This is a genomic window from Celerinatantimonas sediminis (assembly GCF_046054195.1).
Classification (GTDB): domain Bacteria; phylum Pseudomonadota; class Gammaproteobacteria; order Enterobacterales; family Celerinatantimonadaceae; genus Celerinatantimonas.
Genome location: NZ_JBEQCS010000011.1, coordinates 1 through 57,671 on the forward strand (window position 1 = coordinate 1; position 57,671 = coordinate 57,671).

General features: G+C 43.7%; 58 protein-coding genes and 6 tRNA genes (1 of these 64 running past the window's edge). 36 read left to right on the forward strand and 28 right to left on the reverse strand.

The annotated features are described in order from the left end of the window. Window positions 1–457 (forward strand): ABC transporter permease (locus tag ABTQ23_RS13015; protein WP_498038935.1); only part of this gene is annotated, 457 nt, incomplete at its 5' end. A gap of 83 nt (window positions 458–540) precedes the next feature. Here the strand turns inward: ABTQ23_RS13015 and ABTQ23_RS13020 are convergent. The 4 genes from ABTQ23_RS13020 to ABTQ23_RS13035 form a co-directional block, all read right to left on the reverse strand. Then, window positions 541–963: a hypothetical protein gene (locus ABTQ23_RS13020; RefSeq protein ID WP_408616175.1), complete on the reverse strand. Its 423-nt coding sequence runs from the start codon at window positions 961–963 to the stop codon at window positions 541–543. Further along, on the reverse strand, window positions 932–1,252 hold the full coding sequence (locus tag ABTQ23_RS13025; RefSeq protein WP_408616176.1) for a DUF7677 family protein: 321 nt from the start codon (window positions 1,250–1,252) through the stop codon (window positions 932–934). The genes ABTQ23_RS13020 and ABTQ23_RS13025 overlap by 32 nt, the downstream gene beginning before the upstream one ends. 57 nt (window positions 1,253–1,309) lie before the next feature. Further along, a complete protein-coding gene (locus tag ABTQ23_RS13030; RefSeq protein WP_408616177.1) occupies window positions 1,310–1,630 on the reverse strand; it encodes a hypothetical protein in 321 nt (106 codons plus the stop codon). 317 nt (window positions 1,631–1,947) lie between these two features. Beyond that, a complete protein-coding gene (locus ABTQ23_RS13035; protein WP_408616178.1) occupies window positions 1,948–3,558 on the reverse strand; it encodes a methyl-accepting chemotaxis protein in 1,611 nt (536 codons plus the stop codon). Between the two features lie 448 nt (window positions 3,559–4,006). On the opposite strand from ABTQ23_RS13035, the gene ABTQ23_RS13040 reads away from it, so the two are divergent. The 6 genes from ABTQ23_RS13040 (at window position 4,007) to ABTQ23_RS13065 (ending at window position 7,293) form a co-directional block, all read left to right on the forward strand. Next, on the forward strand, window positions 4,007–4,258 hold the full coding sequence (locus tag ABTQ23_RS13040) for a hypothetical protein (RefSeq protein WP_408616179.1): 252 nt from the start codon (window positions 4,007–4,009) through the stop codon (window positions 4,256–4,258). Then, window positions 4,255–4,704 (forward strand): hypothetical protein, encoded by a 450-nt coding sequence (locus tag ABTQ23_RS13045; protein WP_408616180.1) that lies wholly within the window; start codon window positions 4,255–4,257, stop codon window positions 4,702–4,704. The genes ABTQ23_RS13040 and ABTQ23_RS13045 overlap by 4 nt, the downstream gene beginning before the upstream one ends. Before the next feature lie 26 nt (window positions 4,705–4,730). After that, a complete protein-coding gene (locus ABTQ23_RS13050) occupies window positions 4,731–5,072 on the forward strand; it encodes a hypothetical protein (RefSeq protein WP_408616181.1) in 342 nt (113 codons plus the stop codon). A 143-nt stretch (window positions 5,073–5,215) separates the two neighbouring features. Beyond that, a complete protein-coding gene (locus tag ABTQ23_RS13055; protein ID WP_408616182.1) occupies window positions 5,216–5,863 on the forward strand; it encodes an ATP-binding cassette domain-containing protein in 648 nt (215 codons plus the stop codon). A gap of 37 nt (window positions 5,864–5,900) precedes the next feature. Then, on the forward strand, window positions 5,901–6,629 hold the full coding sequence (modA, locus tag ABTQ23_RS13060) for a molybdate ABC transporter substrate-binding protein (RefSeq protein ID WP_408616183.1): 729 nt from the start codon (window positions 5,901–5,903) through the stop codon (window positions 6,627–6,629). A gap of 1 nt (window position 6,630) precedes the next feature. Next, on the forward strand, window positions 6,631–7,293 hold the full coding sequence (locus tag ABTQ23_RS13065; protein ID WP_408616184.1) for a molybdate ABC transporter permease subunit: 663 nt from the start codon (window positions 6,631–6,633) through the stop codon (window positions 7,291–7,293). 72 nt (window positions 7,294–7,365) lie between these two features. Here ABTQ23_RS13065 and ABTQ23_RS13070 read toward each other — a convergent pair whose 3' ends face one another. Further along, window positions 7,366–8,025: a class I SAM-dependent DNA methyltransferase gene (locus ABTQ23_RS13070; RefSeq protein WP_408616185.1), complete on the reverse strand. Its 660-nt coding sequence runs from the start codon at window positions 8,023–8,025 to the stop codon at window positions 7,366–7,368. Between the two features lie 256 nt (window positions 8,026–8,281). On the opposite strand from ABTQ23_RS13070, the gene ABTQ23_RS13075 reads away from it, so the two are divergent. Together ABTQ23_RS13075 and ABTQ23_RS13080 are read left to right on the forward strand one after the other, a co-directional pair. After that, on the forward strand, window positions 8,282–10,048 hold the full coding sequence (locus ABTQ23_RS13075) for a methyl-accepting chemotaxis protein (protein ID WP_408616186.1): 1,767 nt from the start codon (window positions 8,282–8,284) through the stop codon (window positions 10,046–10,048). A gap of 212 nt (window positions 10,049–10,260) precedes the next feature. Continuing rightward, window positions 10,261–10,785 carry an SMI1/KNR4 family protein gene (locus ABTQ23_RS13080; protein ID WP_408616187.1) on the forward strand — a complete coding sequence of 175 codons (525 nt, stop codon included), beginning with the start codon at window positions 10,261–10,263 and terminating at the stop codon, window positions 10,783–10,785. Between the two features lie 21 nt (window positions 10,786–10,806). Here the strand turns inward: ABTQ23_RS13080 and ABTQ23_RS13085 are convergent, their stop codons facing one another. The 9 genes from ABTQ23_RS13085 to ABTQ23_RS13125 form a co-directional block, all read right to left on the reverse strand. Next, entirely contained in the window at window positions 10,807–11,055 is a 249-nt protein-coding gene (locus ABTQ23_RS13085) for a UTRA domain-containing protein (RefSeq protein WP_408616188.1), read from the reverse strand. Window positions 11,056–11,364: 309 nt separating this feature from the next. Next, a complete protein-coding gene (locus ABTQ23_RS13090; protein WP_408616189.1) occupies window positions 11,365–12,330 on the reverse strand; it encodes a transposase in 966 nt (321 codons plus the stop codon). 897 nt (window positions 12,331–13,227) lie between these two features. Next, window positions 13,228–13,734: a hypothetical protein gene (locus ABTQ23_RS13095; protein WP_408616190.1), complete on the reverse strand. Its 507-nt coding sequence runs from the start codon at window positions 13,732–13,734 to the stop codon at window positions 13,228–13,230. A gap of 3 nt (window positions 13,735–13,737) precedes the next feature. Further along, window positions 13,738–14,784 carry a hypothetical protein gene (locus ABTQ23_RS13100; RefSeq protein WP_408616191.1) on the reverse strand — a complete coding sequence of 349 codons (1,047 nt, stop codon included), beginning with the start codon at window positions 14,782–14,784 and terminating at the stop codon, window positions 13,738–13,740. Between the two features lie 237 nt (window positions 14,785–15,021). Next, window positions 15,022–15,345 carry a hypothetical protein gene (locus tag ABTQ23_RS13105; RefSeq protein ID WP_408616192.1) on the reverse strand — a complete coding sequence of 108 codons (324 nt, stop codon included), beginning with the start codon at window positions 15,343–15,345 and terminating at the stop codon, window positions 15,022–15,024. Further along, window positions 15,335–15,808, reverse strand: a complete 474-nt coding sequence (locus ABTQ23_RS13110) for an eCIS core domain-containing protein (RefSeq protein WP_408616193.1) — start codon at window positions 15,806–15,808, stop codon at window positions 15,335–15,337. The genes ABTQ23_RS13105 and ABTQ23_RS13110 overlap by 11 nt, the downstream gene beginning before the upstream one ends. 442 nt (window positions 15,809–16,250) lie before the next feature. Next, window positions 16,251–17,387, reverse strand: a complete 1,137-nt coding sequence (locus tag ABTQ23_RS13115) for a 5-methyltetrahydropteroyltriglutamate--homocysteine S-methyltransferase (RefSeq protein WP_408616194.1) — start codon at window positions 17,385–17,387, stop codon at window positions 16,251–16,253. Window positions 17,388–17,532: 145 nt separating this feature from the next. After that, window positions 17,533–18,015: a GNAT family N-acetyltransferase gene (locus ABTQ23_RS13120; protein WP_408616195.1), complete on the reverse strand. Its 483-nt coding sequence runs from the start codon at window positions 18,013–18,015 to the stop codon at window positions 17,533–17,535. Between the two features lie 52 nt (window positions 18,016–18,067). Beyond that, complete coding sequence (locus ABTQ23_RS13125; RefSeq protein ID WP_408616196.1) at window positions 18,068–18,391, reverse strand: antibiotic biosynthesis monooxygenase family protein; 324 nt, start codon at window positions 18,389–18,391, stop codon at window positions 18,068–18,070. Between the two features lie 309 nt (window positions 18,392–18,700). On the opposite strand from ABTQ23_RS13125, the gene ABTQ23_RS13130 reads away from it, so the two are divergent. The 6 genes from ABTQ23_RS13130 (at window position 18,701) to ABTQ23_RS13155 (ending at window position 19,356) form a co-directional block, all read left to right on the forward strand. Next, window positions 18,701–18,777, forward strand: a tRNA-Met gene (locus ABTQ23_RS13130). 33 nt (window positions 18,778–18,810) lie between these two features. Beyond that, window positions 18,811–18,895: transfer RNA gene (locus ABTQ23_RS13135), tRNA-Leu, on the forward strand. Window positions 18,896–18,909: 14 nt separating this feature from the next. After that, window positions 18,910–18,984, forward strand: a tRNA-Gln gene (locus ABTQ23_RS13140). 34 nt (window positions 18,985–19,018) lie between these two features. Beyond that, window positions 19,019–19,093 (forward strand) — tRNA-Gln (locus ABTQ23_RS13145). A gap of 4 nt (window positions 19,094–19,097) precedes the next feature. Beyond that, window positions 19,098–19,174: transfer RNA gene (locus tag ABTQ23_RS13150), tRNA-Met, on the forward strand. Between the two features lie 107 nt (window positions 19,175–19,281). Beyond that, window positions 19,282–19,356: transfer RNA gene (locus ABTQ23_RS13155), tRNA-Gln, on the forward strand. Between the two features lie 123 nt (window positions 19,357–19,479). Here ABTQ23_RS13155 and ABTQ23_RS13160 read toward each other — a convergent pair. Then, on the reverse strand, window positions 19,480–20,637 hold the full coding sequence (locus tag ABTQ23_RS13160; RefSeq protein ID WP_408616197.1) for an FAD-dependent monooxygenase: 1,158 nt from the start codon (window positions 20,635–20,637) through the stop codon (window positions 19,480–19,482). A gap of 510 nt (window positions 20,638–21,147) precedes the next feature. Here ABTQ23_RS13160 and miaB point away from each other — a divergent pair. From miaB to sstT, 20 genes are all read left to right on the forward strand, one after another. After that, window positions 21,148–22,578, forward strand: a complete 1,431-nt coding sequence (gene miaB, locus ABTQ23_RS13165; RefSeq protein WP_408616198.1) for a tRNA (N6-isopentenyl adenosine(37)-C2)-methylthiotransferase MiaB — start codon at window positions 21,148–21,150, stop codon at window positions 22,576–22,578. A 76-nt stretch (window positions 22,579–22,654) separates the two neighbouring features. Next, complete coding sequence (locus ABTQ23_RS13170; protein WP_408616199.1) at window positions 22,655–23,674, forward strand: PhoH family protein; 1,020 nt, start codon at window positions 22,655–22,657, stop codon at window positions 23,672–23,674. Then, window positions 23,675–24,148: an rRNA maturation RNase YbeY gene (ybeY, locus tag ABTQ23_RS13175; protein ID WP_408616200.1), complete on the forward strand. Its 474-nt coding sequence runs from the start codon at window positions 23,675–23,677 to the stop codon at window positions 24,146–24,148. It abuts the gene before it with no gap. A 6-nt stretch (window positions 24,149–24,154) separates the two neighbouring features. Then, complete coding sequence (gene corC, locus ABTQ23_RS13180) at window positions 24,155–25,033, forward strand: CNNM family magnesium/cobalt transport protein CorC (protein WP_408616201.1); 879 nt, start codon at window positions 24,155–24,157, stop codon at window positions 25,031–25,033. A 145-nt stretch (window positions 25,034–25,178) separates the two neighbouring features. Next, window positions 25,179–26,711 carry an apolipoprotein N-acyltransferase gene (gene lnt, locus ABTQ23_RS13185; RefSeq protein WP_408616202.1) on the forward strand — a complete coding sequence of 511 codons (1,533 nt, stop codon included), beginning with the start codon at window positions 25,179–25,181 and terminating at the stop codon, window positions 26,709–26,711. 170 nt (window positions 26,712–26,881) lie between these two features. Then, the gene (gene leuS, locus ABTQ23_RS13190; protein WP_408616203.1) at window positions 26,882–29,464 is read left to right on the forward strand and encodes a leucine--tRNA ligase; all 2,583 of its coding nucleotides are present in this window, start codon (window positions 26,882–26,884) and stop codon (window positions 29,462–29,464) included. Window positions 29,465–29,479: 15 nt separating this feature from the next. After that, complete coding sequence (locus tag ABTQ23_RS13195) at window positions 29,480–30,016, forward strand: LPS-assembly lipoprotein LptE (protein WP_408616204.1); 537 nt, start codon at window positions 29,480–29,482, stop codon at window positions 30,014–30,016. Window positions 30,017–30,021: 5 nt separating this feature from the next. Continuing rightward, window positions 30,022–31,029, forward strand: coding sequence for a DNA polymerase III subunit delta (holA, locus tag ABTQ23_RS13200; protein WP_408616205.1), 1,008 nt, complete (start codon window positions 30,022–30,024; stop codon window positions 31,027–31,029). Beyond that, window positions 31,022–31,660, forward strand: a complete 639-nt coding sequence (gene nadD / locus ABTQ23_RS13205; RefSeq protein WP_408616206.1) for a nicotinate-nucleotide adenylyltransferase — start codon at window positions 31,022–31,024, stop codon at window positions 31,658–31,660. The genes holA and nadD overlap by 8 nt, the downstream gene beginning before the upstream one ends. Window positions 31,661–31,796: 136 nt before the next feature. Then, window positions 31,797–32,138 carry a ribosome silencing factor gene (gene rsfS / locus ABTQ23_RS13210; RefSeq protein WP_408616207.1) on the forward strand — a complete coding sequence of 114 codons (342 nt, stop codon included), beginning with the start codon at window positions 31,797–31,799 and terminating at the stop codon, window positions 32,136–32,138. Continuing rightward, window positions 32,135–32,605, forward strand: a complete 471-nt coding sequence (gene rlmH, locus ABTQ23_RS13215) for a 23S rRNA (pseudouridine(1915)-N(3))-methyltransferase RlmH (RefSeq protein WP_408616208.1) — start codon at window positions 32,135–32,137, stop codon at window positions 32,603–32,605. The genes rsfS and rlmH overlap by 4 nt, the downstream gene beginning before the upstream one ends. A gap of 9 nt (window positions 32,606–32,614) precedes the next feature. Beyond that, window positions 32,615–34,483, forward strand: coding sequence for a penicillin-binding protein 2 (gene mrdA / locus ABTQ23_RS13220; protein ID WP_408616209.1), 1,869 nt, complete (start codon window positions 32,615–32,617; stop codon window positions 34,481–34,483). Further along, the gene (rodA, locus tag ABTQ23_RS13225) at window positions 34,476–35,588 is read left to right on the forward strand and encodes a rod shape-determining protein RodA (protein WP_408616210.1); all 1,113 of its coding nucleotides are present in this window, start codon (window positions 34,476–34,478) and stop codon (window positions 35,586–35,588) included. Before mrdA ends, rodA begins: the two co-directional genes overlap by 8 nt. Window positions 35,589–35,606: 18 nt before the next feature. Next, window positions 35,607–36,584, forward strand: a complete 978-nt coding sequence (mltB, locus tag ABTQ23_RS13230) for a lytic murein transglycosylase B (protein WP_408616211.1) — start codon at window positions 35,607–35,609, stop codon at window positions 36,582–36,584. Then, complete coding sequence (locus ABTQ23_RS13235; protein WP_408616212.1) at window positions 36,568–37,428, forward strand: septal ring lytic transglycosylase RlpA family protein; 861 nt, start codon at window positions 36,568–36,570, stop codon at window positions 37,426–37,428. The genes mltB and ABTQ23_RS13235 overlap by 17 nt, the downstream gene beginning before the upstream one ends. A gap of 79 nt (window positions 37,429–37,507) precedes the next feature. Continuing rightward, window positions 37,508–38,689, forward strand: a complete 1,182-nt coding sequence (locus tag ABTQ23_RS13240) for a serine hydrolase (protein ID WP_408616213.1) — start codon at window positions 37,508–37,510, stop codon at window positions 38,687–38,689. A 93-nt stretch (window positions 38,690–38,782) separates the two neighbouring features. Continuing rightward, the gene (gene ybeD, locus ABTQ23_RS13245; protein ID WP_408616295.1) at window positions 38,783–39,049 is read left to right on the forward strand and encodes a DUF493 family protein YbeD; all 267 of its coding nucleotides are present in this window, start codon (window positions 38,783–38,785) and stop codon (window positions 39,047–39,049) included. Continuing rightward, complete coding sequence (lipB, locus tag ABTQ23_RS13250; protein WP_408616214.1) at window positions 39,049–39,705, forward strand: lipoyl(octanoyl) transferase LipB; 657 nt, start codon at window positions 39,049–39,051, stop codon at window positions 39,703–39,705. Before ybeD ends, lipB begins: the two co-directional genes overlap by 1 nt. Next, window positions 39,702–40,667 (forward strand): lipoyl synthase, encoded by a 966-nt coding sequence (gene lipA, locus ABTQ23_RS13255; RefSeq protein ID WP_408616215.1) that lies wholly within the window; start codon window positions 39,702–39,704, stop codon window positions 40,665–40,667. The genes lipB and lipA overlap by 4 nt, the downstream gene beginning before the upstream one ends. 158 nt (window positions 40,668–40,825) lie before the next feature. Further along, window positions 40,826–42,088 carry a serine/threonine transporter SstT gene (sstT, locus tag ABTQ23_RS13260; RefSeq protein ID WP_408616216.1) on the forward strand — a complete coding sequence of 421 codons (1,263 nt, stop codon included), beginning with the start codon at window positions 40,826–40,828 and terminating at the stop codon, window positions 42,086–42,088. A 122-nt stretch (window positions 42,089–42,210) separates the two neighbouring features. On the opposite strand, the gene ABTQ23_RS13265 is transcribed toward sstT, so the two are convergent. The 8 genes from ABTQ23_RS13265 to ABTQ23_RS13300 all read right to left on the reverse strand — a co-directional run bounded on the left by ABTQ23_RS13265 (window position 42,211) and on the right by ABTQ23_RS13300 (window position 51,892). Continuing rightward, entirely contained in the window at window positions 42,211–44,304 is a 2,094-nt protein-coding gene (locus ABTQ23_RS13265) for a methyl-accepting chemotaxis protein (RefSeq protein WP_408616217.1), read from the reverse strand. Window positions 44,305–44,384: 80 nt separating this feature from the next. After that, window positions 44,385–45,548, reverse strand: coding sequence for an ABC transporter substrate-binding protein (locus ABTQ23_RS13270; RefSeq protein ID WP_408616218.1), 1,164 nt, complete (start codon window positions 45,546–45,548; stop codon window positions 44,385–44,387). Between the two features lie 275 nt (window positions 45,549–45,823). Then, complete coding sequence (locus ABTQ23_RS13275) at window positions 45,824–47,080, reverse strand: glutamate-5-semialdehyde dehydrogenase (RefSeq protein ID WP_408616219.1); 1,257 nt, start codon at window positions 47,078–47,080, stop codon at window positions 45,824–45,826. Beyond that, a complete protein-coding gene (gene proB, locus ABTQ23_RS13280; protein ID WP_408616220.1) occupies window positions 47,077–48,210 on the reverse strand; it encodes a glutamate 5-kinase in 1,134 nt (377 codons plus the stop codon). Before proB ends, ABTQ23_RS13275 begins: the two co-directional genes overlap by 4 nt. Before the next feature lie 88 nt (window positions 48,211–48,298). After that, window positions 48,299–48,694, reverse strand: coding sequence for a sigma factor-binding protein Crl (gene crl / locus ABTQ23_RS13285; RefSeq protein ID WP_408616221.1), 396 nt, complete (start codon window positions 48,692–48,694; stop codon window positions 48,299–48,301). Between the two features lie 40 nt (window positions 48,695–48,734). Further along, complete coding sequence (locus tag ABTQ23_RS13290; RefSeq protein WP_408616222.1) at window positions 48,735–49,955, reverse strand: alpha/beta hydrolase; 1,221 nt, start codon at window positions 49,953–49,955, stop codon at window positions 48,735–48,737. Between the two features lie 151 nt (window positions 49,956–50,106). Further along, window positions 50,107–50,568: a xanthine phosphoribosyltransferase gene (gene gpt, locus ABTQ23_RS13295; RefSeq protein ID WP_408616223.1), complete on the reverse strand. Its 462-nt coding sequence runs from the start codon at window positions 50,566–50,568 to the stop codon at window positions 50,107–50,109. 34 nt (window positions 50,569–50,602) lie between these two features. Next, window positions 50,603–51,892 carry an NCS2 family permease gene (locus tag ABTQ23_RS13300; RefSeq protein ID WP_408616224.1) on the reverse strand — a complete coding sequence of 430 codons (1,290 nt, stop codon included), beginning with the start codon at window positions 51,890–51,892 and terminating at the stop codon, window positions 50,603–50,605. Between the two features lie 418 nt (window positions 51,893–52,310). Here ABTQ23_RS13300 and ABTQ23_RS13305 point away from each other — a divergent pair, with 418 nt between their 5' ends. Further along, on the forward strand, window positions 52,311–53,774 hold the full coding sequence (locus ABTQ23_RS13305; RefSeq protein ID WP_408616225.1) for an aminoacyl-histidine dipeptidase: 1,464 nt from the start codon (window positions 52,311–52,313) through the stop codon (window positions 53,772–53,774). Window positions 53,775–53,815: 41 nt separating this feature from the next. Here ABTQ23_RS13305 and dinB read toward each other — a convergent pair whose 3' ends face one another. The 5 genes from dinB to ABTQ23_RS13330 all read right to left on the reverse strand — a co-directional run. Further along, window positions 53,816–54,859, reverse strand: coding sequence for a DNA polymerase IV (gene dinB / locus ABTQ23_RS13310; protein ID WP_408616226.1), 1,044 nt, complete (start codon window positions 54,857–54,859; stop codon window positions 53,816–53,818). A 59-nt stretch (window positions 54,860–54,918) separates the two neighbouring features. Beyond that, window positions 54,919–55,143 (reverse strand): (Na+)-NQR maturation NqrM, encoded by a 225-nt coding sequence (nqrM, locus tag ABTQ23_RS13315; protein ID WP_408616227.1) that lies wholly within the window; start codon window positions 55,141–55,143, stop codon window positions 54,919–54,921. A gap of 167 nt (window positions 55,144–55,310) precedes the next feature. After that, window positions 55,311–56,534 (reverse strand): NADH:ubiquinone reductase (Na(+)-transporting) subunit F, encoded by a 1,224-nt coding sequence (gene nqrF, locus ABTQ23_RS13320; protein WP_408616228.1) that lies wholly within the window; start codon window positions 56,532–56,534, stop codon window positions 55,311–55,313. 24 nt (window positions 56,535–56,558) lie between these two features. Next, complete coding sequence (gene nqrE / locus ABTQ23_RS13325) at window positions 56,559–57,167, reverse strand: NADH:ubiquinone reductase (Na(+)-transporting) subunit E (protein ID WP_408616229.1); 609 nt, start codon at window positions 57,165–57,167, stop codon at window positions 56,559–56,561. Window positions 57,168–57,173: 6 nt separating this feature from the next. Further along, a protein-coding gene (locus ABTQ23_RS13330; RefSeq protein WP_408616230.1) for an NADH:ubiquinone reductase (Na(+)-transporting) subunit D crosses the window boundary here: on the reverse strand, window positions 57,174–57,671 show its 3' portion. The gene runs 135 nt beyond the window's last position; 498 of the gene's 633 nt are visible here — the last part of the coding sequence; the start codon falls outside the window, past its right edge; it ends in the stop codon at window positions 57,174–57,176.

Here is a 57,671-nt window from a genome sequence, read left to right on the forward strand (position 1 = left end):
TTGTGATTTTTGGCGAAACCATTATAACAGCCCCATTTGCTGCTTGCTTTTTATACCGCAAAGATCAACACGCTCTAATAAAATCATCATCTACTGTTATATTTTATCATCTCTTTTTTGCGTCATCGCAGCACTCATTATGATGTCAAAATACAATTCAGCTAAAGCTTCGTATGCCGGATCATTCTTATTGGTCACCATTTTGGCGTCGGTACTTGGCGGCATCAATCCAGACGGCGGTTTTGGCAAAACCATCGGCATTCTACTGGCTCTCATCCTGCTTCAAGCGATGGAAAGCGGATTTAATATGATAGGAATAAGTAACTTTCTTACCATGGCTTTATGGGGAATGACACTCATCCTATTCATATTCTTAAAAAACCAAGATGATAAATTTACCCGCTATTGGGCGCGAATTGGACTGTCCAAAAAAGGCAGGCATTCTTCACGCCAATAGAGCTAATTTAAGCGCTTCTATCGCCAGAAGATCTCATTATTTAAAAGATAAAAAGCATGCTAGAACAGCGCTGATGAGCCGCGTTACCACCACTTAGGGTAATCTCTCATCGCTTGATAAAGCGCATCTTTAATGCTGGTCTTGGTGAGCAATATCACTTTTACCGAAGGCGAAGCTTTTACCAAAGGTTCAATATCAGGGTTCAGCTCAATGAGAGTAAAATCGCTCGATGCTTTAATGAGCAAGACACAATCACCACTCATGTCGATAAGCTGTGCCACCTCTTGATTCAACAGCTGGGATTCAAAGGCATTCAGCTCACTGTAGCTAACCCAAACATCAGACAATTGACACGTAACATTCTGATTCGCCGTGCAACAATGCACATTTAACTCAAAACAAATTGAACCAAGACGCTCTTCTAGCTCTTTTGGCTCAAGTGAAATCATGCCATCACTAGTTTGAGCATGAATATTAGATTTTATCTTGCATGCTTGGTGGACCATAAAGCTCCATTTCCCAATCTTCTAATGGCGGAACAACTTTATACGAAGAATCACAATAGGATTTTAAATAATCGGTGGCACGCCTTTGGGCATGGGTAAAATTTAAAACCTGACCGTCTTCATCGACTTCTAACACATTGGTAAAAATGGCGTAGACGCGCTCAATCGCACTCGGTTCTGAGCCATAAAGTTCAAGATAATTAACGCCCTTGAGCATATAATGGGTTCCACTTGCCATAAAGTACGCAAATGTCCTTAGCGCCCCACTTACATCATGACTTAACTTCATCTGTTTTACCTTTCACTTAACGCTGGTTATCCAAGACACGCATTTTTTTGCTAACAATTAATAGCTATTTACGACCCCAAAAGTAATTGCAGGGCTTACCCAATCATCGCTATCAAAATTGAGTAATTCAACATGGATTTGCAAGTTTGGGAACTCCCGATGCAATTTGCTTGACCACATCTCAACTAACAGTTGGCCGATATATTCAAGCTGAATTCTTGAAGGCTTTGCGTCACTACCTTGTAGAAACATGTCGCTAATATGGCGATGATTCAGCAAACTTTGTACCGCATATAAGTCATGATTACTGCGCTCAAACCAGCTTTGAAAACTATCACTACTGTAACCATCAGCTAAAAAAAACGCCGCCGTGCTCACAGATGAACCTTGGCCACAAAATACTGGCGACACCAATCATCAGCTCAGGTGTTAATTGAATAGCCGTCCAGTCAACTATTGAAAAAGAGTCACTATTATCGCGTTGCCATTGGGCTAATTCGGGAATCAGTTCGATATCTTTCAAATTGTGTCTAACTGTTGAGTGATGGGCAAATGATACATTATTGAGTGAGTCATTAAATAGCTATTTTCTATAACACTAAGTGAGTCAAAAGCCACAAAATAAAGCGGGATATTGCCGATTTTCAGACAATACCCAACCTTCATTGAAAGGCACCGCTTAAGATTGCGGGCCGTTAAACTCTATATTGCGCCAACATCTGCTCTAACTCATTAGATTGGATACGCAATGACTCGCTGTTATGCGCAATCTGTTTGAGCTGTTCACCAACATCTTGCAGGCTTTGCAAAGCACTTGAAACATTCTGACTCATTGTTTGAGTCACCGTTGCTTGCTCAGCTGTTGCACTAGCAATACCGTTATTACGATCATTAAGTTGTTCGATATTGGCTAAAATTGCCGAAAATTGCTCCCCTGCCTGGCTAACGGCGGCATGGCTTGTCGCACCAACTTCAATACTCTGTTCACTACCATCAACAGCGTTGGCCGCCTGTTTATGTAACTGTTCGATGAGCGTTTCGATATCACCCGTTGCCTTTTGCGTTCTTCCTGCAAGGACGCGCACTTCATCAGCAACAACAGCAAAGCCGCGTCCTTGCTCGCCAGCTCGAGCCGCTTCAATTGCGGCATTTAATGCCAGCAAATTAGTCTGTTCAGAGATGCTACGAATCGTTGTCACCATTTCACCAATCGAGCGAACCCCTGCACTAACCGCCTCGACTGATTCACTCCCTTGATGCAACTGAGTGTCCAACTGATTAATACTGCTAATGGCATTGGTAATTAATTGCTGGCCTCGTTCACTTTCTTCGCGGGTCTGGTTTGATTGATGTGAAGTCTCTTCAGTTGTAACGTGGACTTGCTCAACACTTGCCACCAACTCTTCCATGGCACTGCCAAGCTGTTCAACCTCGTTAAGCAGATGGTCCACATTGGCATTGGTTTGCTCAAGGCTCTTATCAATCTGTGAAGCACTATATTCAACGCTCTGACTCATCTGAATTTGCTTTTGGATTGATTGGCCAAGTAGTTTTTGAGAATCTTGCAAATAGCCAGATAACTGCGCAAATTCATCACTACCAGAAAGCTTTGATTGAAACTGAAAATCACCTTGAGAGAAACGTTCAATCCCCTCTCTTAACAGCTGAATTCGCCGTTTAATATGGCCCGCTAAAAGCCAGATCAAGGTACCAATCACCAGCACACAAATCACTAACCCAATGGTTATCTCCACGGTAAGTTTATGTGATAGCTGCCCGGCAAGTTCCAAATATGATCCGCCAATTAAAACTGGTTTATCTTTGCCAAGTGGATATAAATAGGAGGCCTTGGTCAGCAGTTTTGTTTCACCTGGTCGCGTGTATTTATAACTGACCAATTTAGGTTGATTTGACTCACTCGCCTGACGCACCGCCTGAGCAAGAGTACCACCAGAGATAAGGTGAATCGTGCCAAGGCCATTCACTTCTTTGGCGGGATTAGCCGGATATACTAAAACTTTGACACCATCACTGCCCATTAAAAAGAAATAGCCGCTGTTATTTTCACCCCATCGAGCGTTATCCAACGCTTTTCTTAATTGATTGGGATTTTCAGCTGACATTGACAATATTTTTCCGGTGACACTCACCTGGCGAATTAAGTAGCTTTTTTGAAAGCTGTATAATTTCCCAGCAAGTAGATTTACCGCGCTAATACCACCTAAAATAAGCAGCGCAATGAGTATCCCGTTAAATGCCGTAATTAATGCCGTTAACCGAAATCGCTGAAATAAATACGCGACCATAACCACTATTCCTCTATATGAATAATCTATGTTGTAATTTTTAGCTTTAAGCTAATAATTAATCGACTCTATTGGCCAATTTTTGATAAGTTAAAGAGCATACTAGGTTATGTGTTATATGTCACACTTAGGAAACCAAGATGTTAACAAGCATTCATAATAAATAGCTCAAAAAACAATTAATCCATTGATTTATAAAAACATTAGATGATTTTATTGCCTCTTGGCAGGGCTTTATTTATCGCCAATATGTTATTTTTAAATTTTGAGAATATTAAATATACACAGTTTGATTCATTACCTATTTAATAACTGAATCTTATAAGAAATAGGAAGTGAATTATGTTTCGTGTTCGCTTAACCTCATTAAACTTAGCCGCGATCAGTTGTGCTTTTGGCCAAATATCTTTAGGGTGTGGCTATTCACTCATGAGGCAATATAGCACCGATGAATTCAATTACACTGATTCGAAAGTTATCTGAGCGTGGTGCTGAACAGTTGTTTAGTGTGCTGGGTTGGATAAATCCAATTCCGCAAACAGGTGAGCAGGTGGTTAATAAATTAACCATCGCCAAGCAGCGCCTGCAATATGATATCGACCGACAAGGTAGCACTGATTGCCAGCACTCAGAGATTGCGGTCATTGATCAACTCCTTGAGGAAATCACCTCAATAATTGCCAAGTCAATTCAACCATGATGCAAACTTACCAGCAAATCAGCCAATTTCTAATGACTCACGAAGGAATTGAGGGCTTACTAACTATCGATAAGCGTCCTCGCCCGATGTCTAACCAATCAGCGATGAGCTGCGCTGATACGTATATTCAAAGTTTTGGATTTATGCCACTGAATCATCAATGGAAAACTCTCGATACTCAGCAAGCAAAGTCTTTATTAACCAGCCTGCTTTATCAAAGTCTTGCATATCAAATTCAGATGATGCCGTTTAAAACAGCACAACACATCGCCAACATGTTTATCGCACTGTTCGATAATAAATCGGCGACGTACCTGACAAATGGGCAAATTTTAGAAAATGGCAGAGTGGCTTGGAATGCCATCACCCATTCGACCATGGATTTAGCACTCGTTATTATTGACCCAATCGATATTGGTATAATCTGCTTTGAAGATGAAGACTAACCCATTGCCTTGGATGAGCAAACAATATGAGTGATATCATCAATATTTTAAAAGAATTAGAAGTATTGTATCGCAAGCTTGATGTAGTCAGTGCGCCGCAACCAGACACAACCAAACGCATGCTCGCTTATTTAATCGCGCAAAATGATGCCGAAATCAAACGGAAAATGGCCTCTCGTCCTTATAAAGTTGAATTTAACGCTTTATATGGTGCAGTCACACATATCAAAGGGCTAAAAGATATGCGACCAGATGGCATCAGCGAGAATCAATGGTATCAGCTATTAGCGCAGGTTAGCGCAAAATTAACAGAGTTTGAGCAGTCGTTAGATTTAAAAAAAGGATTTATCTGTCGGCATCATCACTAATTGGAGATGTAAAACCTATTTTCTCAACACTCATCTGCCCCTTCATTTTATGACTTCTGATCTTAGCTGCAATTGACAGCTGTTTTAATCCGCGTATAAATAAATCGTTATATAAAAAATAATATAGCGAGTTGTTTATTACGATGATTACAGCCGTACTTGAAAAGCAAGTTGGAGTCACCCATATTAGTGCCAAAATGAGTTTGAATGAACGCTCTATCACCGCACTATCTGGTCATTCTGGCGCTGGTAAAACCAGCATCATGAATATGTTAGCAGGGCTTATCACACCTGATGCTGGCCATATTCATATGCACCAACAGATCTTATTTGATGCCAACCAACAAGTAAACTTACCCCCTGAAAAACGACAGGTCGGGTATATTTTTCAAGATAAACGGCTATTTAACTTCATGTCAGTTAAGCGCAACTTGCTCTTTTCGGGCAAAACAGCTTTAGCCAGCGAACGATTTAATCAGGTGGTTGAACTGTTAGCTCTTGCTCCATTATTAAAACGCTCGCCAACTTCACTCTCTGGCGGCGAAGCGCAGCGCGTTGCAATTGGTCGAGCTTTGTTATCAAAACCCAAATTACTCCTGTTAGATGAGCCCATGTCTTTTTTAGATGCAAAGCGCAAAGTTTTGCTTATGGGATATCTGAAAAAGCTGCCAGAACAATTTGATATGAGTTTGTTATTGGTCAGCCATAACAACGATGAAATCGAACAGCTCGCCGATAAAACCTATCAAATTGAGAATGGCCAGGTCAGTCTGGCTCAAGAATATTCATAACCACATTAGGGATAACCTGATTTATCAAGGAAATGATATGACTTTAAAACGATTAGTACTCATTTTAAGTATATTCACAACGTTTAGCGCAGCTGCGCAATCCATGACAACTCTGCGGCTAACAGCTGGAGCTGGATATCGCCAGCTTGTCATGGATATCGCCCAATATTGTAAAAAAGCAGAACAACTCAATATTGAGGCTTCATTTGGCAATTTTGGACAAATGAAAGCGCAGATTACCACCACCGGGGAAATTGAAGCGGTGATTGCCGCAAAATCATTTTTTATCGGCCATCACGTTCAAGTCGCTCAATATGACAGCATCGGGCGCGGAACATTGGTTCTTGCCTGGCGCAAAGGTGTAGCGCTTCAGCAGCCAGTTGATCTTAACAACAGCGCTTTTAAACGGATAGCCATTCCCAATTTAACCAAGGCGCTCTATGGTCGTGCGGGAAAACAATATTTACAACATCAGCACCTTTATCAAAACATAAAGAACAAGCTGTATGTGACTTCAACAGTTCCGCAGGTCAGCGCTTATCTGGTCACAGGTGAAGTCGATGCAGGTTTTGCAAACCTAACGGACATTCAAAAAGTGCAGGATAAAATAGGCGGGTTTATGCCCTTAACGAGCGGCTATCAACCCATCCAAATTGTTTCGGCCATTTTGCCCGGATTTAGCCAGCAAGAAGCTGTCACTCGTTATCGACATTGCCTATCCTCCGATGGGGTGAATGAAATTATAAAACGCCACGGTTTACGCTGATATGTTCCCCCAACCAGATTTATTATTTCCGCTAATACTCACGGCAAAAACAGCTCTGGTCGCCATTGTCTGCTTAAGCATATTGGGCGTGGCGCTCAGCTATTTGCTGGCGACGCGCCATAATCTGCTCACGGCGACACTCGATTTTATCATTACCCTTCCCCTTGTCTTTCCACCCATTGGGACGGGATTCATTCTCTTAGTGTTATTGGGGAGAAATGGCTTATTCGGTAAACTGGGGCTTCACCCTCACCTGATTTTTACCCCATTGGCGGTCTATTTGGCAGCAGTCGTTGCTGGCTTGCCATTGGTCATAAAGCCGCTCCAATCGGCTATGCAACGCGATCTGTTCAAACTGGCTGAAGCCTCTCGAACGCTTGGCAAAAATGAACTGCAAACCTTTGTGCTCGTCATTATGCCCTCGCTCATTCGCCCATTGAGTGCTGGATTAATGTTAGCAACCGCTCGCTCACTCGGTGAAGTAGGAATAACCTTAATTATCGGTGGCAATCTGGCAGGACGAACCAACACAATCTCGCTCGAAATATACAATGCTGTGCTTGATGCTGACTTTCACAGAGCAAGCATTTTATGCGCGATTCTTGGTGTTCTATCGCTTGGTATTTTTGTGCTACTTAGAAAGCTCAACCACTCCGCGTATTAGCAAGCACAGCCATAGTCAGGAGCAAACTATCAGTGATTCGAGAGTATGCCCCTAACAAGTATGAAAGATATTTTATTGTTTTTGCATCAGATAATAGTTGGCATTTTCATCGCTGGTGTAGGGATAATTAGACATGCAGGTGAGAATTTTAAGCGCGCCTTGTAGCTCAAGTTCATTCATACAGCGGCCAAATCCATAATCATTATCGTAACCGACACGCGCACTGATCATGACCAAACCACCTTTTTTAACCAAGGGGAGAATATTTTTCACCTGAATCGGTTCAACATGGCCTGGTGTAAACACACCACAAGAGATGGCAATATCATAACTCTGCGCAGGTAGCTGCTCTTTAGCAGATGCAAGATCAAGCCCACCAGAAACATTTTTATAATCACCAGTTTGCTGCGCTTTTACGGCCATCTCGTCTGACAAATCAAAACCATCGATATTTTCAAAGCCCTTTTGAGCAAGAGCCGCCCCCACCAGCCCGGTACCACAACCAGAATCAACGATGTGTAATGAGCCAAGCCCATCAGCAAAATCATTTGACTGGCAAAGATATTGGTTAAGCTTTTCGACCATTAACTCCGGTGCCGCGTATTTTTCGCTTTGCAAATCGGCATCATAATGCTCAGCCCACTTGCGATAACAATTCGATAGAACCGTTGTGTCACCGTTGGAACTTAAACTCTCGTGGATTAAACGCAATGCTTCGGTTTCGCTATTCATGTGATTTCCTCCATGTTGAGATTCCTTTTCTATCTTGCGGATATTTCCACCATCATTCAAGTTGGATAAATTTCATACAATCATTATGAGCTAACACTCTTTGCGATGATTTTTTCACCATATGCTAAATTTTCTATGAGGTTTCACGAATATCCGCTCACAAGCCGCTTATGCACCAAAGCAGAGATTCGTGTTTATATTCTGACTTTATGGCTTTATAAATCCATAAAGTGATTATTAGCAATTGAGCATCACTATGAATATTAAACAGAAATTATATCTCTTAGGTGGTATAGCAATACTTGGGGTACTTTCATTAGTATTCGTGACCAGTCAATTTGCCAAGACAACGAATGAGCTTGTGCAAGCCAGCACCTTGGTAGATAAGCTGGAGATCCGACTGTTAAACTTGCGTCGCAATGAAAAAGATTTTTTACTCAGACAAAATGCCAAATATCTGGATACATTTAAAGCCAACAGCGAGCAGTTTCTCTCAATGCAAAGCCAACTTGCGACACTCTTAAAACAGCACAAACTTGGCTCGTCAGATGATCTTAGAAAGGATTTGCTGTTATATCGAGACGCATTTGAGCAATTAGTGGACGCCTATCTCATCCTTGGATTAGACCCTAATAGCGGCTTATGGAAAAACTACAATGCACAGCTGTTACAAGCGACTAAAGGGGCAAATGCCGAGACATTACTGCGCTTAGATAAGCTGGACCAAGCCGTTAAAAATGGCAAATTATCAGACACCTCAGCATTGGGTACTTATCCAAAGCTATTACAGTCAGCGCAACTTATCGCGGCGCAAAAAAATCGCATTGGTCTTGCTTATAACGAAGGTGAACTTGGCGTCACACGGGAGCGATCACATAATGTGGAGGAGCAATTCAAGAACTTTTCCAAAGCGCTCAATAAAGAGATAGCAAGGATGCAACGTGAACTAGGCCTGATTAAACAAGCCGTTACAGTGATTGTGATCCTCGTGATTTTAGGCTTTATCTGGCAGATATCCCGCGGGATTAACAAGCAGGTTCATCAATTACTCACAGTGATGCAAACCATTGCGAACAGCAACAATATTGGGCTGCGAACCCAAGTAAAAGGAAAAGATGAACTGAGCGCGATTAGCACTTATTTTAACCAACTACTCGATAAGTTTGAGCAACTCATTTGTGGCACTCAAAGTAAATCTGCCCAACTCACCCGCAGTACCACCAATATGCATGACGAATTACAGGCCGCAATTGGGCAGTTTCATGTGCAAGCCGAACATACCACGACCATGGCAACGTCGGTGCAGCAAATGGTCGCTACAATTGGTGAAATATCTGAAAGCACCAATATTGCAGTGGATGGCGTGCAACAGGCTGCAAATAACGCTGAAGGTGGCCGCCAAGTGGTGGAAACCACCTCAAGTGGCATTAACCTGCTCTCAAACAAGTTACAATCTAGCCAACAATCAATTGCCTCGCTCAACGAATATGTCGAGAAGATTGGTGGAGCGGTGACAATGATTCAAGATATCGCCGAACAAACCAACCTGTTAGCGCTTAACGCCGCGATTGAGGCGGCGCGCGCAGGTGAACAAGGCCGTGGATTTGCCGTTGTTGCCGACGAAGTTCGCTCTCTGGCAACGAGAACGCGCCAATCAACCGGTGAGATCACCAGTGTTGTCTCAGCCATTCAATCACAAATGGACCGAGTTATCAGCGATATCAAACAATGCACAGCTCAAGGACAGCAAACCCAGCAATCATCACAGCAACTTGATGAACGCTTGCGCAAAATTATTGATGATATGTCCTCTATTCAAAGTAACTCAGAGCGCATTGCATCAGCAATTGAAGAGCAAGGAATTGTAATGGGACAAGTCAGCAATTCAATTACCGAGCTTAACAGCATTTCTGAGAACAACATGCAAACCGCGCAAGCTGTGCTAAGCGAAGTGGGTTCAGTATCAGAGCAGGCCAATCAGATGGATAAAGCAGTGTCGCAATTTCAAACCAGACAATCATAGCTGATCTTCATTTACGAGCGTATTACATCAGATACAAATAGGCATTGGCGGTATAGCGAATGCCTATCGTGCTATTGCTATTTACTTTCTTACTATTTATAACACCCTAATTCATTTACAATTAATCTAATAAATGCCCCAATGCACAGATTCACCAAGAATAACGGCATTAACAGTGATGACTTCAATAATTAAAAAATAGTTGAGAGACCATGACATTTGAGCAAGCAATTGAACAATTAAAGCAATGGATGATTCAAAGCCACGGTTGTGCCATTCACATCGGGGATGACTGTGAGTGTGAGTTTACTCAATTGGAAACCTATAATGATGAGCAGATCGCAGCCACAGAAACCACATTGGGTTGGCATTTTCCGCTTGCGTTAAACGTTTTTCTGAAAGAGATTGGCCACTCTCGTTTATTTTATGATCCTCAATATGGCCTAGGTATTGATATTTTCTCTCTCGAACAGATACAACAAACCTCTGAAGAACTTAAAAATTTAGAGGAAGAGGAACCAATCACAGACCAGTTTTGTATGATCGGGACAGCAAATTCGATGGGCGATTACTTTGGATTTACCATCAATCGTAACACACCGGATAACTTTGCTATCTATTGCCACGAATATCCGGTATTTGAATACGTGAATGTATTAAATGAGCTGAACTCTTGGCGCACATTCGAAGACTGGATCATCCAAATTGTGGCGACTTTAGGTGAAGAAGAGCTATAACTGAGCAGAAGAGAAATAGTGCTACTCTATCCCTCGACGCGCAGTAAAACTAAACCGATACTGGTTAACTCGAAAATAATGAATGGTGTATTCAAATCGCTGACCATCTTCAAGCTCACCTAATGAAATGACTTTTAAAACAGGATGGTTTTGCTCAATAGCAAGCGCCGATGCAACCTCTTCACTCGCTGATTCAGGGATCACTTCCTGATGACTTTTAGCGATTCGATAGCCTTTTTGCTGTTCAATATATTGATACTTTGAGAACAATCAAATTAACGATAAATATCGTTATGACAAAGATAACTCAAATTTTCAGAACTCAGTAACCCGGCCACCCACCTTATTAACCCAGTTAAATAGGCAATCTCATCACATTAGCTTTCGCAGACATTTAAGCTATGTTTGTTATTCGGTTAATGAACGCGCTAATTTCATTTAAGAAACAATCAAATTAACGATAAATATCGTTATGATAGAGATATCTCAAATTTTGAACACATCACCTCTGTGGTTTGAACCTAATTAATTTCAAACCTTGTGATGATTAATACTGGCTAAAGAGACTATTTAGGGAATTTACTGATGATGGAAATGGTTACGCAATTGCCGCTGACGACGATGGGATACGCTGTATCGTTTTAACGACTCATCCTCGCCTATTACCGACAGAGCACGACCATCAAAGGCAGTGACACGATCAATCCAATCCTGTGAATTAAGACCAAGCCTTCGCAAAATAGGTTGCAATGAGAGATCAAGCGAACCGCGTTTATCTGGACGAATCACTCGGCCTGTATAATCAACCAATTCGAGGTAGTGGGTGAATTTAAATGGCAGTCCATCTGGCATATTATTAGTGGGATTGCCAATAAATGGGTAAAGCTGGCGTGGCTGATGATTTTGATGCGCTGCATCAGCGCGTTTTTTGATACTGGTATACTCGCTACTTTCTGGTGTTTGGCTCATTTTGGCTCGAACGGGGTTCAAATCAACATAAGCCATACATGCTGCTAGAGCGGCTTCATCTAACAATGCTTGGGATTTAAATCGCCCTTCCCAAAATCGACCTGTACAGTGGTCTTCCTCATTGGCTCTTCGCGCAATTGACTCATTTAACTCTTTCATAAACCAGCTGATATTCTGCAATCGTTGCCGATAAGTTTCAGCTGTTTTAACTGCTAATTTTTGCATAAATTCAGAAAGATGCTCATCACAAACATATCTTTGAGTCGCGAACGTACCTTGATGCAGCCGATGCCACCGTTCGATAACTTCAAGCGGTGTCAATTTCTGAGCAATTTGGGGATTAATATGAAAAACAATGTGAACATGATTGCTCATGATGGCATAAGCACAGATATCAATGGCAAAGATATCTGCCAGCTGCAGTAGCCGTTCTTCAATCCAGCCACGACGATGTTCATAATTTTGCCCGGTTGCAGCGTCAACCCCACACAAAAAGGCCTTTCGTACACAGCGGGAAACACAATGATAATACGGTGTATCGCGTACACTAATTTGTTGACTTCTAGGCTTTGCCATCGCTCCGCCATTTCATCGAAAACCTTAACCAATATATTAATAATTTTATCATTAAAGTAAACCAGTTTTCATCATTCCGCGTCATTACTGGATTTATAGGGTGCGTGGCCTGTTATTTTGTTTATAATTTTATTATTAAAGTAAGCCGATTTTCATCCATTCCCCGTTATTGCTGGCTTTATTGGGTGCGTGGCCTGTTATTTTTTCTTAATCACCATATTAATAATATTATCATTAAAGTAAGCCGGTTTTCATCAATCCTGCGTTATCACTGGCTTTATAAGATGTGTGGCCTGTTATTATTATTGCCTGTTATTTTCATTGTTATTACTGGCTTTATAGGGTGCGTGACCTGTAATTTATTGCCCGGTTACAGCGTCAACCCCACACAAAAAGGCCTTTCGTACACAGCGGGAAACACAATGATAATATAGTGTATCAGTTACACTAATTTGTTGACTTCTAGGCTTTGCCATCGCCCCGCCATTTCATCGCAAACCTTAACTACTATATTAATAATTTTATCATTAAAGTAAACCTGTTTTCATCAATTCCGCGTTATTACTGGCTTTATAGGGTGCATGGCCTGTTATTTTGCACTAATTTGTTGACTTCTAGGCTTTGCCATCGACCCGCCATTTCATCTCAAACCTTAATCACTATGTTGATAATATTATTATTAAAGTAAACTAGTTTTCCTCAATTCCGCGTTATTACTGGCTTTATAGGGTGTGTGGCTTGTTATTTTCGACTACCATATTAATAATTTTATCATTAAAGTAAACCAGTTTTCCTCAATTCCGCGTTATTACTGGCTTTATAAGGTGTGTGGCCTGTTATTTGTTTGAACCTTCATCAGTCCCGCATCATTACTGGCTTTATAGGATGCGTGGCCTGTCATTTTTGATCAAGTACACATTCAATGCTTTGCACCCCCCTCAGGCAAGGCGTGACCAGAGCTGCGGACGGCTCTTCCGGGGGAGGTGCTTCGGCGTGCAGAATCCCAATTACGGATACTAGCTTACCGTTGAAAAGTAGCACCTCTTCATTCGAACGCAAAGCCGCGGCCGACCAGCTCGGTTCAAGCATCACGATCTGGCCGTCAGATAGAGCAATACCAACATAGCCGCTATACTCTGTTTTCGACTGTTGCTTGTACCTGATGTCGATCTGTCGGTACGTGCCGATGACCGTGACCTTGAGACCGTTATGCGGCGCAATGTCCTTCTGAGATAGCACACGGGGTAGATATTGCTTTTCGACAGACGGACTCGGCACCGCACCCGAGATGGGTAAAGGCGTCCCCGACCGCTTAGGCATCATTGAAGTGCACCGTGCAACTAATGCCTTAATAATTTTTTTCCACCTAAGGATCAAAATTTTGATTTTTCCGTACCACCACATATTTTATCGTTTTTTCACCGGCACGGTCATTGGAGCCTGCCCATGTTGTTTCCCAGCTTTGTGTTGATCGTGAAAGGTCTGATCCGCTTTAGTTGCGGGGCCGTACATCTGGAAATCCCATTTATCGTTCTTTTCAATCGCTACGCCCGTTGCAAAGTTTTCAAGTGTTACCCGGTCACCACCACTTACCATTACCACTCCAGCCCAGTGGAAGTTCCATGTCGTCTTACCTGGGTATTTTGCTCCACCGCTAGCCATTGTGTAGCCTTCACCGATGCTTGGTTCAGCATAACGATTAATACCGGCCTTCTGATCAAAAGCATCTTTCTCGTCAGGACTAAGTAAATCGTAGCTAGCTTTACCGCCTAGGCTTTGGTAAATTTCAGTGCTCATATTCCTCGGGTCGCTTGCGCTTGTTTTTCGCTCCTTGCTCCTTCCGATGAATTTACTAAAGCCGGTACGATCTTTGTTATAAACTCCAGTCATTTTCCTACCATTTCCGCCAGTGCCCTTGCCGACTCCCATTATATCTCGACCGGATCGGCCGCAATCCGCCCACAGGGTCATTTTAGTCCCCTTTGTCTTGGTCGCCACGTTTTCGGGAACCACCTGCACCAGAGTCTTTGCGCCCGTCCCGTCGGGCGCGGGTCCGTTGATTTGGTCCCCGCCAGCCGACAACCGCATCACTGATTTCTTTCCTTTGAGCACATTATTAGCTGAGGTTATGAGTGCGGCCGTGGCCCACATATCATGGGAGCCGTAGGAGGAGTCCTGGGCCACGGCGATTTGGCCATCATCGGCAAGGCGCAAATCTTTTGTGGCGTTCCAGTTGTCCACGCTCTGGTTGTTAGTTGGTGTCACCACAGTGTAGCACTGGATGACTTTGGGCCGTACAAAGTCGCCTTGCATTAGAATTTTATGTTGTAAACTTGGTTTTGGTCTATTATTCACAAACCCAAGACCTTGCTTACCATCACTTTTCTTCTGAGCAACAGAATTAGCAACCACCCTACTTTCATTCTCTTTCGGTTTCTCTACTTGTTCATACATATCTCAAACCTTTTTATTTTTTCTGTGATTGTTATAGGCCGGCTTTCCTTGCCTATAACAACCCGTTCACCGAAGGTGACCTTTATCAGAACTATCTCTTTATCAAATACTGGCTTAATAACACCCATTATTGGTGATATTGAACCGCACCCTTAACATTCTTCCCCAAAAACTCAGCCCCATTCACCGGCAGCATCACCTCATCAATCCCACTTTTTACCCATGGTTCCCAGCGCATCACATACTGTGCAACGCGCTGTACTGACGCGCCATGCTCATAAAGCCGCAAAAGTTTACTGTGATATCTGGCCAGGGTTTGCCAGCTGGGGTTAATGGATGATGTGGGATCAGACGGTAACCAAGGAAATCAAATCCAGTTTCGTTGATGCGCCTGATATAGGTTTTAAACGGGTGTTTGGTCTGTTTCACTTCCCCTAAGCTACGGTTCATTAACCGCCGAAGGAAAGCTTTGGCACCTTTCCGACGCAAACACACCCACTGATAGGCTTTGTTTAGCACCTCATCACTGATGATTTGTGTCATTAGTTGCTCATTCATCATAATCCATCGCCTTCATCTGCATCGCTCTACTTCCCATGCTGTCTGCTTCACTTTCCAGTCTTGGATTGTCATTGACCGCCATGCCAGCAACGGAAGTAGTGGGCTGCACTCGCCCCTGCATTTGCTGTACGACATGGCCAAGTTCATGAGGCAGGTGTTTTTCTTGCCCACTAGCGAGATGAATATTACTGCCCTGGGCATAGGCATGAGCTTGAACAGCGGCAGGTTTAGCAGAATTATAGTGGACGCGCACATGATCAAGGCTGTAGCCAGAAAGCTGCTCCATACCTGATTTTAGTTGATTCGGCAGACCCGTTTGATTGCGCTGAATAATGGCTTTACGCTGTAGTAATTGCGATTGACTGCGGGCATCATTAAAAGCTCGTGATGCGCTTTTTGCTTGGGACACATGCTGCGCATTGGCGCTGGAGGCAGGTTTAGTTTGAGTAATGTATTGCTGCATGATGGCCTCTTGTTGGCATCGATGCCGCTACTGCACTGTTTTCTGTAAAAACAAGCGGATGACTACATTCACTTTGATTCAAAACGGCTTAGATAACACTATTAGATAAGGTTGGCCGTTCTTAATCGACATTTTTTGGCGCTAGATTGTGCGCCTAATTCTTAGTTCTATCACAAGTCTATATAAAAATGGAAGCCTCGATTAGCGCCTGCTGATTAACTATTGATTTAATGGTTAATTTAATTTTTACAAAGCCCTTATATCAAGACCTACAGCAGTTCTTTACTTAGCTAAACAGCGCTTTGATAGATAACGCGCTGTTTATTGGTAGATTTACATATTCAAATAGAATGAATCGATAGGAATCGGTGGCCATCTCCCATAAAAAAAGCCAGCAACATCAGTTGCTGGCCTCTTATTAATCTAACTGAAACTTAACAGCTTATGCGTCTTTCCAAACGTCAGCGACAATATCGTTAATGAGGCGAATTTTATTCCACTGATCATCAACACTAAGCTTGTTGCCTTCTTCTGTTGAAGCAAAGCCACATTGAGGGCTCAGGCACAGGTTATCTAAAGGTACATATTCAGTTGCTTCTTTAATACGCGCTTTAATCAGGTCTTTATCTTCTAACTCTGGGAATTTTGAAGTCACTAAACCTAAGACAATCTGGCTACTTTTGTTATTCCAATGACGAAGCGGTGAAAAATCACCCGCGCGGTCATTATCATATTCTAAGAAATAACCATCATAATGAGTTGAGAACAACTCTTCAGCAACGGGTTCATAACCGCCAGAGAACAACCAAGATGATGCATGGTTACCACGACAAACATGTGTGGTGATAGTCATGTCAGACGGTTTATCACTCAGTGCGCCGTTAATAATTTGGGCACAAATTTTAGCAATTTCACCTGAATCGATACCTTTAGCTTTTAACTCTTCTTGCTTATTCGCATCAGATAAAAATGCCCAGTTGGTATCATCAAACTGCAGGTAACGACAACCCGCAGCATAATAAGCTTTCACCGCATCTTTATAAGTTGCTGCCAAGTCTGCATAGAAGTCAGCCAAATCAGGATAAATTTCTTTTACTTTTGATGAGCCATCGTTTGCCAGCAGTTCCTGACGCAAAATCATCGTTGGGCTTGGAATTGTGGCTTTAGCAGTATGCTGACCATCGGCTTCAGCCACTTTTTTCAGGTAAGCAAAATGCGCTAAAAATGGATGATTTGGATTAAATGATACTTTGCCAACCACTCGGATATTATAAGAAGGCGCCGCTTTACCATGGAATTTCTGGTTATAGCCCTGATCAGGCACAAACCCTTCGATGCCATTTAGGTTTTCGATGAAATCAAGGTGCCAGAAGCCACGGCGAAATTCACCATCGGTAATCACTTTCAGGCCAGCTGCTTTTTGCTGTTCAACCAATTCGTTGATGGCACGGTCTTCAACACGAGTCAGTTCTTCTTTAGAGATGTTCCCTGCTTCAAAATCTCGGCGAGCTTGATGTAGATAATCTGGGCGCAAATAACTGCCGACAACATCGGAGCGAAATGGAGGGCAAATAGCCATGAAAAATTCCTCTTATATTTAAAATCGAATTGCGCCTATCATATTAGATGGCTAGACGGCTGTTAACAGGGATTTAAACTTTTATCTGCATTATGAAAATATTTCATGATAAAACGCTTGAGGCTAATGCCCTGCTCTTGCACAATTATTGGTTGGCAAAGCTAAGTAAATCATCGTCAGTGAGCCGATAGATAACCCATTCATCTTGAGCTTTAGCGCCAATCGAGCGATAAAAATCAATTGCAGGCTGGTTCCAATCCAATACACACCATTCAAAGCGCCCACACTGATTCGCTACTGCAATTTTTGCCACATGTTGAATCAAAGCTTTTCCAACGCCTTGACCACGGCATTGCGGCGAGACATAGAGATCTTCTAAATAGAGGCCGTTTTTACCAAGCCATGTTGAATAGTTATAAAAATACACGGCATAGCCAACTATCTCACCCGCGACTTCACAAACTAACGCATGCGCAGTTGCACCTTTAGAAAATAGGCTCTGTTCAATATCACTGACACTGGCTTTAACATCGCTGGGACGCTTTTCATAATCAGCCAATTGCTGAATTAAACCCAAAATAGTCGCGGCATCGCCAATCACGGCGGGGCGAATCGTTACATCACTCATATTTTCTCCTGCTAAATTAGCTTGCTGTTGCCATCTTTATCAAAGATAAGGCTTATAGGTCTTTGCCATAATCGCGTTCGACTTTGGCTATTCGCGTTTTGAATGCACTGTAGTAACGCTCTACTCCCAATTTTTGCGCCATTTTATGCTCAGAGTGTTCTTTCCACTTCTTTATTGAAGATAAATCGCGCCAGTATGAAACGGTAATGCCAACCTCTTCTCGGGCAGACTCAATACCCAAAAAGCCAGGTTGTTGAGCTGCTAATGCAACCATCTGTTCGGCCATAAGTGAGTAGCCATCATCTTGCTCTTCTCTTAATGAGGTGAAAATAACTACGTAATAAGGCGGTTTCGGTGTTTTTGCTATCAAGCTCACAAACTGGTTTCCTTCTATTGGCGAAATACGTAAAGCAATTGCGCTCTGAGTGGCTGAAAAATCCGTATCGAACGACTGATAAAACCTGATATAGCTTTAAAGGTACAGTTCAACATGCTAATAAGCATAAGGAAAGATCAAGTTGTGCTGAATTTACCACCAAATGAGATCATTAATTCGTCATTTGGTATATAATTCAGCCAAACGGGCTGAATTTGCATTTTTTTGCCAAAAAAGAGGTTGACGCTCGATAGCCAGATCAGCATAATACGCGCCGCAGCAACGGAGAAGTCGCTGCAAAATGTTGTTGGCTATGTAGCTCAGCTGGTTAGAGCACAGCACTCATAATGCTGGGGTCGCAGGTTCAAGTCCCGCCATAGCCACCAAAACTCAGAAGAGTTAAACAACATACTGAAAATGCGGAAGTGGCGGAATTGGTAGACGCGCTAGATTTAGGTTCTAGTATCGTAAGGTGTGAGAGTTCAAGTCTCTCCTTCCGCACCATTTTCAGAGGCTGTAGGGGTATAGCCAAGTGGTAAGGCAACGGGTTTTGATCCCGTCATGCGCTGGTTCGAATCCAGCTACCCCTGCCATACTCCTGGTGTAATATTTAGGGGTTTTTTATACAGGGGTATAGCCAAGTGGTAAGGCAACGGGTTTTGATCCCGTCATGCGCTGGTTCAAATCCAGCTACCCCTGCCAAGCTGGCTATGTAGCTCAGTTGGTTAGAGCACAGCACTCATAATGCTGGGGTCGCAGGTTCAAGTCCCGCCATAGCCACCAATTACGTAGCATAGCTATCTGATAAGATTAAAAAATTTGAAAATCGGTTGACTGGCAAATCGCAAAGATTATAATCTCCGCCAATCGATAACTCGTAAGAGTTTTGTAGGGGTATAGCCAAGTGGTAAGGCAACGGATTCTGATTCCGTCATTCGTTGGTTCGAGTCCAGCTACCCCTGCCACCATTTTTTAGAAAAGCCTGTTTTAGACAGGCTTTTTTATTTCTGCAAATAATCTATTTTTTCCATCAGCACATGAAAGATAAAGCGCGCCACAAATCACGCTTTATCTAGATTGCAGATGAATTAGTTTATCCCTAACGCATAACGCAGCGCCTTGGTTTTAAACACACCGGCATTCTGAGCAAAAATAATCCCTGCCCGGCGAGCCGTTTTAATCAGCGGATGCGGATGAGAAAATCCCTTATAAAATAAATCCATGGCTGACTGCATTAACAAATTATCGGCCTTACGCTGGCGTTGGTATTTAGTAAGCAGCGCTTCAAATGGTTGCGTTAATGGATGAGAGTTAAACACTCGCAGTAATGCTGCAACATCTTTAAAGCCGATATTGACGCCTTGGCCAGCTAGCGGATGAATGGTATGGGCACTATCGCCCGCCAGCACAACTCTGCCTTTAAAATAGTGGTGAACATGGCGGCGAACCAACGCAAAGTTAGCCCAATCCAGCAGTTCAAAATCGCTCTCTAGCGCAGGAAAGGCCGCTTGAATTTGTGTTTTTAACGCACTTGCATTTAAGCGTTGCAACGATTTAATCCGTGCACTTTGGTCGTACCAAATAAGAGTGCCATAATCATCAAATAGCGGTAGCAAGGCGCGCGGGCCAGTGGGATAGAACTCTTGCCAAGTAATTCGCTCTGGCGCTTTGGCAAACTTCACGTTGATGCTTAAACAGCGCTGGCGATAATCCCAGCCGGTAATACCAAGACCCATCTGTTCTCGCACGGCGGAATTAGCGCCATCAGTGCCAACCACCAGCAATGCATTAATTTTCTGCTGTTGATATGCAATCGTCGCATGAGTTTGCTCTTGAGTGAGCTGCCAATCTCGCCACGGCAAAATAGTGACACCAAGCTCTTGGCATCTCTGCCACAGCGCCAACTGAACGATGCGATTTTCAATCATGTAACCTAAATGGTCTTGGCCAACTTCGTGGCTATCAAATTTAAGTTTATCAGTTTGCCCAGCTTCCCAGGTTTGTAGCCCTTTGTATGGCGTTAGGCGCATTTTTTCAATCAACGGCCAAGCGCCAAGTTCACGAAGCAATTGTTCAGAGCCCAAACTAAAAGCTGATAAACGTAAATCTGGATTAGCTTTTGGGTCAAATTCGGTTGGAGTCGATGGGTCTATCATGGCCACTTTGCGCTGCTGCATGGCAAAACCACAGGCTATCGCGGCCCCGACCATTCCGCCGCCAACCACGACGATATCGTATTGTTGCATAATCTCAGGAAAAAATGGTTGATACCCATTAGTTTACTACGACAGGCGCAATTGCCCAACGCCGTCTTTTAAATCAAAACGCTGCAAACGTTACACACTAATACTCACGATAGCGCCGTTAAGATATAATATTGAATCAAACATTTTAAATTTAGGAAGCGATGTTACTTTATCGTTAGAGCTGTTGAGCTTTCAGGATTAATTTTTGTTCAAGTTACATTCGTTTTGAATACGTGCAGTCTGGGTAACTTTTTGAGTTAAACAAGCACAGAACAACAAAATTCAGGACGCGCTTAAATCGCCACAAACGGCAAGCATCTGAGGCTAATTGAGCCTGTGTTAAGCGTTCTTTGCAGAGGGTAATTGCATTGCAAAACGTTTGCACTTGCCTAATTCGACCTGATATTGGTGCAAAAATAATCACAAAAGGTTAACAGCCCCTAGCCAGTGGGACTTGAAAAAAGTAAAATACGCCTCCATTTTCGACCTATAAACAAACTGAGTGAAAGCATGGCCAAAAAACTGCATATAAAAACCTGGGGCTGCCAGATGAACGAATATGATTCATCCAAAATGGCAGAACTGCTGGATGCAACTCACGGCTATGAGCTCACAGAAGATCCCGCGCAAGCGGATGTGCTGTTGCTCAACACCTGTTCCATCCGCGAAAAGGCTCAGGAAAAAGTGTTCCATCAGTTGGGACGTTGGAAGAATTTAAAAGCACACAATCCTGACTTGGTCATTGGTGTAGGTGGTTGTGTTGCTTCTCAAGAAGGTGCAGCCATTCGCGAACGTGCACCATTTGTTGATATCGTCTTTGGGCCACAGACTTTACACCGTCTACCTGAGATGATTAAAAAAATTCGTCAGGAACACGGCTCTGTTGTTGATATTAGCTTCCCTGAAATTGAAAAATTTGACAATTTACCAGAGCCTCGCGCTGAAGGGCCAACTGCATTTGTTTCGGTCATGGAAGGTTGCAACAAATACTGCTCATTTTGTGTTGTCCCCTACACTCGTGGTGAAGAAATTAGCCGACCACTTGACGATGTGCTCTATGAAGTTGCAACACTGGCTGATAAAGGCGTACGTGAAGTAAACCTGCTGGGACAAAATGTGAACGCTTATCGTGGCACCATGCACGATGGCAGCATCTGTAGCTTTGCCGAGCTGCTTCGTTATGTGGCAAGTATCGATGGGATTGATCGCATTCGTTACACCACCAGCCACCCGGTTGAATTTACCGACGACATTGTTGAAGTGTATAAAGATACGCCTGAGCTGGTAAGCTTTTTGCATTTACCTGTACAAAGTGGCTCCGATCGAATTTTGACACTGATGAAGCGGCCTCATACAGCATTGGAATATAAATCAATCATTCGCAAACTGCGTAAAGCCCGTCCGGATATTGAAATTAGTTCTGATTTTATTGTGGGTTTCCCTGGGGAAACCGACGAAGATTTTACCAAGACGATGGAGCTTATCGAACAGGTTAATTTCGATATGAGCTTTAGCTTTATTTATAGCCCTCGTCCTGGCACACCAGCAGCTGATCTGCCGGATGATGTAACTGAAGAGACCAAAAAACAGCGGTTGTATATTCTTCAAGACCGCATTAATCAGCATGCGATGCAATTTAGTCGCCGGATGCTTAATAGCGAACAACGGATTCTGGTTGAAGGCCCATCGAAGAAAAATCCGATGGAACTGCGTGGCCGCACCGAGAACAACCGAGTGGTAAACTTTGAAGGCAGTCCTGAGCTGATTGGTCAATTTGTAGATGTATTGATTACGGATGTGTTTCCTAATTCACTGCGCGGTAAACTGGTACGTGATGAATCGCAAATGGACTTACGTGTGCATACTGCACCAGATGCGATCATCAATAAAAACGTCGCTGAGCAACCCAATGAACTAGGGGTCACCACTTTTACCCCATAACTTAGCAAGAGGTGCCGTTATCAAACGGCATCTCTATTTAAGCGTAGGAGCAATGCCGAAACGGCTTTGATAAACATTGACGAAAAACTTAAAGACTCTTGAATTTAATTTAGAACCAGCCGACAGCAAACGTTTGGCCAGCTTATTCGGCCCGTTTGATGACAACTTACGCCAGATAGAGCGCCGACTGGGCCTTGAAATCACCTATCGCAACGAACACATCACCTTAGTGGGACAACCCACTCACGCTGAAGCGGGCCAATCAATTTTAAAACAGTTGTATGTTGATACCCAGCCAATGAAAGGCCATGGCGTACCGGATCTTGACCCGGAACAGGTTCATTTGGCCATCAAAGAAAGTGGTGTATTAGAGCACGCACACGAAACCAGCTATCACGAAAAACAGACCACGATTAAAACCAAACGCGGCGTGATTAAACCTCGCACCCCAAATCAGGCAGACTACATTGGTCGCATTTTAAATCATGACGTGACCTTTGGGATTGGGCCTGCTGGGACCGGGAAAACATATCTGGCGGTTGCTTGCGCGGTAGATGCGCTAGAGCGCCAAGAAGTGCGACGCATTCTGTTAACGCGCCCGGCTGTTGAAGCTGGCGAAAAATTGGGCTTTCTTCCTGGCGACTTGAGCCAGAAAGTCGACCCATATCTGCGCCCACTTTATGATGCATTATTTGAAATGCTTGGCTTTGAGCGAGTTGAAAAATTAATTGAACGCTCGGTGATTGAAATTGCGCCGCTCGCTTACATGCGTGGACGGACTCTCAATGATGCCTTCATTATTTTAGATGAAAGCCAGAACACCACCACCGAGCAGATGAAAATGTTCTTAACCCGTATTGGCTTTAACTCCAAAGCGGTAATTACTGGTGATATCACCCAGATTGACCTGCCACGGCACCAAAATTCTGGGCTGCGCCATGCCATTCGGGTATTACGTGATGTGGAATCATTAAGTTTCCATTTCTTTAAATCAGCTGATGTCGTGCGTCACCCTGTTGTTGCCGAAATCGTCGAAGCTTATGAAGCCTTTGACCAAGCGCAACGTCGTGACAGTCAGCAACAAGACGACCGTTAAATGAACGCTATTGTAGACAGGCAAGTTGCCTGCGAAGAAAACGGGTATATTCCCGCACAAGAAGAACTCACGCTTTGGGCTAGCCGAGCTTTAAAAGCGTGTAATGCCGAAGGTGAACTGACAGTACGAATTGTTGAACCTGATGAGAGCCAGAGTTTGAATCATCAGTTTCGAGATAAAGACAAACCAACCAATGTGTTGTCGTTTCCGTTCAGTGCACCCATTGGAATTGCCACTGACTTATTAGGCGATTTGGTGGTCTGTAAAGCCATTGTCGAAGCCGAAGCACAAGAGCAGTTAAAACCGCTGTCACATCATTGGGCACATATGGTTGTACACGGTTGTTTGCATCTGCTAGGTTATGATCATATAGAAGATGATGAAGCGCAGCAGATGGAATCGTTAGAAATCGATATTTTAGCCACCCTTGGAATTGCAAATCCCTATGAAGATTTGCTCGATAAGGAATTATAGTCACTCATGAGCGACGAAAATCCTCACTCTGGAAGCGGTTCTACCAAATCCTGGCTTGATAAAGTCGGCCAGTGGTTACAGGGAGAACCGCAAAATAAACAACAGTTAGTTGACGTTATTCAAGATGCCAACGAACGCGATTTAATCGACCAAAGCACCACCGAAATGATTGAAGGGGTTTTAGAAGTTGCTAACCTTCGGGTTCGCGACATCATGATCCCTCGCTCACAGATGATCACTATCAACATTACTGATACTGTCGAGCAATTTTTGCCAATCATTATTCATGCGGGGCACTCTCGATTTCCGGTCATTAATGAAGACAAAGACCATATTGAAGGCATTTTGCTAGCCAAAGACCTTTTACTTTATGGTTTTGGTCAACACGACCATAAACTGGAACTATCAGAAATTCTGCGCCCGGCCGTGGTTGTGCCAGAGAGCAAACGCCTCGATAAGCTACTTAAAGAGTTTCGCTCCGAACGTTACCATATGGCGATTGTAGTTGATGAGTTTGGCGGTGTTTCAGGCCTTGTGACCATTGAAGACATCCTTGAGCTGATTGTCGGAGATATCGAAGATGAGTTTGTCAAAGCACAAGAGATGCGCCAAAACATCCGGCGAATTAACAGCAGTACATTCGCTGTCAGTGCGCTGACCAGCATTGAAGACTTTAACGAAGCCTTTCACGCGCAATTAGCCGATGAAGAAGTCGACACGATTGGCGGGTTGGTAACGCATGCCTTTGGTCACCTTCCAGCTCGCGGGGAAAAAATCACGATTGATGGTTATCTGTTTAAAGTAAGTAGTGCTGACCGCCGCCGCGTTATTCAGCTGCAGGTCACCATTCCAGAGCTTGTTAAACACTCATCCGTGGATGGTTAAAACCATTTGATGCACAAGCCTAAAGCAGACAACAGCCATTGCTTTAGGCTTATCATCAGGTAACTTTTAGCAATTATTGGCATTTACCTGCCCTTCTCGGTTAGACTCATCTGCACTTTATCTTGTTCTATGAGGAACAGTTGTCGTGCTGAAAACTTTACCGGCCTGCCTTATTGCATTCATTGCCGGGGCAATTGCTTCATTTTCTTTTGCACCTTATCAGTTATGGCCTCTTATCTTTATCTCATTTGCGGCCCTTATTTATTGCCTCGAGCGCTCCAAAGCCCCCTTTCGAGTAGGTTTGTTTTTTGGTCTGGGACTTTATTGCATCGGCTTGCGCTGGGTTCACGTCAGTATGTATCTGTTTGGCGGCATTCCGTTGTTTGTCAGCTACCTATTAGTTCTGGCGCTTGCTTTGTATCTGGCACTATTTCCTGCGTTGGCCTGCTATTTAGCGAGCAAATGGCCGCAGCCGCGCTCAGTTGCTTTTCGCTATTTGGCTTTTCCAGCCGCTTGGATGGTTGGTGAGTGGCTAAGAGCTCGCCTGCTGACCGGCTTCCCATGGTTGATGCCAGGCTACAGCCAGGTTGACGCGCCTTTGGCAAACTTTGCCAGCATTGTCGGTGTGTACGGTGTGAGTGTGATTGTTTTATGGGTCGCAGCCGCTCTGTATAGCGCTTTGGGTGTATTTCAGACCACCTCGAAGCGCCAGGCAGTCAGTGCCATTGGCGTGATTGTTATCGCTTTTGCTTTAGGCGTCTTGCTAAAAAATGTCACATTTACTCATGCTGAAAAACCATTATCTGTAGCACTGGTTCAAGGCAATGAGTCTATCGAGAACAAATGGGCAGCTCAAAATCGCATTCCAACACTCAATCGTTATTGGCAAATGACCCGGCAAAGTAATGCCGATGTGGTGATTTGGCCAGAGTCAGCACTCCCGTTTAGCGAATATGACGCCAAAGATTATCTAAAAACGATGGACGAACTGCTCACCAAACGCCAGCAAACGCTCATTAGCGGTATTATTCATCAAGATCAACACACCGAGCAATACTACAATGCGCTGGTTGTGCTCGGCCAAAAGACTGCAAATGTAGCCAACTCTCAGCCTTACGAGTACAACGGCCAAGACCGTTACTACAAGCGCCACCTATTACCGATTGGCGAATTTGTCCCATTTGCTTCTATCTTGCGCCCTCTGGCGAAGTTTTTTGACTTACCGATGTCCGATTTTTCAGAAGGTAAGCAAGACCAGTCGCCAATTGATGTTAAAGGTCATCACTGGCTTTCTGCTATCTGCTATGAAATTGCCTTTGGTAGCGAGCTAAATGCCATGATAACGCCAGATATTGATACAATTTTAACCATCAGCAATGATACTTGGTTTGGTCACTCCATTGGACCGGCACAACATCTGCAAATTGCGCAGATGCGAGCAATTGAATTTCAGCGACCAGTCGTGCGAGCAACCAATACGGGTATCACTGCGTTAATCGACCGCCACGGCCATATTAGTGCACAACTACCGATGTTTAAGACGTTAGTTCTTAATGGGCACATTACCCCAGCAACGGGTCAGAGCATCTATCAGCGGATTGGTTTGTGGCCAATTTATATTTTATTTATCATCGCCTTGGGCGGCTATTTAATAGCCAGCAAACGCGCAAAAATTTGACACAAAATAGACAGGATTAACCTCACTACTGATGCAAATTACAGCAAAAAAAGCAGATTATCGTACCAGTAGAGCCTGTAGCTATTGTTGTCTGGTCACGGAGCCAGTATCCTATAGGGCTTATAACCAGATTCGTTTTGAACAATCTAAATTTCCGGAAATGATCACCCATGCAAGAGCAATATAATCCGCACGACATAGAACCCCAGGTCCAAAAAAATTGGGAACAAGAACAGACATTTAAAGTCACAGAACAACCCGGTAAAGAAAAATTTTATTGCCTTTGCATGTTTCCTTACCCAAGTGGCCGACTACACATGGGACATGTGCGTAACTATACCCTTGGGGATGTCATTTCTCGCTACCAGCGGATGCAAGGAAAAAACGTTCTGCAACCGATGGGCTGGGATGCCTTTGGTCTGCCTGCTGAAAACGCGGCTATTAAACACAAAACGGCACCCGCCAAATGGACCTACGAAAATATCGATTACATGAAAAAACAGCTCAAACAGCTGGGCTTTGGTTATGACTGGGATCGCGAACTTGCGACCTGTCGGCCAGAATATTATCGTTGGGAACAATGGTTTTTCACCAAACTTTATGAAAAAGGTCTGGTGTACAAAAAAATGGCAACCGTTAACTGGGACCCTGTTGACCAGACTGTTCTTGCAAACGAGCAGGTTGTCGATGGCCGCGGTTGGCGCTCAGGCGCTCTCGTTGAGCAAAAAGAGATCCCTCAATGGTTTGTCAAAATCACAGCTTATGCTGAAGAGCTGCTCAACGATTTAGACCAAATGGATGAATGGCCTGAACAGGTCAAAACCATGCAGCGCAACTGGATTGGCCGCTCAGAAGGGGTTGAAATCACCTTTACTGTTGCAGGTCAACAGAGCTCTTTTGATGTTTACACAACCCGCCCGGATACAATTTTTGGGGTCTCTTATGTCGGGGTTGCAGCAGGTCATCCACTAGCGGTGCAAGCGGCGCAAACCAATCCAAAACTTGCCGACTTTATCGAACATTGTAAAAACACCAAAGTTGCCGAAGCAGATATGGCAACGATGGAAAAATTAGGGATGGATACCGGCCTTAAAGCAATTCATCCACTCACTGGCGAAGAAGTGCCAATTTGGGTCGCTAACTTTGTATTGATGGATTACGGTTCAGGTGCAGTTATGGCTGTTCCAGCCCATGACGAGCGCGACTTTGAGTTTGCCCGTAAATATAACTTGCCATTAAAAGCGGTGATCCTCGATGAACAAGGTCAAGCACCCGATTTATCAGAGCAAGCTTACACTGAAAAAGGCAAACTCTTTAATTCCGGTAAATTTGATGGTTTAGACTTTAAAGAAGGCTTTGCTGCAATTGCCCAAGAGCTTAAAGCGCAAGGCAAAGGCGAGAAAAAAGTAAACTATCGCCTGCGTGACTGGGGGGTTTCTCGCCAGCGTTATTGGGGAACACCGATTCCAATGCTGAATCTGGAAAATGGCGATGTTGTGCCAGTTCCAGAAGACCAACTGCCAGTTGTTCTACCTGAAGATGTGGAAATGGACGGTGTTAAATCACCAATCAAAGCTGACCCAACTTGGGCAGAAACCACTTATAACGGCAAAAAAGCATTCCACGAAACAGATACTTTCGATACGTTTATGGAATCTAGCTGGTACTACGCAAAATTCTGCTCGACCAGCGATGATGTTATGCTCGACCCTAAAGCTGCCAACTACTGGCTGCCAGTCGATCAATATATTGGCGGGATTGAACACGCTATTTTGCACCTGCTTTACGCTCGCTTCTTCCATAAATTATTGCGTGATACCGGCCTTGTTGAATCAGATGAACCATTTAAACGGTTATTGACTCAGGGCATGGTGTTAGCCGATGCCTTCTATTTTGAAGATGAAAAAGGCGGACAAAACTGGGTTTCTCCATTAGATGCTCAGGTTGAACGCGATGAGAAAGGCCGCATCACCAAAGCCACTCATGCTCAGACTGGTCAGTCACTTGAATATGCGGGCATGAGTAAAATGTCCAAATCGAAAAATAATGGGATTGACCCGCAGTTAATGGTCGAAAAATACGGTGCGGATACCGTGCGATTGTTCATGATGTTCGCCGCTCCAGCAGAGCAAACGTTGGAATGGCAAGACTCAGCAGTTGATGGTGCCAACCGTTTCTTACGCCGTGTTTGGCGTCAATGCTTTGAACTGACAAGTGCTGGCAGTAATGACTCTTATGATGTGAAAGCACTTAATGAGGAGCAGCAAGAACTGCGCCGTGAACTACACAAAACCATTGCTAAAGTTAGTGATGATATTGGTCGTCGTCAGACTTTTAATACTGCAATTGCAGCGATTATGGAACTGATGAATCGAATCACTAAACAAGATTACAGCGATGCGGCAACCCGAGCGATTGGGTATGAAGCGATGCAGGCTGTAATTTTGATGCTGAGCCCCATTACTCCACATATTTGTCATGTATTATATCAAGAGCTGGGACACACTGATTCTATCGAAACGGCACCTTGGCCTGTTGCCGATGAAGACGCCATGGTTGAACAAACCAAGCTGGTTGTTGTTCAGGTCAACGGAAAACTGCGCGCAAAACTAACTGTTGCTGCTGACGCAGATAAAGACACCGTCCAGAAACTAGCCATGGAAGACGAGAACGCGGCTCGATTTATCGAGGGAAAAACGATTCGCAAAGTCATTTACGTTCCAGGTAAGCTTCTGAATATCGTAGCCAATTAAGCGAGATATAGCTCAATGAGTAACGTTAATCAGTGCCCTTCTGGGGCACTTGTAAATCATCTGGCAAAACGGATTAGCCGATTGGGAATATTGGCGTTAAGTATTATGTTGTTATCGGCCTGTGGATTTCATCTGCGTGATAACTATTTGGTGAACACTAAATTTCATAAGCTTTATCTGGCCAGCTCAGACCCATACAGTGCTTTAACCCTTGCTTTAAAAGAAAAACTCAAAAGCAATAACGTGCAACTGGTCAATGACCCAAGCGGTAACGTGCCAATTTTCAGCTTAGGCTCACCAAAACGCTCAAGTCGAATTGTATCGGTTTATTCTGATGGTAGTGATGCTGAAAGCGAACTAAGTTATGAAGTCAGCGGAACTGTCACCATGCCTGATAATCAACAATATCCGATCCAGGTTCAGCTGCACCGTGACTTTACCAAAGACTCAGAGCAAGCTTTAGCAAAAATGCGTGAACAAGACATGATAACCGATGAACTGACCAATATGGCTGCCGAACAGATTGTTCGCCAGTTGGCCACTATTCATTAATTGTTATGAAAGTCTATCCGGAACAATTAGCCGGACAACTCAAACAAGTTGTTCCGGCTTATTTAATTTGTGGTGACGATGGTTTGTTATCACAAGAAGCAGCTCAGAGTATTCGCCAATATGTCCTTGCTGCTGGCAATGTCGAGCGCTTGTCTTATGTCTATGACAGCGACTTTCAATGGGAACAAGTATTTAACCAAGTTCAAGAACTCTCGCTGTTTAGCCCGCTCAAATTATTAGAAATTCATTTTGAAAAAAGCTTAGATAAAACAGCTCAGCAACAGCTCGGTGAGCTAACGGGCATCCTTCATCAAGATATTTGTCTGTTGCTTGTAACTCCGGCATTAAAGAAAAATCAACTCCAACAAAACTGGGCTCATTGGATAGACCAGCATGGTTTAATCGTCCAAGCGAACACTCCTCAAGGCCCGCAGCTAAAACGGTGGATTAAACATCGTTTAGATAGTTATAAGCTCACCCCAAGCAGCGAGCTTAGTGAATTACTATTTAGTTACTACGAAGGTAACTTGTTGGCACTGAATCAGGTCATTGAGCAGCTTCACTTGGTTTATCCTAACGGCCAAACCAGTGTTGAGCAGGTTGAACAAACTCTGATCAACTCTGGGCAATTTACCCAATATCAGCTGGTCGATACGTTGCTCATGGGCGATATTAATCGCGCCGAACAAATTGCGCGGCAAATCAACCAACAAGGCGATGAGCTCACCTTGTTTAACTGGCTGCTGGACAAAGACCTGCAAGTTATTGAAAAGCTCATCAAAGGCCATCCTAGCGCACCGCTTTGGAAACACTACAAAATCTGGAATAAACGCCAGCCGCTGCTTTTAAAAGCATCCCAACAGTTAAGTCTTAGCCAAATCCAGGCGGCACGATGGCAGCTGGCTCAGCTTGATTTGACGATTAAAAACGTTAATCAAAGTGATAGTTGGAATCAGTTTATGGCATTACTGCTTATTTTCCTTTCGCCCACATGGAGCCCTCGTTGTGCCTAATCCTCGTTTGTATTTAGGAGGCTCATTTGATCCCATCCATCATGGGCATCTGAACAGCTTAGAACAGCTGCGCACCCAACTAAATTTAGACACAGCGTTTTTAATGCCCGCTTGGCGCTCGCCACTTAAAGAGGAAGTTAACACCTCAGACAAACATCGCTTAGCAATGCTTGAACTTGCGGTTGAAGAATATCCAAAGCTTAAAATTGAGCGTTATGAAATCGAGCGTCCAAGCCCTTCGTATACCAACCATACTCTGAGTGTGTTTAAAAAGCGCTATCCAAATGACCCTATCATCTTTGCGATGGGGATGGATTCTTTTCAAGCGTTAGATAAATGGGCGAACTGGCAACAATTGACCGATTATGCTCATTTAGCGGTATTTGCTCGGCCAGGTTACAAACTGAGCCTTAATCCAGCTGTGGCTAACTTTTATCAAAGCCATCAGGCAAACACCAAAGAGCAATTAACCACACAACCTTGCGGAAAAATATGGCTCACCGAGTTAGAACCATTTGATATGGCCTCTTCATCGATTCGCCAACAGCTGCATCAGGACCATCTAAATGCTAAAAAAGCATTGCCAAGTAGTGTGTTTGACTATATCCAGCGCCACCACCTTTACCAATAAACATTCTTAAAGCAAACAGTAGTGAGTTATTGGTTTAATAAATCATTAAGCAAATACCGGTAGTTGAATACGGGTTAACGATTAAAGTTAACCCGTGATATACTAAAAATGTAACATTAACTATGGAGTTTATTAGGTGCAGACAACAGCACTCGTCACATTTGTCGTCGATAAAATTGAAGATATGAAAGGCCGCGATGTCGCAGTCTTAGATGTTCACCAGCAATCCTCTATCACCGATCATATGGTGATCTGCAGTGGTAATTCAAAACGTCATGTCCAATCAATTGCTCATAATATTTTATCTCAGGCCAAACAGGCCGATGTAGATATTATTGGCAGTGAAGGAACTGATGCCGGCGAATGGGTTCTGGTTGATTTAGGTGACGTTATCGTGCATGTCATGCAAGATGATACCCGTGACTTTTATCAATTGGAAAAACTGTGGAAACCGCAAGTTGAGTCGCAGGTCGGATGAAAATACAGCTCATTGCTGTCGGGACCAAGATGCCAGCTTGGGTCGAACAGGGCTATCAGGAATATGCACGACGTTTTCCAAAAGATCTTGAGTTAGAGCTTACTGAAATTCATGCCGGAAAGCGCGGCAAAAATGCCGATATTCGGCGTATTCTTGAAAAAGAAGGGGAACAGACTTTAGCGGCCGTAAAAAAAGGGAACCGTATCGTCTGTCTGGAAGTCCTAGGGAATGCCTGGGACACTCCCAAATTGGCCAAACAGCTGGATCGCTGGAAAATGGATGGCCGTGATGTCAGTTTGCTCATAGGTGGCCCTGAAGGGTTATCCCCGGCATGTATTGATGCCGCCGAGCAACACTGGTCATTATCTAACTTGACGCTCCCCCATCCGCTGGTTCGGATTGTTGTGGCAGAAAGTCTGTATCGAGCATGGAGCCTTACTGCTAACCATCCATACCATCGGGAGTAGCCTGCGCATATGCTAAAAAAGCGTATAGCCCTTCGAGATCACAGTGCCGAGTCGGCGTTATTTATACGCCGCGTGCTATTTTGCCTCTTCTTTGTGATCGTTTTATTGAGCATTCTGTTTGCCAATCTTTATTACCTGCAAGTTAAACAATACAAGCAGTACTCAACTCGTTCTAATGATAACCGGATCAATGTGTTACCCATCGCCCCGCCTCGCGGGCTGATTTACGACCGTAATGGTTATCTATTAGCTGAAAATCGCCCTTCATTTGATTTACAGCTCATTCCTGAAGACGTCAAACATATTCATGACACTGTCGATAAGTTGACTCAACTGCTCAATATACCTGAAGATGAAGTTGAGCAATTTTATAAAGACCTCAAACACACCCGGCGTTTCAAACCCGTTATTTTGATGAGTGAGCTCAACGATCAACAAGTTGCAAAATTTAGCGTCAACCAGTTTCAGTTTCCTGGGGTGAGTATCGAATCGCACTTAACTCGCTATTATCCTTATGGCGAAGCGCTTACCCATGTGGTTGGTTACGTCTCAAGAATTAACACCAATGATTTACAGCGCCTTGATGCCGAAGGCCAATTAAGTAATTACACCGCTACTCGCAACATTGGTAAACGCGGTATTGAGCGCTATTACGAGCAGCTCTTACACGGCAAAGCAGGTTATCAAGAAGTTGAGGTGAATAACCGTGGCCGGATTATTCGCACTTTAAAAGTCGTTCCGCCAGTACCCGGCAAAGATCTGTATTTAAATATTGATATTAATCTGCAGCTGCAAGCGATGTCACTGCTTAAAGGAAAACGCGGTGCAATTATTCTGCTAAATGCCAAAGACAGTGGCGTTTTAGTCATGGCAAGCAGCCCTAGTTATGATCCCAATGCTTTTGTTAATGGCATCAGTTCTAAAGAATATAGCCAATTATTGCAATCACAAAACCGGCCATTGATTAACCGAGCCACCCAAGGCACGTATCCACCAGGTTCTACGGTTAAACCATTGCTGGCAATTATGGGGCTTGAGAAAGGCAAAATTACCCCAACTCAGAAAATCTTCGACCCTGGTTGGTTCCAAATTCCGAACACCAAACGAAAATTTCGCGACTGGAAACGTTGGGGCCATGGCTGGGTCAATGTGCATAAAGCCATTAAAGAGAGTGTTGATACCTATTTTTATTGGCTCGCCTTTAATACTGGCATCGATACCATCCATAATTACATGAGTAAATTTGGGTTTGGCCAATACACTGGGATTGATATTCACGAAGAAAGTAAAGGGAATATGCCAAGCCGTCAGTGGAAACACATGCGTTATCACCAGCCATGGTGGCAAGGCGATACTATTTCAGTCGGAATTGGCCAAGGATATTGGACAACAACTCCACTGCAATTAGGTGAAGCGATTAACATCTTAGCCAATGATGGCAAAATCGTTACGCCAAGACTATTAAATAGCATTGCCGCAAATGGGCAAAAAATCGAAGTTCCGCCAGATCTTCGCAAACCCATTACGTTGAATAATCCGAAAAACTGGCAAATTGCGCAAGATGGTATGTATGCCGTAGTAAATGATCTACACGGAACCGCGCATCGAGCATTTTTAGGTGCCAACTATGTGGCTGCAGGGAAAACAGGGACGGCACAGTTGGTCAGCCGTGCTGACGGTGAAGCAGTGCGTAAAGATTTAGCAGAACGTCATCGTGATAACGGGATGTTTGTCGGTTATGCACCGTTTAAACATCCTCAAATTATCGCCTCAGTTGCCCTTGAAAACGCAGGTGGCAGTTTTCCGGCAATCATGTTTGCCCGTCGCCTTTTTGATAGCTATTTTGCGCATAATCCGGAGTTAATTAGCCATGAGTAATGCAACAACCAAACAACGTGAGTCCATTTGGTGGAAATTGCATATTGATTGGCCATTACTTATCGGCCTTTTAGCTGTATTGGTGTTAGGTGGATTCGTACTGTACAGCGCTAGCGGTGAAAGCCGAGCCATGGTGACTCGCCAATTTATGCGTATTGCACTGGCTATCGTTGTGATGATTGTCTTGGCCCAACTCTCGCCAGATACCTATCGGCGCTGGGCACCGCCGCTATTTATAGCGGGCTTCTTAATGCTCGTGGCTGTGTTGATTATTGGTCACATCGGCAAAGGGGCTCAGCGCTGGCTGGATTTAGGATTATTTAAGTTTCAGCCCTCTGAGATCATGAAAATTGCGGTCCCATTAATGGTGTCGCGATTTGTCAGCCAAAATCCACTGCCGATCCGCTTTAAAAACCTACTCATTGGTCTGGCTATTGCCCTTGCTCCACCTTTGCTTATCGCCAAACAACCTGATTTAGGAACCGCCCTTTTAGTGGCTGTTTCTGGGATATTCGTGTTGTTTTTAGCCGGGATGAGCTGGCGATTAGTACTGGCTGCCATTGTCGCTGTTGCATCATTTATCCCAGTGCTGTGGTTTTTCTTAATGCATGAATATCAGCGCCAAAGGGTACTGACTTTCTTAAATCCAGAAAGTGACCCTCTTGGCGCAGGTTACCACATCATTCAGTCGAAAATCGCCATTGGTTCTGGTGGAATTTTCGGGAAAGGATGGATGCATGGAACGCAAAGTCAGCTCGATTTTATCCCAGAACGCCATACCGACTTTATCTTCGCTGTCTTTTCTGAAGAATTTGGCCTGATAGGGATTAGCGTTCTTTTGCTACTATATTTTTATATTATTGGCCGAGGTCTGTACATCGCAATCCAAGGGCAAAATGCCTTTGAGCGGTTACTTGCGGGAAGTATCACCCTGACATTTTTTGTCTATGTTTTTGTTAACATAGGCATGGTTAGCGGTTTGCTACCAGTGGTTGGAGTTCCACTGCCGCTGGTTAGTTACGGAGGAACTTCCATCGTGACGCTACTAGCCGGATTTGGCATGTTAATGTCGATTCAGACCCATAAGAGATTTTACGCGCAATAACTGTAACAGGGGTAGTGTATGAGAAAACGCTTCTGGGCCTTAGCGGCAGCTTCGCTATTGCTTGGTCAGTCGGCTGTAGCAGCAACGATTGATGACACAACGCTGGCTCGACTTAAAGCACTAAGCGAACAAACGCAGGTGCCTTTAAAAGTACTTCGCGATGCTGTCAGTCAGGCAAAAAAAGTTCCTTCAGTCATTGAAGCTATTAATCGACCTTATGAAGCAAAACCTTGGTATAGCTACCAAAAATTGTTTGTTACTGACTCTCGTATCGAACAAGGCGTAAAATTCTGGAAAGAGCACGCCAAAACGTTAGCGCGCGCCGAGCAAACCTACCAGGTGCCTGCACAGATTATTGTTGCAATCATCGGCGTTGAAACCCGCTATGGTAAATTTGCAGGCCAATACCCAGTACTCGATTCACTCTATACATTAGGGTTTCACTACCCCAGACGCGGTAAATTTTTCAGCCGCGAATTTGCCTCCTTTGTTAAATTAAGCCACCAACAAGGATGGGATCTGCGCTCAGTTAAAGGCTCTTATGCTGGAGCCATGGGCTATGGACAGTTTATTCCGAGTAGCTACCTGCACTATGCCGTTGATTTTGATAACGATGGCAAACGCGACATCATTCATAATCCTGTTGATGCCATCGGTAGCGTGGCCAACTATTTTCACCAACATCACTGGCAATATCAGCAACCAGTGACAGAACCACTAACCACTACCAACCCACAACTGGCTAAACTTGCCAATCGTAAACGCGAAACGCCCTATCAATGGAGCCAACTTAACGAAGATGGCGCAACAAGTGAACAAAAACTTGCGCCAACGACAGCTGTGAATCTATTGGCGTTAAAAACTCAGGCTGACCAAGACGGATATTGGCTCACCTTTCATAACTTTTATGTCATTACTCGCTATAACACCAGTCCGTTATATGCGATGGCCGTCTACCAACTGAGTCAAAAATTAAAACATGCGTATAAACCGTAATTATTTTATTCTCGCTTTTATTGCTATGTTGCTGGCCGGTTGCGCCAGCAAACCTTCTCGTTATTCAATGAGTCAAGACGCTTACCCTACTAATCCACCCAAATTAGGTTCGTTAGAAGATGCCTATCCGCATGTTGAACCGCTCAGTCGAGCCGGGAATAAAGACTATACGGTCAACGGCAAACACTATAAGGTTTGGCTAGGTATCAAAAAGTATCAGCAAGTCGGAATGGCCTCTTGGTATGGTGCTAAATTTCAGGGGCATCTCACATCCAACGGCGAAATTTACGATATGTACTCAATGAGTGCTGCTCATAAAAACCTGCCACTGCCTAGCTATGTTCGAGTCACTAACTTAGCCAATAACAAATCGGTTATCGTTAGAGTAAATGATAGAGGCCCTTTTCACAGCAAGCGCATTATCGATTTGTCTTATGCCGCAGCTTATAAGCTAGATATTCTCTCGCACGGTACGGCGAAGGTAAAAGTGACACTGATTGACCCAAGTGCACCGAAAGTTGTGAAAAAGTTTGAATCAACTCCCCCTAAAAAGCCAACAGCCGCCAAGGGAGAAGAAAGTTCACAGAAAAAAGCACGAACACTCGTGCAACCGGACAACTTTTATGTACAATTACTTGCTTTTAAGGACACTGTGATTGCAGAGCGACAACGCCAAGCACTCGTCAAACAAGGTTATCAGGCGGTTGTCGTTCATTCAGGCGCGTGGCAAAAATTAAGGATTGGACCATACTCCAGTCGCAAATTAGCCGAGCAAGCAAGAGCGAAGATGCGTCAAAGCCAGTATAGGGATGCCTTTATTGTGAAAATAGAGCATACATATTGATAATTCTACATCGTGAGGCAAGTTCAGGTATCATGGTAACACTTGTCTGTAAATGCAACTTAATTGACTAATAAGCAAGATGATGAAAAATAAATTAATCGCCAAAATCAAATATACGGCTGTCGGCTGTGCATTAACTATCGCATCGAGCAGTGTTTTTGCTGCATCTTATATCGTTCCTAATCCGCCTGCCATTTCAGCTAAAGCTTATATTGTAATGGATTACAATTCAGGAAAGATTATTGCTGAGGAAAATGCCGACCAACGTAGAGCCCCTGCCAGCCTGACTAAAATGATGACCAGTTACATTATCGGTCAGGAGCTGAAAAATGGGACGATTAAAAATAGTGACAAAGTCACCATTGGTCGCGATGCATGGTCAGTTAACTTCCCTGATTCATCAAAAATGTTTCTTAAAATTGACACTCAGGTGTCGGTTGAAGAGTTAAACCGCGGGATCATCGTTGATTCTGGTAACGATGCCTGTGTTGCAATGGCTGACTACATAGCCGGTGGCAGTGATGCATTTGCCCAGATGATGAACAACTGGGCGCAGCGCCTAGGTCTGACTGGTAGTCATTTTGTAAACCCAGATGGTCTGGATAATCCTAAACACTATGTCACCGCGCGCGACATGGCAATTCTGGCTCGTCACTTAATTAAAGACTTGCCGAACGAGTATAAAATTTACTCTGAAAAATCATTCACTTATAACGGAATTACCCAGTACAACCGAAATACGCTGTTGTGGGATAAAAGCTTAAATGTTGACGGTATCAAAACAGGCCATACCAGTAATGCTGGTTATAACTTGGTTACCTCAGCAACAGAAAAAGGCATGCGCTTAATCACTGTTGTGATGGGCACCCCAAGTAAATACGCGCGTGAAGCAGAAAGTAAAAAACTGCTCGTATGGGGTTTTCGTTTTTACGACACAGTTAAACCATATAAAGCTGGGGATAGCTTCGTTAAAGCCCGCGTCTGGAAAGGTAAAATTAACAACGTAGAATTAGGTGTTGATAAAGACGTTGCAATTACAATTCCACGAGGCCAGGCGAAAAACCTCAAAGCCAGTTACGATTTGAACAAAACTCTGGAAGCACCACTGAAAAAAGGTGATGTTGTCGGAACCTTGCATTTCAAATTGGATGGTAAAAATGTTGGCGATTATCAACTAGTTGCTTTACAAAACGTTGAAAAAGGCGGAATTTTCAAACAGCTGTTTGACTATATTCGTCAATTGTTCGCCAGCTGGTTCTAACGCAATTAGAGACAAACAAGTCATTTGCGTTTAAAATTATAGTTTTGACAATGCGCCGGCCTAAAGCCGGCGTTTCACCAGATAACGTAGTCAATTATGAATACCAAATTTGATGAATACCTTGAGTTTCCATGTGCTTTTACATTTAAAGTGATGGGAGTTGCTAACGATACGCTTGAGCGTGAAATTCTCGAAGTTGTGCAACGCTTAGCTCCGGGAAACTATTCACCGTCAAGCCGATTAAGCACTAAAGGCAACTATCGTTCTTTAACCTTAAGCATTCGGGTTACAAGCAAAGAACATATCGAAGAGCTCTACCAACAGTTGGGCGCCATTGAAGATGTGCGTCACGTACTATAATGACTAAGCAATGTGCTGATATAAAAATCATTCGCTGGGGGCTGGTTGATTACCAGAGCATGTATCAGCGAATGCATGAATTCACTGAGCAACGCGATGCCACGACTGCCGATCAAGTCTGGCTCGTTGAGCATCCGCCGATATTTACTCAAGGCCAAGCAGGCAAACCTGAGCACTTGCTAAACCCTGGGAAAATTCCAGTATTTCAAGCTGACCGTGGGGGTCAAGTAACCTATCACGGTCCGGGCCAAATGATAGCCTATCTGATGCTGGATCTACGCCGTAGAAAATTAGGTGTTAGAGCACTGGTTTCAATTATGGAACAAGCGGTTGTTAAAACTCTCGAGCACTATCACATAACAGCTTACCCAAAAGCTGATGCCCCAGGGGTCTATGTTAATGGAGCTAAAATAGCGTCGTTAGGACTTCGCGTCCGCCGCGGCTGCTCATTCCATGGACTGGCTTTGAACGTTAATATGGATTTAAATCCGTTTCATCAGATTAATCCCTGTGGATATGCTGGTCTTGAAATGACTCAGACCAGTGATTTAGGTGGCCCAACCACGGTCACTCAAGCCAGCGAGACCTTCTTGCCCATATTAGTTAACTTGCTAGGCGCAACATTGAGCGAAGAACAGTTAGGAACCATATCATGAGTACAACAAAGAAGCATTTAGAGGCCGGAGTTAAACTGCGAGACGCCGATAAAATGGCCTACATTCCCGTGAAGGTTATCGCACAAGACAATGAACCGCTGCGCAAACCCGACTGGATGCGGATTAAATTACCTTCAAGCTCAGCCCGCATTGATGAAATTAAACAAGCGATGCGTAAAAATAATCTTCACTCAGTTTGCGAAGAAGCCGCTTGCCCAAACCTTTCAGAATGTTTCCATCACGGTACCGCAACATTCATGATTTTAGGGGCTATCTGTACTCGTCGTTGCCCATTTTGCGATGTCGGCCATGGTAAACCTTTAGAACCTGATGCCAACGAGCCTGCAAAATTGGCACAAACTGTTGCCGATATGAAACTTCGCTATGTGGTCATAACCTCGGTTGACCGTGACGATCTTCGTGATGGTGGTGCCAGCCATTTTGCGGAATGTACTCAAGCGATTCGCGAAAAAAGTCCAGACATTCGTATCGAGACGCTCGTTCCTGATTTTCGAGGCCGTATGGATAAAGCATTAGACGCGATTGACAAAGCGATTCCTGATGTATTTAACCACAACCTTGAAACTGCCCCACACCTTTATAAAATGGCTCGCCCTGGCGCAAACTATAAGTGGTCATTAAAACTGCTCGAAGAGTTTAAAAAACGTCATCCAGAAATCCCTACTAAATCGGGATTAATGATGGGCCTTGGCGAAACCAATGAAGATATCCTTGAAGTGATGAAAGACTTGCGCGCCCATGGCGTGACCATGCTGACTTTAGGGCAATATTTGCAGCCTAGTCGCCATCACTTGCCAGTGAAACGTTATGTCACACCAGCAGAATTTGAGCAGCTTAAACAACAGGCTTTAGAGATGGGCTTTACCCACGCAGCCTGTGGTCCTTTAGTTCGCTCTTCTTATCATGCTGACTTACAGGCCCAAGGAGTTGAAGTGAAATAACTGAAGGGGTTATACCCTCTTCTCGCTTAAAAAGCGATTCACAACCAATGCCTAATGTATTAGGACAGCTGGAGCGCTGTCCTTATTTGTTTTCATCGGGCATCTTTTTTAGAGCAAATAGAAAAACCATTCAATAAAAAAATAATTAGAGAACCACCATGAAACAGACACAACCGTCTACACTGAGCGGGATGCTCAAATCCAACCTTATTGTGCAAATTTTAATAGGTATTATCATTGGTGCCATCGTTGGCTCTTGGGCTCCAAATTTTGCCAAAAATGATTTGGCGATGCTTGGCGAACTGTTTGTCAAAGCCCTGCAAGCCGTTGCGCCGATACTGGTGTTTATTTTGGTCATGTCAGCTATTGCCAACCATCGCCACGGTCGTGAAACCAATATAAAGTCCGTTCTGCTCCTTTATATATTCGGCACTTTTGCCGCCGCACTGACCGCTGTTGTATTTAGCTACCTGTTTCCAACTCACCTCAGTCTAAATGTTGCTGATACGACCCATCAACCGCCACAAGACATCGGTGTCGTGCTGCATACATTAGTCTTTAAATTGGTGCAAAATCCTATTCAAGCGTTAAGCTCTGGCAACTACATTGCGATTCTAGGTTGGGCCATTGGCATTGGCTTGGTATTACGTAAAGGCCAACAGAGCACCCGTGATGTGCTCAGTGATATCGCCGATGGTGTTTCCGCAATTGTGCGCACCATTATCCGTTTAGCGCCGCTGGGGGTTATGGGCCTTATCGCCAATACCATCGCCACCACAGGCTTTGCTGAGCTTTATAACTATGCTCATTTGATTGCTGTGCTATTAGGCGCGATGTTCACTATCGCACTGATTATCAACCCTCTTATTGTATTTGTCAGGTTGCGGCAAAACCCTTATCCGCTGGTATTTCGTTGCCTGAGAGAAAGTGGAATTACTGCATTTTTCACGCGCAGTTCAGCGGCGAACATTCCGGTAAATATGGAAATTTGTCGTTCTTTGAACTTAGATGAAGATACCTACTCGGTCTCAATTCCACTGGGTGCTACCATTAATATGGCAGGAGCCGCGATTACCATTACCACGTTGTCACTGGCTGCTGTGCACACTTTAGGGATCCACATTGATTTTGCCACTGCACTGTTATTGAGTGTCGTTGCAACTATCTCAGCTTGCGGGGCATCAGGGGTTGCCGGTGGCTCATTATTGCTCATTCCGCTGGCTTGTAATTTGTTCGGTATTCACAATGATATTGCCATGCAAGTGGTATTTGTTGGGATGACCATTAGTGTGATTCAAGATTCAGCAGAAACGGCTTTAAATAGCTCAACGGATGCGCTGTTTACCGCGGCTTGCTGCCTAAGCCCAAGTCAGTCGCTTAAAGAACGAGTCAAAAACGCATCAGTGCAAAGCCATTCATAGAACAAAATATAAGCCTCTGGCTGTTAGAACAGACAGAGGCTAGCAATCACTTCACCATCAATACTTGGATAAAAACACCCCGTACAGGCGCCTCTTATCCATATAGGCGTATGAGCTTTCAATCAAAAACGAAACTGATTCACGGCCTGATGTAATCGAGTAGAGAGTTCACTTAGCTGTTGACTCGATGAGTGGATTTCAGTGGCATTTTGTTCTGTTTCCTGACTGATCGTATTAATTCTCTCAACACTTTGTGCCGCAGCACTAGCGGCCTGATTTTGCGCATCAGCAGCAGTCGCTATCTGCTGGTTTAAATCGCGAATACTCGATACGCTATTACTGATGCTTTCAAAGGCTTTTGCCACTTCATCAGATTGTGCCACACTATGCTGAACTTGCTCTCGGCCCTCACTCATAATCGCTAACGTATCGGACGCATCTTTATTAAAGGTATCCAATATCCCTGCGATTTCAGTAGCTGATGACTGAGTTCTGCCCGCTAGCATTCTCACTTCATCGGCAACAACCGCAAACCCTCGTCCATGCTCACCGGCCCGCGCCGCTTCAATAGCTGCGTTTAGCGCCAATAGATTCGTTTGTTCAGTGATTTCACTAATCACCGTAAGAACAGAGATCACCTGCTGGCTAGTCTTAGCCAAGCGTTCCATCGCAATAGCTCCTTGCTCAATGCGCGAAGCCAGAAGAGAAATAGCTTGGGCAGACTGAAGTACGGTTGCAAGCCCTACTTCGGACTCCTGATAAGCACTTTGGGTCGCATCAAGAGCCCCAGAGGTAAACTCAACGGCTTGCGAGAAACTATGGGAAAGTTCCTCGACTGAAGTTGCAACTTGCGATGTTTCACCGTTCTGGCGATCAATACATTCACGACTGCGTTTGACTATCTGTTGGGTGGCACTAACCGAATGGCTTAATTCACGTTCAACTTGCGCAACAGAGCTAACAGTCTGCTGAATACGACTGATGAACCGATTAAAATAATCGGCGAGCAACAAGACTTCTCTCACACCACTAATATTCAAGCGACGCGTTAAATCGCCTTCACCTTCAGCAATATTAGCAAGTGCTTTGGTAATATTATCAAGGGGTTTGGTGATCATCCGAGTAATCAACATTGCAGCCAGAGTTAATACGACTAACACAATAATACAAACCACAATACTGCTGCGAGTCAGTTTGTTAATGGAAAGATTGGCTTGCGTTAATATCTGATCATTTTCCTGCTGTGAGGCACTCACCTGAGTGTTTGCCATCGAGCGCATCTGATTGGCCAGATTGAAAATTTCAAGACTTTGGTTATTTAACTGTAATTGCAATGCAAGACTCGCTTGGCGAGTCGCTAAAATAGAATTTTCAGGTGCAAACAATAGTGATTCAATCTGTTTTTTTTCATCTTCTAGAACAGTGACAGATTCTTTAAGTGTCGTGTCATTAGCAGCGCTGTCAGCGAGAGTTCGCAACTGTTTATCAATAAGCTCTAATAAAGGTAGCCCCGTATTTTTTTCTAAACTTATCAACTCAGCTTTTGTTTTAGCTATTTGTAACGCATATGCGGCATTTCCCAAACGCACCGAGGACTCAGTAAGAATCCGTGCGGCTGAGGTAATTCTATCTCTATCGCCTTCAATATAATCAAGCATGTTATCCGTTACTTTTTGCCAATCTTCAGAGGCAGATGTTGATGATAATTTTTTTGCGGCTCGCTGCAGTCGTCTTTTCAATCGTTTATTTTGCAGTGATACTTTACCGAGTAACGAATTAGCTTCTTTTTGAATCGTTCCAACATGGCTAGCAATTTCTGTTGAAAGTTTATTAATCGCTATTGAGTTATTTAAAAGCGCTAACTTCGCATTATAAAGTTGCGTCTGTTTTGTAGAAAACTCCTCCGAAATCTGGATGAGTTTAGGATTCATCGCGCTGGACTCTTCGCGATTAAGCTGCACTTGTTCAGCAGGTTTAGCGCCAAGGGCACTAATGGTATCGGCAACGGTTATCTTTAAGGTTTGGGCTAATTTCTGTGAGGTACTTTGCCCTATATTCATTAACTGTTCAGTCTGCTTTGAGTGGCTTGTCACTGATTGAGTTAAAGAGCCTGCCACATCACCTAACCAAAGCATCATCCCGGCGACAATGAGCACAGATAATAATGCTCCCGCCGACAACATCAATAATAGATGACGAATTGAAAACCGAAACATAGACATTCCTTGAACCTTCAAATTAAGCTGGCTGCATGGCAGCTAATTGAAGTCATCCCCCTAAGGGGATGACTTAACCGCTATTTCATCTGAGACCAATCCAATGGTTCATACTTGCCATTTTTAATAACTGTTGGCCAAACCATATGGCTAGCTTGATGCTGTGTGCTGCTATATGTGATAGGAACGCCGATGCCGATATCTAGATTTTTTAAGCTCTCTAGACCATCAATAACACCTTCGCGGGTCATAGATGGCGCAGCTTTTAGACCTTCGACAAAAATTTTGGCAACTAAATAACCTTCAAGAGAAACAAAGTCAGGCTGTAAATCACTATTATAGACTTGAAGATTTTTACGATATTCAACAACGCCTGGTAACTCGGAGGTTACATCAGGCACCACCTGAGTAACGATAACGCCCTCAGCATCATTGCCTAATGCTTTTAACAGTGGTGCACTGCCAACGAATGAAACGTTCAAAAATTTCACATCAGCAAAATCTTTGCGAGCTTCACGAATAAACTCAGCACACGGCGCGTATGCTCCAACCATAATAATGGCTTTAGGCTCAACTTGAGCATCTAGAATAGTGCTCAAAGCCTGCTCGACATTGGTCGTGTTGCGGGTATAACGGCCATGCGCCAAGAAATCAACATTACTAAATCCGGCCGCTTTAAGGGCTGCAACAGCGCCATTAAATCCGGCATCTCCATAACCATCATTCTGGGTAAAGAAAGCGATTTCTTCAGGTTTAATGCCAGAAGCTAATAAGTTTTTAACCATCGCGCCGGTTTCTTCGGCATAACTTGCGCGGTAATTAATCACATAGCGATCAGGGGGATCTTTGCGTAATACACCTGCGCCAGTGTATGCGCCAAATAACAAGGTTTTACTCGCGTTAGCAATCGGAACAGTAACAATTGCAGTGGGTGTGCCCACATTACCTAATACAGCAATCACACCATCACTAATGAGTTTATCCATGTTAGGTGCAGCTTTCGCTGGTTCATAACCATCGTCTAATGCAATCAGCTCTAACTTATTACCATTGACCCCGCCATTATCGTTAACATATTTAAAATAGCTTTCTATCCCGTTTTTTACACCATTACCTAACGCTTGAGCAGGTCCAGTCAAGGCTGCTGACATTCCTACTTTTACTGTCTGCGCCCAAGCCTGTGATGAAGCAATCAGTATGCCTGCGGCCAATATAGAAGACAGACATGTTTTTATCCGTACCATAACGGCTCCTTTGCCATTTCTTTTCAGTAAACGCTGAAACGAAGTATAGACAAGGGTTATGCAAAAAATGGCCAAATGTTAATAAACGACACAACAAATGAATAAATTTTCGAATAACACGCAAGTAATGCATTGGATTAAAAGATAAAAATGGGTTTAAAAAAACTAGGAGCAATAAGATAAAATGAAAGTAAATAAGGCTAATGAATGAGCCATCAAGCAAAAAAGCCATGGCTTTAACCATGGCTTTTCAATAAATAAGAGAGAAGTTATCGCTAATTTCGAATGAGATAATCCCCTACCCCAATCCATTTATAGCTAGTTAGTGCATCAAGTCCCATTGGCCCGCGAGCATGCAGTTTTTGGGTCGACACGGCCACTTCAGCCCCTAAACCAAACTGACCACCATCGGTAAAGCGAGTCGATGCGTTCACATAAACAGCTGCCGAGTCCACCTCATTCATAAAGCGCTGCGCATGATTAAGTGACTCAGTTAAAATAGCATCGGAATGGCTCGCGTTATGTTCTCGCATATGGTTTAGCGCTTCATCAATATCCGCAATGACTTTGACCGATAAAACCAAAGATAGCCATTCGGTATCAAAATCACTTTGTTCATCGGCTTTACGCACGCCTTTTGCGCTTTGCAAAAATTCCAACGCTTTAGCTTCTGCCACTAATTGCACACCAGCTTGATTCATCCGCTGCGCCAGTTTTGGCAAAAACTCAGGCGCAATGGCCGCATCGACTAACAACGTATCTAGAGAGTTACAGGTCGATGGTCGAGAAGTTTTTGAATTTTCAATCACATCCAGCGATTTTTGCTGATTAGCACTTGCATCAACAAAAATGTGACTAATTCCAAACCCGCCAATAATGACTGGAATAGTGCTATTTTCGCGACACATTCGATGTAAACCTTCGCCACCTCGGGGGATAATCATGTCGACATATTTATCCATGCGCAAAAATTCACTAACCCGTTCACGAGCAGGATCATCAATATATTGAATACATTCTTTAGGTAACTGAGCCTGAGCGAGTGCTTGCTGAATCACCTCAACAATCACCAAATTCGTGCGTAGTGTCTCTTTACCGCCACGCAAAATCGCCGCATTTCCTGTTTTAAGACACAACGATGCAATATCAATCGTCACATTCGGCCGCGCTTCATAAATCACGCCGACAACGCCAAGCGGAACGCGGCGACGACTTAAGCGCATGCCATTATCTAAAACCCGGCTTTCAAGTTCGCTACCAACAGGATCAGCAAGCTGAGTAACATGGCAAACATCTTCAGCAATTGCCATCAATCGCGCTTCATTAAGCGCCAAGCGATCAAGCATCGCATCACTCATGCCCTGCGTGCGAGCATTGTCTAAATCTTGCTGATTAGCACTAACAATTTTCTCAGCATTGGCTTTAAGCGCATCAGAAATCTGCATTAACACTTGGTTTTTCTGCTGATTGCCAAGTTTCATCAATACACTGGCAGCGACTTTGGCCCTCTGACCCATTGCTTCTAAATTCATTTAAATATATCTCCATCATTTGCCAGCTGTGTCACAACCAGATCATCGCGATGAACCGCTACATCGCCATACTGATAACCTAACAAAGACTCAATTTGCTCAGAATGATGCCCTTGTAATACACGAAGATCTTCAGCTTTGTAACGACTCAGTCCACGAGCAATTAACTGCTGCTCAGGATTATAGATATTTAACACCGCGCCCCTTGGAAAATCACCGGAGACTTCTTTAATACCTTTGGGTAACAAACTTGAACCGCGCTCTAAAACAGCCCGACAAGCGCCTTCATCGATAGTTATTTTGCCCTGAGCAGGAGGGCCTGCCAAGATCCACTGTTTACGATGCTCTAGTGGATTTACTAAACCAGGAAAACGTGTTCCGACCTCTTCACCATTAATCACGCGCTCAATAACCAATTCAGCTCGCCCAGCAGCAATCGTAACATTAATGCCAGCTCGGCGCGCAATATCAGCTGCCTGTAATTTAGTATACATGCCACCTGTGCCTAAACCACTGACGCTATCGCCCGCTAACTGGCGCAAGGTATCATCAATAACCTTCACCTCTTTAATCAACTGAGCATCAGGGTGTTTACGAGGGTCAGCGGTAAATAAGCCACGCTGGTCGGTTAGCAACAGTAATTGATCGGCATCGGCGAGCATGGCAACCCTTGCTGATAAGTTATCGTTATCGCCCACTTTAATTTCATTGGTTGCAACAGCATCATTCTCATTAATAATAGGAATAATGCCATGTTCGAGTACCGCTTGGAGCGCATCGCGTGCATTAAGATAACGTTCTCTATCCTCTAAATCAGCTCGCGTTAATAACAATTGGCCGACTTTAAGCTCATAGAGATCAAAAAGATTTTCCCAGACCCGAATTAAGCGGCTCTGTCCCACTGCTGCCAGCATCTGCTTTTCACTGATACTTAACTTAGCATGCCCTAGTTTGAGAAGTTCACGACCAGCGGCAATCGCACCAGAGGAGACCAATACGACACGATGGCCCTGCTGATGCAAATGCGCACACTGACGCACCAACTCAATCATGTGAGCCCTGTCTAAGCGAGTTTTTCCTCCAGTTAGGACACTGGTTCCCAATTTGACAACAATGGTTTCTTTGGACATGAAAATAACGACTTAAAAATAACGAAGGGAGCTAGTGTACCGGATTCAAGCGCTGTATTTACAGCGCTTTGTAATAAATTTTTATACCTTAAGCTGCGAGAACCTGACTGGCATCAAGACTCGGCGAAGGATGAAGCTCAATTTCCAATTTTTTAGTTTCTTGTGCTAATTTAGCGTAGAAATCCAGCAGAGTCTTCTTAACTGACTCACTATATTTATCTGGAATCGCGCGTTCACTCCATTGCCCTTGCTGGTCAAAAAAACCATACCAGTATTGATATTCAAAACAACCTTGCTCGGTGACACCTAAAGTCAGCCACCAACCATAAAACTCGCGTTTTTCCGGTTCAAGGCGAGTATTAGCGCATTCACTTAAACAATCAAAAAAATATTCTTCTTCACTGCTTAGCGGTTTTCTTAGATAAGGGCCAAGAGAATTGAAACGGCTAATTAATCTTCCATGAGAAGGCCAACTCGTGCTCATATATCCATCCTGTGCTGAATTTGATTCCCCGAATTTCTATTTACCCATAGCTCAATTGATTTTTCAACCAATGGACGACTTTTCCTGCCACTTTCACTGGCTGATCACTAAAATCCGGACCTTTTAATACGACCTGTTCACTTGTATCGGCCATTAATGACAGCTCTTTAATATCATCTTTATTGGCCAGCAAACTGGATTGATGATAAATCACTAATAGCTGCCCGGGCCAACTGCGACGCTTAAGCAATCCTTGAGCTTTAAGTGAAAACGGCTGTAGTTGGGCTGCTACATATGGCCACTGACTGCTATCTGAGCCTAAAAAGCTCGCTAATCCATCGCGAAACATCTGTGGTAATTGCCGATTGCTTTCAACTTGAGAAAAAAGGCTAGAAACAGCTGGCTCAAGACATATAACATTATGTATTTTTTCACAATTTAACTGTGCCAGTTTAACAGCAGTCGGGACACTGAAGCGATAACCAAGCAATGCTATATGGGTACTTAGAATGTATGGTGAATCAATCATTGCCTCTAAAAAGCGCTGATAAACTTTTACCGAATGTTGTTGCCAAGCAAAATCACTTAACCCATGAGAGCCAAAAAATTCAATCACCAGCATTGCGATGCCCGCTTTTGCTAACCCTTCACGATACAATGCGAACCACTCGGGATAAAGTTGTGACCAGTCGGCTAGCACAATCACCAAGGGAACAGACTGCTCCGTGGTTGGTAAATGTAGGTAGCCTCGCGCAACTTTGCCTGCAATCTCAATGTTAATCTGCTCAAATTTTTCGACATCATCTCGCAAATTCATCGCTTTTTTATAATAGCTATTCATGAGCGGATGAGCTTTTACCCCTAATGGATCATGGCGAAGATGCGGATAGTCAGCGATGCAAGCTGCCATAGCGGCAGGTAAAAACTGCTCTTTGGAGGCCAAACTAACACTATGGCGCAGCCATTCATAACACCAGCAGCCTGGGCGGTAGCCAACCACGGTATCGAGCAGGTAATTACTACGTGGTGCGGTTGCACTGGCAATATTCGCCATTATGGCGCCAATATCGAGTGCCGACAGTCCCATAAATGACCACCCATAGCGCAATATCATTCGATACCAATGACTTTGTTCTTGATGTGTTCGCAGTAAATTTTTAGGTTGGCTATGGATATTTTTAATAAAGGCAGAATTAGCTAGCGTGGATGTTTCGGCCACGGTGCGTTGCTGTTGAAACAACTGCTCTGAGCGTGTCAGCACAAAGCCTCCTTGAATGGATGTGAGCCCAAGAATAGCTCATATTCAGAATGTCGCCTAAGGAGCGCTTATTCTAACATCGGGGCAATTACAGATACAATAAAGCCATAGCAATGCTATGGCTTTATTAGCTTAACACTTAATAAATGTTTACCTATTCTTGCTCACAAATAGGTTTCACATAAATTTCTGCCATATCCCAAGGCTGCTCAATCCATGTGCCCTGAGGTACTTCTCTGACAAAATCATCGACTAAGGGTTTGCCTTGTGGTTTAGCGTAAACTGTTACGAAGTGCGCTTTAGGGTACATTTGACGAATTGCTTGAGCAGTACCGCCTGTATCCACTAAATCATCGATAACAATAAAGCCTTCACCATCTGTTTCAGCTTTTTTAAGAACTTTCAGGTCACGTTGATTATCGTGATCGTAACTAGAGATACACACCGTATCTACATAACGAATTCCCAGTTCTCGAGCCAAAACTGATGCAGGTGCAAGCCCACCGCGACTCACAGCAATAATGCCAGTCCACTGTGTAGCAGGCATCAACCGTTTAGCCAATGTTCTTACGTCTCGTTGCATCGTCTCCCACGAGACGTGAAATTTATCTGTCATAAAGACCCCAGATTTACTTACCTTTTGCTTTGCGTTAACCGAATGCGAATTTAACGATGAAGATCACCGCTAAACACCAAACGCTTATAGAAACTTGTTTATAACGGCCACTGAGCAGTTTGATCACCGCGTAAGAGATAAAACCAAGTGCAATCCCATCAGCGATAGAATAAGCAAGAGGCATCATAATCGCAGCAATAACTGCAGGAGCCGCTTCTGTTAAATCGTTCCACTCAATGTGAGACAGGCTAGAAACCATCAGCACACAAACATAAAACAATGCGCCAGCTGTTGCGTATTCTGGAATCATCTCAGCCAAAGGTGAGAACAATAATGCCAGAATGAACAAGAAGCCAACGACGACTGCTGTTAAACCAGTACGACCACCAGCTTCAACACCAGAGCCACTTTCAATATAGCTAGTTGTACTTGAAGTACCAAAGATAGTACCAATAACAGTTGCAGATGAATCAGCTAATAGAGCTTTGTTCAAGCGAGGCAAGTTACCTTTTGCATCCAAAAGATTCCCGCGCTGAGCTACCGCCATTAAAGTACCCGCAGTGTCAAACAAATCAACGAATAGGAACGCAAAAATCACACTGATCATTGATACTTTAAATGCACCAGCAATATCCAGCTGCAAGAATGTTTTATCAATACTTGGTGGAGCAGAAATAATGCCGTGGTATTGAACCATGCCAAAACACAATGAGATCACTGAAATCGCTAAAATAGAGATCAACACACTGCCTTTAATTTTCAGAGCATCAAGCGCGATGATGATGAAAAAGCCGAGTGCAGCCAGCAGTGTTTCAGGGCTTTTTAAACTGCTCATGCCAACTAAAGTTGCATCGTTATTAACCACAATGCCGGCATTTTTTAGCGCAATAAAGCCGAGGAACAAACCAATCCCAGCAGCGATACCTAAGCGTAAACTCTGCGGAATTGAGTTAATCACCCATTCTCGAATCTTAAATAGACTCAGAGCGATGAAAATACATCCTGATAAGAAAACTGCGCCTAATGCAACGTTCCAGCTATAGTGCATGTGAAGGACAACAGTATAAGTAAAGAACGCGTTTAGCCCCATACCAGGTGCCAGTGCGATAGGATAATTAGCCCAGAAACCCATAATGAAGCTACCAGCTGCTGCGGCTAAACAGGTGGCTACAAATACAGAGCCCTGATCCATTCCTGCGTCCTTCAGGACAGATGGGTTAACGAAAATGATGTATGCCATCGTCAAAAACGTTGTTAACCCGGCGATCACTTCGGTACGCACGTTAGTATTGTGCTCACGAAGTTTAAATAATTTTTCTAACATATTCCTATTCCTATTATTAGACCGTTATGGCGGCACTCCGACCACCGGCAGAAAGAGGGGGATATAAAGCGCGGTATTATAAATCCCATCGTATAGGTTGACTAGAGCTGATTCAACGATTCCCTGAAGTTTTTGGCCCTTAAAAATAGCGCTGTAAAGGCATTATTACTGGTTTTAAATCGTTTTGTATATTATTTATGCAAATCAATTACGCCCGTTTCTTCTATATTGATAAAAACGTTGTTTTCAGCGTGTTAAATAACAGTAAATCTATGTTAACTCTTGAAACTTTAGAGATTCGTTGACTAAGCATTTTTATACAGTTGAATCCTCGTGAGCAAAATCACCACTGCCTAGTGTCATCCATAGCAAAAGACGTTAGAATCAGTGCAATCTAACATCGATCAAGAGGTCTATTTTGACAAAGCTTAGCGAACTTAACCCTCAGCCCCTATGGCAGTTTTTTGAGAAAATTTGCTCCATTCCTCATCCTTCATACCATGAACAAGCATTAGCCGAATGGATTATGAATTGGGCAAAAGAAAAAGGCCTTGAAGCAAAACGCGATGAAACGGGTAACATTTTCCTGCGTAAAGCAGCAACCAAAGGCATGGAAAATCGCAAAGCAGCTATTTTACAAGCACACCTTGATATGGTTCCGCAGGCAAATTCCGACACCAAACACGATTTTGCCAAAGATCCAATTGAAGCCTATGTGGATGGCGAATGGGTCAAAGCCAAAGGAACCACACTTGGCTCTGATAACGGTATTGGTTTAGCAAGTATTCTAGCTGTTTTTGATGCCGAACATATTGCCCATGGTCCACTTGAAGCCCTGTTAACCATGACCGAAGAAGCTGGCATGGATGGCGCATTTGGATTAAAACCCGGTTGGTTAGATGGTGAAATATTAATCAACACCGATTCTGAAACCGAAGGTGAAATTTATATGGGATGTGCCGGTGGCGGTGACACTCACGTCAAATTTGCCATCGATTATCAAGACGCACCAGCAGGTCAAGCAATTACGATTAGCATTAAAGGCCTTAAAGGTGGCCATTCAGGTGCAGATATTCACACGGGTCGCGCCAACGCGAATAAGTTATTAGCACGGTTACTCAGCGAACTTGCCAAACACAGTGAATATTCACTAGAGAGCTTTAATGGTGGGAACCTGCGTAATGCTATTCCTCGTGAAGCACATTGCACAATTGTACTTGGCAACGATAAGCTAAGTGAGCTGGAAGAATTTATCGATACCTTCCAGGCAACTTTAGAAAGTGAACTGGGTGCCATTGAAACCAATCTGACGATTGGCGTTGAAACCGGTGAAGCGGTGCAACAAGTCTTTGCACCAGATTTTGCCAATCGCTTCATTCAGGCACTCAATGCATGCCCGAACGGCGTCATCAGCATGAGCCATGAGATCAAAGGAGTGGTTGAAACTTCTCTTAATATGGGGGTTGTTGAAACAACTGAAGATGGTCTGATTAAAATTAACTTTTTAGTCCGCTCTTTAGTTGATAGCCACCGTCGTCATGTTGAAGATGTCTTAGCTTCCCTATTTACTCTGGCACAAGCTGATATTTATTCCACCGGTGGTTACCCTGGCTGGAAACCTGATGCGAACTCGCCAATTATGAAAGTAGTGCGGGATGTTTATTCAAATCTCTATGGTGAACTGCCAAATATTATGGTGATTCACGCAGGACTTGAATGTGGTTTGTTCAAAACATCCTATCCTCACTGGGATATGGTTTCTTTTGGACCAACGATTAAATTTCCACACTCACCAGATGAAAAAGTCGAAATTGTCACTGTCGAAAAATACTGGCAGTTACTACTGGCGACATTGAAAAACATACCGCAAAAAGATGCCTAATTGTTTTGCTTGGTAACGACAGAGGGCTTGATGCCCTCTTTTTAATGATCAAAGCTCAAGCTGAGCTGCTGATGTTTTTCATCACATAAAGAGACTGATAATCCAACTAATCGCACTTTTTTGCCTCGCCCTCGCTGATAGGCCTTTGCTATAAGTGCTTGCAATTCGCTGACATACAAATCACTACTGCGACAAGCAACGGTAGTTTGGGTAAAATCTGTAAACTTCAATTTAACCTGCACACCATTAAAACTGCGCTTACCAAGGCGAGCTTTAAGCTCTGGTAACTGAGCAAGCAGCGCCTGTAAACACTGACTAGCGGTTGCAAAATCACTGGGATAAGTATGTTCAACGCCGATTGATTTTCGAATGCGGGTCGGCTCAACACTGCGCTCATCAATCCCTTGGCTACGCTGATGTAAAATTGGGCCAAACTTACCAAACCACTGGCTAAGTTGTTCAGGACTATGTGCCAAAACATCGGCACCGGTAAATAAGCCAAACTCTTGCAAGCGTTGCCAAGTACGAGGACCAACCCCTGGAATTTTATTTAATTGCACGTCTCGAGCAAAGCGGCTTGCTTGCTCAGGAGCAATTACAAATAAACCATCGGGCTTGTTTTCCTCTGATGCGATTTTGGCCAGAAATTTATTTGGCGCGACACCAGCTGATGCGGTTAATGCAGTCTTAGCCAATATTTGCCGACGAATTTCTTCAGCCATTAATGTGGCGCTGCCTTGGCACAATGAAACATCGGTGACATCTAAATAAGCTTCATCTAGCGAGAGAGGCTCAACCAAAGGCGTAAAAGAGAGAAAGATCTCACGGATTTGTGCAGAAACCTCTTTATATAGAGCCATCCGGCCTCGAACTAAAACCAAATGAGGACATAATTTTAAGGCCTGAGCAGTTGGCATTGCAGAATGGATACCATAACGGCGTGCAGGATAATTACACGTAGCAATCACTCCACGCGTTTCTCTGGAGCCACCAATTGCAATTGGCACCTCTTTAAGAGCCGGATTGTCTCGCATCTCAACTGCTGCATAAAAGCAGTCCATATCGACGTGGATAATTTTACGCATAAAAAAATAGCTGTATGGATATACAGCTATTTTAGCAGTTATGGGTAAAAAGTCACCATTTAGATGATGCGGTTTTCTTCTCTAATTTGCGCAAGGCGCTTTTCTTTGGCCATTTTGGCTTTGCGCTTTTCACATGGCTCAGGACAATCACAAACCTTTTCCAACCCTAAAGCTGCAATTCCCCCACAACTGCCTGAGATAGTTTTGCGCTGAATAATATAGCCAACGGACATGGCCGCGATGATCACCAGAAAAACAGCGAATGTGATCAGAAAATACGTCATATATTCACCACTAAAAATTTGCCTGATGAAATATTCATCAAGACGATACCTTTATTTTCGCCAATCTGCCTGACAGATGCAAATATCAGCTTAAACACATACAAAAAAGCCAGTGACATTTTACGCAGATTACTGCAGGTCACTGGCTATTCATTAGTTGCTATAAGTTAGCCACCGAAGTCATCGAGAAGAATATTCTCATCTTCAACACCTAAATCATGCAACATCTTAATGACTGCCGCATTCATCACTGGCGGACCACACATGTAGTATTCACAGTCTTCAGGCGCTTCATGATCTTTGAGATAATTTTCATAAAGCACGTTATGAATAAAGCCTGTTTTACCAGTCCAGTTATCTTCTGGAATTGGATCCGATAACGCCACATGCCATTCAAAGTTATCGTTCTCTTCTTGAAGCTCATCAAAGTCTTCAACATAGAACATTTCACGTTTTGAACGAGCGCCATACCAGAAACTAACTTTACGTTTGGTATGTAACCGGCGCAGTTGGTCGAAGATATGACTACGCATTGGCGCCATACCTGCCCCACCGCCAATAAATACCATTTCTGCATCGGTATCTTTAGCGAAGAACTCACCAAATGGGCCACTAATGGTCACTTTATCGCCTGGTTTCAAGCTAAAGATGTAAGATGACATGCGCCCTGGTGGCACATGTGGATTTCTTGGTGGCGGAGTCGCAATACGCACGTTCAGCATAATAATCCCTTCTTCTAAAGGATAGTTAGCCATTGAATACGCACGAATTGTTTCATCTTCTGTTTTAGCTTTTAGATCAAAGAAGTTAAAACGCTCCCAATCATCTCGAAAACGCTCAGGGATATCGAAATCTTTAAATGCGATATCATAAGCTGGCGCTTCAATTTGAATATAGCCACCTGCTCTAAATGGGACGCTTTCACCATCAGGAATTTGCAGTTTTAGCTCTTTAATAAAAGTGGCGCGGTTTTCATTAGAAATGACTTCACATTCCCATTTTTTGATACCGAACACTTCTTCTGGTAGCTCAATTTTAAGGTCATTTTTAACCGCTACCTGACAAGACAAGCGGCATCCTTTGCGAGCTTCGCGTTTGCTAATATGATCAAGCTCCGTTGGCAGAATATCACCGCCACCTTCTTTAATGACAACACGACACTGACCACAGGAACCGCCACCACCACATGCTGATGAAACGAAGATACCTGAATTGGCCAACGCACCTAGCAACTTAGTACCAGGGTGGGCAATGACCATTTTGTCTGGATCGTCATTAATTTCAATTTTGACGTCACCTGTACTGACCAGTTTCGATTTGGCGAATAAAATAAGGACCACCAGCACGAGAACGATCAAGGTAAACATCGCTACGCCGAGAACAATTTCCATCGACTCAATCCTTGTTTGTTAAAACTAAAGCTGGACACCAGAGAATGACATAAAACTCATGGCCATAAGACCCGCAGTCAGGAATGTAATCCCCAAGCCACGCAAACCAGCTGGTACATCAGAATACTTCATTTTTTCACGGATACCGGCCAAAGCAACGATTGCTAACAACCAACCGAAGCCACTACCAAAGCCATAAACCACTGATTCAACAAAATCGTATTGGCGTTGAACCATAAATGACACACCACCAAAAATTGCACAGTTCACAGTAATCAGAGGCAGGTAGATACCCAGTGCGTTATAAAGTGCTGGAACATAACGGTCTAGAATCATTTCTAGAATCTGAACCAACGCTGCAATCACGCCGATGAATGTGATGAACCCTAAGAAGCTCAAATCGACATTAGGCAATCCAGCCCACGCCAATGCACCAGGCGCTAACAGGTGAAAATAGATGACTTGGTTAGCTGGAACAGAGATCCCCAACACCACAGTCACTGCAATCCCTAAACCCAGTGCAGTTTTAACTTTTTTCGATACAGCCAGAAATGTACACATCCCCAACAGAAACGACAGTGCCATGTTTTCAATGAACACTGATTTAACGAAAATACTGATTAAATGTTCCATTGTTTATTACTCCTTGGGTTCCTGCTGTTCGGGATGCCAGGTTCGCATCGCCCAGATCAGTAAGCCAATCACGAAGAAGGCACTCGCTGGGAGCAATAACAAGCCGTTCGGGTGATACCATCCGCCCTGTGAAATCAATGGCAGAATTTTAAAGCCAAAAATAGAACCTGACCCTAATAATTCACGAATGAAGCTGACCACCATTAAGATTGCGCCATAGCCTAAACCATTACCAATCCCATCAAGGAAACTGTCCCATGGCGGACTTTTCATCGCATATGCTTCAGCTCGTCCCATCACGATACAGTTGGTAATAATCAAACCAACATAAACGGATAACTGTTTGGACACATCATAAGCCACCGCCCGTAAAATCTGGTCTACTACGATAACTAACGAAGCAATAATTGCCATCTGCACAATAATTCGCACACTAGATGGGATATGATTACGAATCATTGAAATAAATAAGTTCGAAAATGCTGTTACAACAGTCAATGCAAC

Excerpts from the sequence above, each read along its gene's own strand:
- ABTQ23_RS13025 (WP_408616176.1), bottom strand. The coding sequence starts at position 1,252 with ATGAAGTTAAGTCATGATGTAAGTGGGGCGCTAAGGACATTTGCGTAC.
- ABTQ23_RS13040 (WP_408616179.1), top strand. The coding sequence starts at position 4,007 with ATGAATTCAATTACACTGATTCGAAAGTTATCTGAGCGTGGTGCTGAA.
- holA (WP_408616205.1), top strand. The coding sequence starts at position 30,022 with ATGAAAGTCTATCCGGAACAATTAGCCGGACAACTCAAACAAGTTGTT.
- nqrE (WP_408616229.1), bottom strand. The coding sequence starts at position 57,167 with ATGGAACATTTAATCAGTATTTTCGTTAAATCAGTGTTCATTGAAAAC.
- ABTQ23_RS13020 (WP_408616175.1), bottom strand. The coding sequence starts at position 963 with ATGGTCCACCAAGCATGCAAGATAAAATCTAATATTCATGCTCAAACT.
- leuS (WP_408616203.1), top strand. The coding sequence starts at position 26,882 with ATGCAAGAGCAATATAATCCGCACGACATAGAACCCCAGGTCCAAAAA.
- lipA (WP_408616215.1), top strand. The coding sequence starts at position 39,702 with ATGAGTACAACAAAGAAGCATTTAGAGGCCGGAGTTAAACTGCGAGAC.
- ABTQ23_RS13055 (WP_408616182.1), top strand. The coding sequence starts at position 5,216 with ATGATTACAGCCGTACTTGAAAAGCAAGTTGGAGTCACCCATATTAGT.
- modA (WP_408616183.1), top strand. The coding sequence starts at position 5,901 with ATGACTTTAAAACGATTAGTACTCATTTTAAGTATATTCACAACGTTT.
- nqrF (WP_408616228.1), bottom strand. The coding sequence starts at position 56,534 with ATGGAAATTGTTCTCGGCGTAGCGATGTTTACCTTGATCGTTCTCGTG.
- ABTQ23_RS13075 (WP_408616186.1), top strand. The coding sequence starts at position 8,282 with ATGAATATTAAACAGAAATTATATCTCTTAGGTGGTATAGCAATACTT.
- ABTQ23_RS13270 (WP_408616218.1), bottom strand. The coding sequence starts at position 45,548 with ATGGTACGGATAAAAACATGTCTGTCTTCTATATTGGCCGCAGGCATA.
- ABTQ23_RS13120 (WP_408616195.1), bottom strand. The coding sequence starts at position 18,015 with ATGAGTGATGTAACGATTCGCCCCGCCGTGATTGGCGATGCCGCGACT.
- ybeY (WP_408616200.1), top strand. The coding sequence starts at position 23,675 with ATGAACGCTATTGTAGACAGGCAAGTTGCCTGCGAAGAAAACGGGTAT.
- ABTQ23_RS13050 (WP_408616181.1), top strand. The coding sequence starts at position 4,731 with ATGAGTGATATCATCAATATTTTAAAAGAATTAGAAGTATTGTATCGC.
- lipB (WP_408616214.1), top strand. The coding sequence starts at position 39,049 with ATGACTAAGCAATGTGCTGATATAAAAATCATTCGCTGGGGGCTGGTT.
- ABTQ23_RS13070 (WP_408616185.1), bottom strand. The coding sequence starts at position 8,025 with ATGAATAGCGAAACCGAAGCATTGCGTTTAATCCACGAGAGTTTAAGT.
- ABTQ23_RS13095 (WP_408616190.1), bottom strand. The coding sequence starts at position 13,734 with ATGTGGTGGTACGGAAAAATCAAAATTTTGATCCTTAGGTGGAAAAAA.
- ABTQ23_RS13100 (WP_408616191.1), bottom strand. The coding sequence starts at position 14,784 with ATGTATGAACAAGTAGAGAAACCGAAAGAGAATGAAAGTAGGGTGGTT.
- mltB (WP_408616211.1), top strand. The coding sequence starts at position 35,607 with ATGAGAAAACGCTTCTGGGCCTTAGCGGCAGCTTCGCTATTGCTTGGT.
- ABTQ23_RS13110 (WP_408616193.1), bottom strand. The coding sequence starts at position 15,808 with ATGCAGCAATACATTACTCAAACTAAACCTGCCTCCAGCGCCAATGCG.
- sstT (WP_408616216.1), top strand. The coding sequence starts at position 40,826 with ATGAAACAGACACAACCGTCTACACTGAGCGGGATGCTCAAATCCAAC.
- rodA (WP_408616210.1), top strand. The coding sequence starts at position 34,476 with ATGAGTAATGCAACAACCAAACAACGTGAGTCCATTTGGTGGAAATTG.
- ABTQ23_RS13080 (WP_408616187.1), top strand. The coding sequence starts at position 10,261 with ATGACATTTGAGCAAGCAATTGAACAATTAAAGCAATGGATGATTCAA.
- mrdA (WP_408616209.1), top strand. The coding sequence starts at position 32,615 with ATGCTAAAAAAGCGTATAGCCCTTCGAGATCACAGTGCCGAGTCGGCG.
- ABTQ23_RS13035 (WP_408616178.1), bottom strand. The coding sequence starts at position 3,558 with ATGGTCGCGTATTTATTTCAGCGATTTCGGTTAACGGCATTAATTACG.
- nqrM (WP_408616227.1), bottom strand. The coding sequence starts at position 55,143 with ATGACGTATTTTCTGATCACATTCGCTGTTTTTCTGGTGATCATCGCG.
- ABTQ23_RS13090 (WP_408616189.1), bottom strand. The coding sequence starts at position 12,330 with ATGGCAAAGCCTAGAAGTCAACAAATTAGTGTACGCGATACACCGTAT.
- ABTQ23_RS13235 (WP_408616212.1), top strand. The coding sequence starts at position 36,568 with ATGCGTATAAACCGTAATTATTTTATTCTCGCTTTTATTGCTATGTTG.
- ABTQ23_RS13065 (WP_408616184.1), top strand. The coding sequence starts at position 6,631 with ATGTTCCCCCAACCAGATTTATTATTTCCGCTAATACTCACGGCAAAA.
- dinB (WP_408616226.1), bottom strand. The coding sequence starts at position 54,859 with ATGCGTAAAATTATCCACGTCGATATGGACTGCTTTTATGCAGCAGTT.
- ABTQ23_RS13160 (WP_408616197.1), bottom strand. The coding sequence starts at position 20,637 with ATGCAACAATACGATATCGTCGTGGTTGGCGGCGGAATGGTCGGGGCC.
- rlmH (WP_408616208.1), top strand. The coding sequence starts at position 32,135 with ATGAAAATACAGCTCATTGCTGTCGGGACCAAGATGCCAGCTTGGGTC.
- crl (WP_408616221.1), bottom strand. The coding sequence starts at position 48,694 with ATGAGCACGAGTTGGCCTTCTCATGGAAGATTAATTAGCCGTTTCAAT.
- ABTQ23_RS13240 (WP_408616213.1), top strand. The coding sequence starts at position 37,508 with ATGATGAAAAATAAATTAATCGCCAAAATCAAATATACGGCTGTCGGC.
- proB (WP_408616220.1), bottom strand. The coding sequence starts at position 48,210 with ATGTCCAAAGAAACCATTGTTGTCAAATTGGGAACCAGTGTCCTAACT.
- ABTQ23_RS13265 (WP_408616217.1), bottom strand. The coding sequence starts at position 44,304 with ATGTTTCGGTTTTCAATTCGTCATCTATTATTGATGTTGTCGGCGGGA.
- ABTQ23_RS13195 (WP_408616204.1), top strand. The coding sequence starts at position 29,480 with ATGAGTAACGTTAATCAGTGCCCTTCTGGGGCACTTGTAAATCATCTG.
- ABTQ23_RS13275 (WP_408616219.1), bottom strand. The coding sequence starts at position 47,080 with ATGAATTTAGAAGCAATGGGTCAGAGGGCCAAAGTCGCTGCCAGTGTA.
- ABTQ23_RS13045 (WP_408616180.1), top strand. The coding sequence starts at position 4,255 with ATGATGCAAACTTACCAGCAAATCAGCCAATTTCTAATGACTCACGAA.
- ABTQ23_RS13300 (WP_408616224.1), bottom strand. The coding sequence starts at position 51,892 with ATGTTAGAAAAATTATTTAAACTTCGTGAGCACAATACTAACGTGCGT.
- ABTQ23_RS13105 (WP_408616192.1), bottom strand. The coding sequence starts at position 15,345 with ATGATGAATGAGCAACTAATGACACAAATCATCAGTGATGAGGTGCTA.
- corC (WP_408616201.1), top strand. The coding sequence starts at position 24,155 with ATGAGCGACGAAAATCCTCACTCTGGAAGCGGTTCTACCAAATCCTGG.
- gpt (WP_408616223.1), bottom strand. The coding sequence starts at position 50,568 with ATGACAGATAAATTTCACGTCTCGTGGGAGACGATGCAACGAGACGTA.
- ABTQ23_RS13115 (WP_408616194.1), bottom strand. The coding sequence starts at position 17,387 with ATGGCTATTTGCCCTCCATTTCGCTCCGATGTTGTCGGCAGTTATTTG.
- miaB (WP_408616198.1), top strand. The coding sequence starts at position 21,148 with ATGGCCAAAAAACTGCATATAAAAACCTGGGGCTGCCAGATGAACGAA.